This window comes from Dyella sp., from assembly GCF_036384435.1.
In the GTDB taxonomy this organism is placed as follows: Bacteria; Pseudomonadota; Gammaproteobacteria; order Xanthomonadales; family Rhodanobacteraceae; genus GSA-30.
In genome coordinates, this window is sequence record NZ_DASVMI010000197.1 from 1 (window position 1) to 57671 (window position 57671).

41 protein-coding genes are annotated in these 57671 nt (G+C 61.8%); 21 read left to right on the forward strand and 20 right to left on the reverse strand.

Annotated features, from left to right (window positions below; all coding sequences use genetic code 11):
• Positions 1-10 precede the first annotated feature (10 nt).
• A complete protein-coding gene (locus VF436_RS21045; RefSeq protein WP_330906058.1) occupies positions 11-163 on the forward strand; it encodes a hypothetical protein in 153 nt (50 codons plus the stop codon).
• A 19-nt stretch (positions 164-182) separates the two neighbouring features.
• Here the strand turns inward: VF436_RS21045 and VF436_RS21050 are convergent, their stop codons facing one another.
• From VF436_RS21050 to VF436_RS21080, 7 genes are all read right to left on the reverse strand, one after another.
• Positions 183-2909, reverse strand: a complete 2727-nt coding sequence (locus VF436_RS21050) for a discoidin domain-containing protein (RefSeq protein ID WP_330906020.1) — start codon at positions 2907-2909, stop codon at positions 183-185.
• 5 nt (positions 2910-2914) lie between these two features.
• Positions 2915-3724 (reverse strand): carbohydrate ABC transporter permease, encoded by an 810-nt coding sequence (locus tag VF436_RS21055; protein WP_414649894.1) that lies wholly within the window; start codon positions 3722-3724, stop codon positions 2915-2917.
• Positions 3725-3735: 11 nt separating this feature from the next.
• Positions 3736-4614, reverse strand: coding sequence for a sugar ABC transporter permease (locus VF436_RS21060; RefSeq protein ID WP_330906022.1), 879 nt, complete (start codon positions 4612-4614; stop codon positions 3736-3738).
• Between the two features lie 186 nt (positions 4615-4800).
• A complete protein-coding gene (locus tag VF436_RS21065; protein WP_330906023.1) occupies positions 4801-6108 on the reverse strand; it encodes a sugar ABC transporter substrate-binding protein in 1308 nt (435 codons plus the stop codon).
• Entirely contained in the window at positions 6105-7583 is a 1479-nt protein-coding gene (locus VF436_RS21070; protein WP_330906024.1) for a glucoamylase family protein, read from the reverse strand. The genes VF436_RS21065 and VF436_RS21070 overlap by 4 nt, the downstream gene beginning before the upstream one ends.
• Positions 7584-7759: 176 nt before the next feature.
• The gene (locus tag VF436_RS21075; RefSeq protein ID WP_330906025.1) at positions 7760-10789 is read right to left on the reverse strand and encodes a TonB-dependent receptor; all 3030 of its coding nucleotides are present in this window, start codon (positions 10787-10789) and stop codon (positions 7760-7762) included.
• A gap of 156 nt (positions 10790-10945) precedes the next feature.
• Positions 10946-11944, reverse strand: a complete 999-nt coding sequence (locus VF436_RS21080; protein ID WP_330906026.1) for a LacI family DNA-binding transcriptional regulator — start codon at positions 11942-11944, stop codon at positions 10946-10948.
• A gap of 409 nt (positions 11945-12353) precedes the next feature.
• Here VF436_RS21080 and VF436_RS21085 point away from each other — a divergent pair, with 409 nt between their 5' ends.
• The 6 genes from VF436_RS21085 to VF436_RS21110 all read left to right on the forward strand — a co-directional run bounded on the left by VF436_RS21085 (position 12354) and on the right by VF436_RS21110 (position 17071).
• Positions 12354-12815 carry an SPFH domain-containing protein gene (locus VF436_RS21085; protein ID WP_330906027.1) on the forward strand — a complete coding sequence of 154 codons (462 nt, stop codon included), beginning with the start codon at positions 12354-12356 and terminating at the stop codon, positions 12813-12815.
• Positions 12816-12934: 119 nt separating this feature from the next.
• The gene (rsmG, locus tag VF436_RS21090) at positions 12935-13564 is read left to right on the forward strand and encodes a 16S rRNA (guanine(527)-N(7))-methyltransferase RsmG (protein WP_330906028.1); all 630 of its coding nucleotides are present in this window, start codon (positions 12935-12937) and stop codon (positions 13562-13564) included.
• Positions 13565-13792: 228 nt separating this feature from the next.
• On the forward strand, positions 13793-14650 hold the full coding sequence (locus VF436_RS21095) for a ParA family protein (RefSeq protein WP_330906029.1): 858 nt from the start codon (positions 13793-13795) through the stop codon (positions 14648-14650).
• Between the two features lie 2 nt (positions 14651-14652).
• Positions 14653-15543, forward strand: a complete 891-nt coding sequence (locus tag VF436_RS21100) for a ParB/RepB/Spo0J family partition protein (RefSeq protein ID WP_330906030.1) — start codon at positions 14653-14655, stop codon at positions 15541-15543.
• Between the two features lie 331 nt (positions 15544-15874).
• Positions 15875-16591 (forward strand): glycosyltransferase, encoded by a 717-nt coding sequence (locus VF436_RS21105; protein WP_330906031.1) that lies wholly within the window; start codon positions 15875-15877, stop codon positions 16589-16591.
• A gap of 111 nt (positions 16592-16702) precedes the next feature.
• Positions 16703-17071: a DUF488 domain-containing protein gene (locus VF436_RS21110; RefSeq protein WP_330906032.1), complete on the forward strand. Its 369-nt coding sequence runs from the start codon at positions 16703-16705 to the stop codon at positions 17069-17071.
• On the opposite strand, the gene VF436_RS21115 is transcribed toward VF436_RS21110, so the two are convergent.
• Positions 17049-17993: a patatin-like phospholipase family protein gene (locus tag VF436_RS21115; RefSeq protein ID WP_330906033.1), complete on the reverse strand. Its 945-nt coding sequence runs from the start codon at positions 17991-17993 to the stop codon at positions 17049-17051. The two genes, VF436_RS21110 and VF436_RS21115, sit on opposite strands and share 23 nt — an antisense overlap.
• Positions 17994-18009: 16 nt before the next feature.
• Entirely contained in the window at positions 18010-18993 is a 984-nt protein-coding gene (locus VF436_RS21120) for a YafY family protein (RefSeq protein WP_330906059.1), read from the reverse strand.
• Between the two features lie 218 nt (positions 18994-19211).
• Here VF436_RS21120 and VF436_RS21125 point away from each other — a divergent pair, with 218 nt between their 5' ends.
• Complete coding sequence (locus VF436_RS21125; RefSeq protein WP_330906034.1) at positions 19212-20117, forward strand: hypothetical protein; 906 nt, start codon at positions 19212-19214, stop codon at positions 20115-20117.
• 84 nt (positions 20118-20201) lie between these two features.
• Positions 20202-21026: a DUF481 domain-containing protein gene (locus tag VF436_RS21130; protein ID WP_330906035.1), complete on the forward strand. Its 825-nt coding sequence runs from the start codon at positions 20202-20204 to the stop codon at positions 21024-21026.
• Positions 21027-21210: 184 nt separating this feature from the next.
• Here the strand turns inward: VF436_RS21130 and hemC are convergent, their stop codons facing one another.
• The 4 genes from hemC to VF436_RS21150 all read right to left on the reverse strand — a co-directional run bounded on the left by hemC (position 21211) and on the right by VF436_RS21150 (position 24975).
• Positions 21211-22149 (reverse strand): hydroxymethylbilane synthase, encoded by a 939-nt coding sequence (gene hemC / locus VF436_RS21135; protein ID WP_330906060.1) that lies wholly within the window; start codon positions 22147-22149, stop codon positions 21211-21213.
• A gap of 225 nt (positions 22150-22374) precedes the next feature.
• Positions 22375-23079 (reverse strand): LytTR family DNA-binding domain-containing protein, encoded by a 705-nt coding sequence (locus VF436_RS21140; RefSeq protein ID WP_330906061.1) that lies wholly within the window; start codon positions 23077-23079, stop codon positions 22375-22377.
• A 5-nt stretch (positions 23080-23084) separates the two neighbouring features.
• Positions 23085-24113, reverse strand: a complete 1029-nt coding sequence (locus VF436_RS21145; protein WP_330906036.1) for a sensor histidine kinase — start codon at positions 24111-24113, stop codon at positions 23085-23087.
• Positions 24114-24306: 193 nt separating this feature from the next.
• Positions 24307-24975, reverse strand: a complete 669-nt coding sequence (locus VF436_RS21150) for a carboxylesterase (protein ID WP_330906037.1) — start codon at positions 24973-24975, stop codon at positions 24307-24309.
• Between the two features lie 209 nt (positions 24976-25184).
• Between VF436_RS21150 and VF436_RS21155 the strand changes: the two genes are divergently transcribed.
• Positions 25185-27623: a S9 family peptidase gene (locus VF436_RS21155; RefSeq protein WP_330906038.1), complete on the forward strand. Its 2439-nt coding sequence runs from the start codon at positions 25185-25187 to the stop codon at positions 27621-27623.
• A 104-nt stretch (positions 27624-27727) separates the two neighbouring features.
• Here the strand turns inward: VF436_RS21155 and VF436_RS21160 are convergent, their stop codons facing one another.
• The gene (locus tag VF436_RS21160) at positions 27728-28447 is read right to left on the reverse strand and encodes a type II CAAX endopeptidase family protein (RefSeq protein WP_330906039.1); all 720 of its coding nucleotides are present in this window, start codon (positions 28445-28447) and stop codon (positions 27728-27730) included.
• 207 nt (positions 28448-28654) lie between these two features.
• The gene (locus VF436_RS21165; protein ID WP_330906040.1) at positions 28655-29461 is read right to left on the reverse strand and encodes a helix-turn-helix transcriptional regulator; all 807 of its coding nucleotides are present in this window, start codon (positions 29459-29461) and stop codon (positions 28655-28657) included.
• 199 nt (positions 29462-29660) lie between these two features.
• Between VF436_RS21165 and VF436_RS21170 the strand changes: the two genes are divergently transcribed.
• The 5 genes from VF436_RS21170 (at position 29661) to VF436_RS21190 (ending at position 34759) form a co-directional block, all read left to right on the forward strand.
• Positions 29661-29933 carry a hypothetical protein gene (locus VF436_RS21170; protein WP_330906041.1) on the forward strand — a complete coding sequence of 91 codons (273 nt, stop codon included), beginning with the start codon at positions 29661-29663 and terminating at the stop codon, positions 29931-29933.
• Positions 29934-30007: 74 nt separating this feature from the next.
• On the forward strand, positions 30008-30466 hold the full coding sequence (locus VF436_RS21175; RefSeq protein ID WP_330906042.1) for a MarR family transcriptional regulator: 459 nt from the start codon (positions 30008-30010) through the stop codon (positions 30464-30466).
• 26 nt (positions 30467-30492) lie between these two features.
• Positions 30493-31953: an efflux transporter outer membrane subunit gene (locus VF436_RS21180; protein WP_330906043.1), complete on the forward strand. Its 1461-nt coding sequence runs from the start codon at positions 30493-30495 to the stop codon at positions 31951-31953.
• Positions 31954-31964: 11 nt separating this feature from the next.
• Positions 31965-33182 carry an efflux RND transporter periplasmic adaptor subunit gene (locus tag VF436_RS21185; RefSeq protein WP_330906044.1) on the forward strand — a complete coding sequence of 406 codons (1218 nt, stop codon included), beginning with the start codon at positions 31965-31967 and terminating at the stop codon, positions 33180-33182.
• 56 nt (positions 33183-33238) lie between these two features.
• Complete coding sequence (locus VF436_RS21190) at positions 33239-34759, forward strand: DHA2 family efflux MFS transporter permease subunit (protein ID WP_330906045.1); 1521 nt, start codon at positions 33239-33241, stop codon at positions 34757-34759.
• Positions 34760-34930: 171 nt separating this feature from the next.
• On the opposite strand, the gene VF436_RS21195 is transcribed toward VF436_RS21190, so the two are convergent.
• On the reverse strand, positions 34931-36979 hold the full coding sequence (locus VF436_RS21195) for a hypothetical protein (protein ID WP_330906046.1): 2049 nt from the start codon (positions 36977-36979) through the stop codon (positions 34931-34933).
• Positions 36980-37300: 321 nt separating this feature from the next.
• On the reverse strand, positions 37301-37828 hold the full coding sequence (locus VF436_RS21200) for an acyloxyacyl hydrolase (RefSeq protein ID WP_330906047.1): 528 nt from the start codon (positions 37826-37828) through the stop codon (positions 37301-37303).
• Between the two features lie 189 nt (positions 37829-38017).
• On the opposite strand from VF436_RS21200, the gene VF436_RS21205 reads away from it, so the two are divergent.
• The 3 genes from VF436_RS21205 (at position 38018) to VF436_RS21215 (ending at position 40983) form a co-directional block, all read left to right on the forward strand.
• Positions 38018-38623: a DUF2239 family protein gene (locus tag VF436_RS21205; RefSeq protein WP_330906048.1), complete on the forward strand. Its 606-nt coding sequence runs from the start codon at positions 38018-38020 to the stop codon at positions 38621-38623.
• Positions 38624-38745: 122 nt separating this feature from the next.
• A complete protein-coding gene (locus VF436_RS21210) occupies positions 38746-40179 on the forward strand; it encodes an MATE family efflux transporter (protein WP_330906049.1) in 1434 nt (477 codons plus the stop codon).
• Positions 40180-40479: 300 nt separating this feature from the next.
• Positions 40480-40983, forward strand: coding sequence for a class I SAM-dependent methyltransferase (locus VF436_RS21215; RefSeq protein ID WP_330906050.1), 504 nt, complete (start codon positions 40480-40482; stop codon positions 40981-40983).
• 81 nt (positions 40984-41064) lie between these two features.
• On the opposite strand, the gene VF436_RS21220 is transcribed toward VF436_RS21215, so the two are convergent.
• From VF436_RS21220 to VF436_RS21230, 3 genes are all read right to left on the reverse strand, one after another.
• Positions 41065-42939 carry an RICIN domain-containing protein gene (locus tag VF436_RS21220; RefSeq protein ID WP_330906051.1) on the reverse strand — a complete coding sequence of 625 codons (1875 nt, stop codon included), beginning with the start codon at positions 42937-42939 and terminating at the stop codon, positions 41065-41067.
• A gap of 146 nt (positions 42940-43085) precedes the next feature.
• Positions 43086-46244, reverse strand: coding sequence for an efflux RND transporter permease subunit (locus VF436_RS21225; protein WP_330906052.1), 3159 nt, complete (start codon positions 46242-46244; stop codon positions 43086-43088).
• Positions 46245-46664: 420 nt separating this feature from the next.
• The gene (locus tag VF436_RS21230) at positions 46665-49805 is read right to left on the reverse strand and encodes an efflux RND transporter permease subunit (protein WP_330906053.1); all 3141 of its coding nucleotides are present in this window, start codon (positions 49803-49805) and stop codon (positions 46665-46667) included.
• 280 nt (positions 49806-50085) lie between these two features.
• Here VF436_RS21230 and VF436_RS21235 point away from each other — a divergent pair, with 280 nt between their 5' ends.
• The 3 genes from VF436_RS21235 to VF436_RS21245 all read left to right on the forward strand — a co-directional run bounded on the left by VF436_RS21235 (position 50086) and on the right by VF436_RS21245 (position 57662).
• Positions 50086-53106, forward strand: a complete 3021-nt coding sequence (locus VF436_RS21235; RefSeq protein WP_330906054.1) for a TonB-dependent receptor — start codon at positions 50086-50088, stop codon at positions 53104-53106.
• Positions 53107-53594: 488 nt separating this feature from the next.
• The gene (locus VF436_RS21240) at positions 53595-56606 is read left to right on the forward strand and encodes a TonB-dependent receptor (RefSeq protein ID WP_330906055.1); all 3012 of its coding nucleotides are present in this window, start codon (positions 53595-53597) and stop codon (positions 56604-56606) included.
• A 387-nt stretch (positions 56607-56993) separates the two neighbouring features.
• A complete protein-coding gene (locus VF436_RS21245; RefSeq protein ID WP_330906056.1) occupies positions 56994-57662 on the forward strand; it encodes a response regulator transcription factor in 669 nt (222 codons plus the stop codon).
• The last annotated feature ends 9 nt before the right edge of the window (positions 57663-57671 follow it).

The following is a 57671-nucleotide window of genomic DNA, read 5'->3' on the forward strand; positions in this document are numbered from 1 at the left end:
GCCGCAGGAGATCAAGGAGCTGCCTGCGGATGACGAGCTGATTTTCTACGAGGGTTGCAAGCCGATTCGCGCGAAGAAGAACTGGTTCTTCAAGGACAGGATATTCAAGCAACGAGCGGCCATGGCGCCGGTGGAGCGGGGTATGCTGGGCAAGAACGGGTAGGCCATGAAGCGAAAGCACGTCATAGTGCGCGAAGCACCACCTGGTTGTTTTTCCACACCGTACGCTTGCCGTTGACCAGCACATCGCCGTGAGCCTTGCCCGCATAAGGCCATGGCAGCACAAAGCCCCCGGGTGGAATATCAATGCGCTTGTCGATATGCAGCTCAAGCGCGCCATCCTGTTGCTGGAGGCGATAGGTGAGCAGGCCGTACGGTGTGCGCAGGCGATCCACACCTGCGCCACCACCCTTCAGCCAATCGGCCTGCATACCCGCGGCCAGTACCATCGCATGATCACTTGCACGCTCATATGCAAAAAGGTCAAAGGCCGAGCGTAGAAAGTCCGACGCGATCCATGCGTGCGGCATGTCGCCGACGAAGCGTGGCTTGCGCGCATCATGTCCTACCACTTCAGCCCATTGGTTCCATGCTGCAGGGCGTCGATCGGCAAAGAAGAACGCCAGCAACTGACCGATGCGATCGCGCCAGCCCAGTCGCACGAAGCTGGCGATCGTGCGGACTTCATACGGTGTGTAGTCTTCCCAGGCCAACGAGCCATCGCGGCGTGCGACGAAGCCCTCCCAGTATTTCTGGAAGGTGCGATCGACCATCGCAGGCGGCAGCCACGTTTGTCCATCGCCTGGAGACAGGGCAATGGTGGTGGATGTCGCATCGAAATCGCCCAGTTCGGCCGCGCCGGGCAGGTAGTCGATATGGTGCGCCGCCGTCGATGCAAGGATCGATCGCTGTAGATCGCCGCGAAATGTGTCGCGCGCTGCACCGATACGCGTGGCAAGGTCGTGCTTGCCCAGCACACCGGCCAGCAAGGCGGCATCGTCGTAGCCCTTCAAGGCCCAGAAATCATCCCAATAGGAGTGCATGGGCTTGGCCGAGTAGCCCTCGTGGCTGATCGATGCAGGCATCAACCCCCGGAAGGGCTGCTGCGTCTGGCTGGCACGCAGCATGTCCATATACTCCACCGCATGTTCGACGTGTGGCCACAGCGATGAAACCATGACCCGATCTTGCGTATAGCGCCACAGCTCGGCGATGGCGAAGATCAGCTCGCCGTGGCTGTCGTTCTCCGGCACCGGGTCCGAGCCGCGTGCATCGACACAGCAGGGCACCTTGCCGTTGCTGAATTGATGTGGCGCATACCACTGCACGAACTGGGCGGCGACATCGGCATGGCCACTGCGTATCAGGCCCTCGGTCATCATGGCGCCGTCGCGCACCCAGGTACGCGCATAGGAACGTGTACCGGGCTGAAGGGCAGGGCCATCGCGCGACATCAGGATCTGCGCCAATGCACTGCGCTGTGTGTCCACGATTGCCTGCTCGCTTGCGGGCAGGTGCAAGCTCACGCGATTGAGCTGCTCGCGCCAGTAAGCGGCGGTGCCCTGGATCTGCGCTTCCAGCCATGCCATGGCATCGGCGCCCGGGGCAGGAGCCGCCCCCGTCCATGGCACGACGACGCCGAACTGGCGACTGGCGTGGGGTGCCAACGTCACGTGATAGAGCAAGGCGCCTTGCGCGTAGCCGGAGGAGTCATCCAGCGTGGCGACGACCGGACGCTCGCCTCCCCGCAAGCGTTCCGGCAGGGCGCCATCTGCGAAACGGCTGGCGACGAAAGCGTCCGTCGCTTGCAGCGGCAGCACGGCCTGCGAGCCGTTCACGGTAAGCGCCTTGCCGTTCCAGTCGAATCGATGGATGGGGCTGATGCCACCCGGCGTATTCAGGAACTGCGTCGGTGGATTGACCTGGAACGGACGCGCTAGCACGGCGAACGTGACACTTCGCGATTGCTCGCCATCGTTGCGCAGCGCATAGCGCAACAGTAACTGCGACTGGACGGGCGATCCGCTGGCGGCGGCCGTGACCTGCATGCTCAACGAACCGACCTGCCAATGCACGCTGGGTATGGGTAGGTAACCATCTTGCAGCGCCTGGGTGTTGATGCCGCTGGCCCAGTCGATCGCCTTGCCGTTCTCGAACACCATGGGCTCCAGCGACCAGCCTCCCTTGTCGATCTCCGCCGCGCCGTCTTCGGACAGCAGCGCCGAATGGCGTGCGCCACCATTGACGCCGACCAGGGTCCAGTAGCTCTGCTCGCCGGAGAAGCCACGCGGATACAGTCCACGTGCAGCCTGTTTCGCGGCTGCCTGGAATACGGCATTGGGCGTGGGTGGCAGCGGCTTGGCGGCTGCATGCGGCGGCAAGGGTTGCAGGCGCAGGTTGGCGATGCATAGCTGCCCTTGTCCGCCTTGCCCGGCATAGACGGTGAATTCGACGGCAGCGGTTTTGCGCAGATTGCGGTCGCTGGTCGGTCCCCACGCGAAGGTTAGCTGGCGATCATCCGTGCGCAGGCGTTGCCACCGCGTCGTGGGCACGAAGGCTGGTTGCCGGTACCACCAGACGTTGTCGCCGCTGGCATCGATGAATTTCACTTGCAGGTCGTTCGGTTTCATCGTGCCGCGTACGTCGAACGACAGCGCGAAGTGTTCGGGGAAATCGATGGGCAGATCACGATGCAGCGTCGCCGCACCGGAAACGCCGTGGTAGTCGAAATCCAGGCACAAGCCCTTGCCATCGGGCGAAGGCTGCAACGAGGTGCTGATGTCGTCGGTACCGCTGGCATGCCAGGCCGAGGGCTGGCGAAGGTCATCGAGCAGCGACGGCGCGGCCGCCCTGGCGACGCCCGTACCCAGCAGCACGACTGCTGTCGCCCACTTCTTCCATCGTGTCATGGTCGTCAACCCTTGACGCTGCCCAGCAGCAGGCCTTGCAGGTAATAGCGTTGCAGCGCCAGGAACAAGGCAAGCACCGGCAACACGGTGACCACGGAGCCGGCCATCATCAGCTCCGAATCTTGTACGTGTTCGCGCGACAGCGAGGCCAGGGCGATGGGCAAGGTGTAGTGCTCCTGGCCGGTGAGCACGATCAATGGCCACATGAAGTCGTTCCATGCCGCCAGGAAGGTGAAGATCGCCAATGTCACCATGATCGGCTTGAGCAGCGGCATCACGATCTGCACGAAGATGCGCCACTCGCCGGCACCGTCGATACGTGCTGCTTCGAGCAGGTCGTCGGGGATGCCACGCGCATACTGGCGCACCAGGAAGATGCCGAAGATGGTCGCCGTCGCAGGTACGATCACGCCGGCATAGCTGTTGACCAGGCCCATGTACTTGAGCAGCAGGAACAAGGGCAGCATGGCGACCTGGGCCGGAATCACCAAGCCCCCGATCAGCACCTGGAACAGCCGCTCGCGACCGGCGAATTGCAGTTTGGCGAAGGCATAACCGGCCATCAGGTTGCAGGCCAGTGCCAGCAAGGTGATGGCCGTGGAGACCATCAGGCTATTGGCAAGATATCGCCCCATGCCCGCATGGATGAATAGTTCATGGTAGTTGTCGAAGGTGGCATGCCGGGGCAGCAGCGGCGGCGGCAGCGAACTGGCCTCGCCCGGCTGCATGAAGGATACGGATAGCATCCATAGCAGCGGAAACAGCGCCACCAGGCTGCAACCGATCAATAACCCGTTGATGATGGCCCGGCTCATGCGCGTATCGTTCATGCCGGCTCTCCCCGGCGGGACAAGCGCAGCAGCACCGCCGTCACCACGAACATGATCGCGAACAACAGGAATGCCACGGCCGAGGCGGAGCCGAGATTCCACCACTTGAAGCCTTCCTCGTACATCAGGTAGAGCACGCTGGTGGTGCTTTGCAGCGGCCCGCCTTCGGTCATCACGTACGGCTCGGCAAACAACTGGAAGTAACCGGCCACGGTGAGAATGCCCACCATGGTCATGGTGGGCCGTAGCATCGGCAGGGTGATGTGCCGGAACTGGCGTGGTAACGACGCTCCGTCGATGCGCGCGGCTTCGTACAGGTCGGCGGGAATCGCCTGCAGGCCCGCCAGGAAGATGATCATGTTGTAGCCGAAGTTCTTCCATACCGCGAACAGGATGATCGTTGGCATCGCCCAGTGCGGATCGCCTAGCCAATCCACCGGGTGCAAGCCCAGGCCATGAAGCACGTAGTTGGCCCAACCGTATTTGGTGTTGAACAGATAGCGCCAGATCACTGCCGTGGCGACCACCGTGGTCACGACCGGGGCGAACAATGCGGTGCGAAAGAAGCCCTTGGCACGCGCCAACGGCGAATTGAGCAGTAGCGCCGCGCCCAGCGATGCGGCAATCGACAAAGGCACGCCCACGATCACGAAGTAGAACGTATGCCCCAGCGCCGACCAGAACAGTGGCCGATGCAGCAACTCCCAGTAATTGCCCAATGCGATGAAGCGCAGATTGTGCAGGTCGGCCAACGCATAGAGGTCGTAATCGGTCAGGCTCAGCACCAGCGCCGCAACCACCGGTAGTGCAAAGAAGAGGCCGAGTACGATGAACGCCGGAGCAAGAAAGACCCAGGCGACCGGCTGGTTATTCATGGGAGCCTCCGTGGCGGGATCTCCCGGCCGGATGAGTCGATATCAGGAAACATGCGAGGCAACGCCAAAGAGGCGAGGGATGAGTAGCGAGGGCGCAACAACCGATCCCCAAGGACAAGGACACCTGCGCCGACCGTGCGTGACGAATGCTTCGGCATGCAGCAGCGCGTCGAAAAGGCGCCCTCGCTACTCATCCCTCGCCCCTTGTGCCTGGCTGCTATCACGTTTCATCGAGTGATGGTCCATCACCCATCGCCGCTTTTCCAGGATGGCATCCGCGCGCCGATCGATTTCTTCGGCGGCCTGGTCCACTGTCAGTTGCCCGGCGATCGCCTGGGCGGCGACCAACTGCATTTCAGTGACGATACGTTCCCATTCGGGTATCGGCGGGGTCGGCTTCACACGCTCCAACTGCTCGCTGAACGCGCGTGCCTTGGGGTCGTCGTGCAGCTTGCCGCCTTCCCAGGAGGAACGGCGTGGCGGCATGTCGCCAAGGATGTCGTAGAAGCGCTGCTGCACTTGCGGACGCGAGAGGTATTCGATCAGCTGCCAGGCTTCGTCCTTGTGCTTTGAACTCCTGAAGATCACCAGGCTTGAACCACCCGCATTGGATGCGCCCGGGCCGTCCGGCCCTGGCAACGGTGCGGTGGACCAGTCGTCCTGCTCGGAGGCGGGCAGGCGCTTGCGGAATTCACCGATGTTCCAGGGGCCTGAGAAGTAGAACGCATAAACGCCCCGACCGAATTCAGTCCAGGGATTGCCGGCTTCCACGTTGGTGATGGCCGGCGCCTGATGCAACTTGAACGTATCGACGTAGAACGCCAGCGCGCGCTTGAAGCCGGCACTGCGGAAGTTACCGTAGCGGTTGTCATCGCGCAGCAAGGGCTCGGGTTGTTGCAAGGCCAGCGAGAGCAACTGTTCGAACTCGTTGGTCGGCAGCAACGCTCCATAGATACGGCGATCCGGGTGGCTGGTCGCGGCCAGCATGCGGCGCCATTCGTCCCAGTTGGCCGGTGGATGATCGAAACCGGCCTGCTTGAGCAGGTCGACCCGATAGAACAGCAGTCGCGTGTCCACGTACCACGGCACGCCGTAGAGCGTGCCGTCGACCAGGTTGGTGCTCCAGATACTCTGGAAGTAATCGTTCTGATCGATCACCTTCGAGCCGTCCACACGCGCCTGTAATGGCTCGATGGCATGCAGCGCGGCTACCTCGGGAATCCAGGTATTGCCCAGCTGCGTCAGGTCGGGCGTGGAGCCGCCGGCGATGGCGGTGAGCAGTTTCTGGTGCGCGGCGGTCAGGGGCAGTTGCTGCACCTTGACGTGCAGGCCCGGGTGTTCGCGCTCGAACTCGGGCACCAGGGTGGCCATGGCCTCGCCCTCGCGGCCGATGGTCCACAGGGTGAGCGTGTGCGCGTCCTCGTGTGAAGCGCAGCCGGCCAGGGCGGCCGATGCGGCCATGGCCAGCAGCGCACTGCGCACGCGCAAGCTCATGGCTGCGTGCCAGCCTGGTCGAGCCAGCCGCCAGTGAAGCCGGCGCGTTCCAGGCCCTTGCGGATATAGGGGTTCTTCTTCATCACATTCCAGACGAAGTCGCTACGCCAGTTCTCGATCATCAACACGATCGGGCCCTGGTCAATGCCTAACTGCACGGTATCGGTCCAGCCCATCGCCGGTACCAGTTTTCCCGTGCGCAGTTGCACGTTCTGCAAATGGAAGCTGGGATTGAAGGCATCGACGAAGCCGTACTGGTTGTAGATCCACTGGCCATAGCGCTTCTTCATTTCCTCCAGCGCGGGTACCACGATCTCCGGCGCGAAAGCGATCGAGCCGCCGGCCGCCGTCGGCACGATGGTGCAGTCGTCCTGGATGTAATCGATGCCGGCACCGCGTGCGGTGTAGCCAAAGAATTTCGGCTGCGCCGTGGTGGTATGGCCGAGCACGATGTAGCCGCCCGGGCCGTTGCTGGCCGTCAAGCCCCAGATGTTCTTGCCATAGCCGGTGCAATGGCCGGGATTGGCCACCGCATAGGCCTGCTGTGAATACGCCGCGCGCCGGCTGTTCTCGAAGTAGTCGAGATTCTTGTCGCGACTCCAGGCATCGCGAATGCCGCGAAAATCCACCCAGACATGGCTGTACTGGTGGCCGAACAGCGGTGCGAAGCCCAGGTGCTCCTGTCCGTAGAACGTGCCCCAGGTACGTTTGTAGTCGGCGCTCCACGCGGCCCAGGCATCATCGCTCACCGCATGAGTGGGCGAGCCCAGGGCGAGGATGTAGACGAGCATGCCTTCGTTGTAACCCTTCCAGTCGTGCGGAATGAATTTGCCGCCCGGTGTCCAGCCCATGCTGATCAGCGGTGCGTGCGGCGTGGCCCACGACCATTCCACGCGGCGATAGAGCGCATCGGCGATATCGCGGATTTCCTGTTCCTTGGGCGTGTCGCGGTCGTAGTACGACTGGGCGAAGAGCACCCCGCCCATCAGCAAGGTGGTGTCGACCGTGGACAGCTCCACCCAGCGCGCTTCGCGCTTGCCGGTCTGCATGTTGAGGAAGTGGTAGTAGAACCCGTGAAACCCGGTGGCATCGTCCTCGCTGTCGTTCTGTGGCGAGTCGCGGAAAAAGCGCAGCGTGGCCAGGGTGCGATCCACGGCCTGCTCGCGCGTGATGTAACCACGCTCCACACCCACGCCGTAGGCGGTCAGGCCGAAGCCGACCGAGGCGATACTGGCGAAGGAATCAGTCGGGTAGTGATCGGGTACCAGGCCATTGTTCGGATTGGCGCTGTCCCAGAACCAGGTGAAGGTGCGTTTCTCCAGGTCTTCGATCATGGGTGGGACGCGCTTGTCCGTGGCGTGTGCCTTGTGTGTCGCGGGCCTGGCCTTGGCTGCCTGGGCCGCCAGGGGCGTGGCGGCGCAGGCCAGCGCGCAGGTCAGGGCAAGAGCGAGGCGAGAGACGGACTGCAAGCGCATGGTGCTGCCTTTTGAAGCGAAAAAAGTGGGCGGCCAGGTCCAGCCATGGTCGGCCCACGGGGAAAACGTGTTGTATCACGTAAACGTTTACGTGGGTGGCCCGAAAAAGGAGCCATGGGGCTCCTTTTTCGGGCCCGGTCGCGTGGTGCAAGCCCCGCGACCGGTGTTGCCGAGGATCAGAACTTCACGCCGACGGTCAGCTTCAACTCGCGCGGCACATCGATGATGTTGCCGATCGGGTTGTAGGTCACCGGCGTGCGGTTCATCACTCCGTTGGAGCCGTAGTCGGTGATGTAGTCGTTGTAGTTGTGCCAGTTGAAGACATTGAGCACGTCCAGACGTACATAAGCGTTGACGTCGCCCCATACCTTGAAGTTCTTCGTCGCTTGCAGGTCGAGATCGCGGTAGCCGAAGACCTTGCCGCCAATGATGAACTTGCCCGTGCCAGGCGGCGTCCCGGTGTAGCCGATGCAGCCGGTGGGGGTGAGGTCGGTACCGAAGCAAGCCTGTCCCGGATCAGCAGTCGGCGTCGCCAACGTCAGCTTGGCCGCCAGCATGAAACCCCAGGGGCCGTCGAATGTACCCGTGGTGACGAGGCGATGCTTGGCCACCGGACCGCCGATGAACGGATAGTCGCCAATCGTCGGATAGTCGAATGCGTACTGGTCGTCCAGGCTCTGCTGGTCGTGGTTGAAGCGGCTCACGGTGTACGTATAGGCGATCGTCGCACCCCAGTGCGATTCGGGCGTGTACGGCTTTTCCGCGGAGATCAGCCCTTGCGTGGTCTTGGTCGTGACGCCGTTCGAGGCGTAGATCATGCTGCCAAAGCCAGGGATCGGATTGCCGAAAGCGGCATCCGAGCCATGATAGAACGCGCCATCGGGATAGCGGTTGCCCAACTGGAAGATCAGGCCGTCATAGCTGTTGACGCGAGAGATGGTGACATCCGTGTTCCACTCACCCACTTTGTTGCGCATACCCAGGCTGATCTGGTCCGAGTAGGGCGTCTTGAGGCGGTTGGTGATCATGTCCACCTCCTTGCCCGCGCTGGTGCCTGCTACCAGGGATTGCAAGGTGGCCAAACCGTTGTTCAAGTACGCCGGATCCCACGGAATGCAGGTTGGCCCCGGGGTGCACGGATGGCCGGGCGAGTTCTGGAACAACAGCGTCGGCTGTGAGAGCACCGACTTGGTCTGCTCCAATTGCAGAATTTCATAGACGTCGCGGTCATACGAACGGCCCACGCCACCGTGGAACACATGCGCTTCGTCGCCGTTGATGTCATATGAGAAACCGAAGCGCGGCTGGAAATTCAAGCGTGGCGCATGACGGTTGTGACCATTGCTGATGTAATCGTTGACGTTGATGCCGCCCTTGGCGAGCGACTGTGCGTACGTCTGCCCCGGCGGTGCACCCGCGTTCGGGTCCTGCGAATTGAAAGCGTTCACCACGGCCGCGGGCGTCACGTAGTTGAGGTACGACGGTGTTTTCTCGTAGTCCCAGCGAACGCCCAGGTTCAAGGTCAGATGGTCGTCGACGGTCCAGTCATCCTGGATATATGCGCCAAACTGGCGGTCCACGGTGCTGGCGGTCGGGTTCTGCCCCGGTACGGGCGACGGGAACTGCACCTGGTACGGGATATCCGAGGTGCCGGCATCGGGCGTGACGTCATAGAAGAACTGCGGATTGAACTCACCCGCGTCGCGCGCCGTCAGTCGAACCCATTTAGCCTTGGCACCCATCTTGATGACGTGATCGCCATGCCATTCGATGTCGTTGAAGGTGAAGTCATCCTGCAATGCCGGACCCTTCTGCCCCTTGTTCTGCGATGCCAGCGGCGAAGCCGCACCGGTGGCTAGAATGTTCTGGTTGTTCGCGCCCAGCGCCGTATACACCTGGCCATTGCCGATCTGGCTGGCCTCCGGGGTGTAGAACGCGTTCTCGTAGGTGGCCTGCAAGCGGTTGAACCAGCTGTCGGTGCTGTGATCCCAGCGAATGTCGTAGCGCTTGTCGGTGTTCTTGGTGCTGTAGGACGCCGAAGCGGCCACACCGGTGCCGATGCCGCTGACCGCCGTTTCGTCGCGGTATTTGCCACTGACTTCGATACGGTCGCGATCAGTCGGCTCCCAGTCTACCTTCGCGAAATACAAGTCCTCCTTGAACGGCGAACTTGCCGCGCCCAGCTGCGCCAGCGCGCTGGGAGGCAGCTGGCTGGTGTAATTGAGCGGACCACCCGGCGTCACGGTGATCGGCTGGTCGTATTCCTTGCCCTCGTACGTGACAAAGAAGTGCGCCTTGTCCTGGATGATCGGACCACCCAGGGCGAAACCGTATTCCTTGTTGTGCGACGCAATCTTCTTGCCGTCGTTTTCTTCGGCCGGTGTTTCGGCGCGCACGGACTGATTGGTGTAGTTGCCGAACACTTCGCCGTGGAATTGGTTGGTGCCTGACTTGGTTTCTGCCGTCACCGCCGCGCTGGAGATCTGGTCATACTCGGCCTTGTAGTTGGACGTGATCACCTTGTATTCGCTGATCGCCAGCTGCGGGAACGGATTACCCTGCGTATTTTGCTGGCCGGAGATACCGGTCGGCAGGATGTAGTTCTTCTGGCCCACGCCATCGATGTAGACGTTGATGGCGCCGGAGCTCTGGCCGCCCGCCTGGAGATTGGTATTGCCGTTCTTCACGGTGAACACCATGCCGGGCACGGTGTCGGCAAACTCCAGGAAGTTGCGCGTGATCTGCGGCACGGTCTGGATCTGGCGCTGCGATACCGAGGTGCCCACTTCCGAGGTGGTCACTTCCGCGAGCGTGGTCGCGCTGACGCTGACTGTGTTCAGGTCCTTGGCGTTGGCCGGGACCGCGGCGGTAGCGCCGGCCGCTGCGGGCGCGGGCTCATTGAAATTGAGCGTGCCGACCGAGGCCACGGTCAACGTCACGGTCTTCTGGTTGCCGCCGATATCGACGGTGTACGTGCCCGGTTGCAGACCCACCAGCGCGTAGCTGCCGTCCTTGTCCGTATGCGTGCGGCGCGTGGTGCCGGTGGCGACGTTCTTGGCGACCACGTCGGTGTCGGCAGGACCGCGGCCTCGCAACGTGGCGTCGGCGGTCTGCGACCAGGCCACCGTTGGCAGCAGCGCTGCCGTGGCCATCAGGCCCCCCAGGGCCAATGAAATCTGCATCGATAGAACGTGTTTGCGTGCCATGGCTAGCTACCCTCCCTCAAGGGTCGTACGTCTGTCGGCTTGTGCCGTTGTTGTGTTGAATTCCCCGATGCCCTTACGTCCCCGGCGACCGCTTTGTGCCGCAGCATCGACAAGTTTTCTGTGAAGATCGGTGTTGCGCCGCCTGTGCCGGCAGCTTCAAACCTTGCTACTGGACTCGCGCACGACCAGTTCGGCATCGACGCGTCGTCCCGTTTGCGCCGGCCGTTCGGTGTCCACGATGTGCGCGGCCAGTTCATTCAATGCATCGCGCCCCAGGTCGGCGATGCGTACGCGCACCGTGGTTAGAGCGGGTGTGACGTAACGGGCCATCGGCACGTCGTCGAAGCCGGCGATGGCGATGTCCTCAGGCATGCGCAGGCCGGCATCGCGAAAGGCCGCCATGCAGCCAATGGCCATCATGTCGTTGGCAGCGAATACGGCCTCGGGGCGCGGCTGCATGGCCAGCAGTTGCTGGCCGGCGCGATAGCCCGATTCCTCGTTGAAATCGCCTGGCAGCACGATCGGCGACTGACCGGGCGCACGCTCGGCCAGCATCTGGCGATACGTGGCCTCGCGCTCGGCCACGTCACGGTTTTTTGGGGGGCCCTGGATGAATGCGATGCGCTGGTGGCCGGCGTCGAGCAGGTGGGTCATCAGCAGGCGGGCGCCACCGTGGTTGTCCACCGATAGTGCCGGGTAGTGATCGCCATCGACCACGGTGTTCATCAACACCGTAGGCAGGCCAGGCGGCAGGTTGTGACGCAGGAATGCCGCGTCGGCATGCGGTGACATCACCAGCAGCCCATCGACGCGGCCCTGCATGGCGCGCAGCGCGGCAGCGGCTTCATCGGCATCGTCGTGAGAGCTCGATACCAGCAGGTGCAGACCTTGCGCGCGCGCGGCCAGGTCGATGCCACGAATCAGCTCGGAGAAGAATTCGCCATACAGGTCGGGCAGCAATGCGCCCACGGTATGCGTGCGGCGGGTGATCAGGCTGCGCGCGGCGCCATGCGGCACGTAGCGCAAGCGTGCGGCGACCTCACGGATGCGCTCGAGCGTATCGGCGGTGACCCCGCCGTGCCCGTTGAGCGCACGCGACACCGAGGCGACCGACACCTTGGCCTCGCGAGCCACGTCTTTGATCGTCACTGCCACGTATGGAGCCCCATCGGAATGTCGTCCCGGCGACTTGCGGCGGAACGTAAACGTTTTCATCCAGACTTGTAAAGCGCTTGCAAATCAACAACTTTGCTGCAATGCAATATGTAGCGCGCCAAGCTGGTGCCGAATTTCGTCGAATTAGCGCGCTTTTCGGGCCCCAGTACGCGGATGTGCGCCGCAGCACAAGATTTTTCGTTTTGGCTCTGTAGTTAACAAATTCTTAGCCGATAAATCAGACATGGGCCCGTGCTGGCGTCAGTGCGGTGGCCGCATCCCTTGGATGGGCTTGTAAAAACTCATAAGGTTGTCGTTAAATTCTGATTAATCCTAGTGTCATCCTGTGGCTGTATCCTTAACCTCCTGCACTTAGCGAACTTTCCACGCCTAACTATCTGTTTTCAGTATGAATACTTTGCTGCCACTCCTTGTTGTCGCCGTGCTGCTGGCCCTGGTTGCCACGGCTGTGAAGCGAGTGCCCACGGGCCAGGTGGTCAGCGTGTATCGACGTGGCAAGCGCAGCCGCCTGCTGCAACCGGGCACGCATTTCACCTTGCCGCTGCTCGATCGCGTGGGACATCGCATCGACCTGAGCGGCCAAGTGCTGCGTTTCGAAGAGTCGCTGCGCGGCGAACACGACGTGCGCGGCACGGTGTACTGGCAAGTGCTTGAGCCCGAGCGCGCCGATGCGGTGATCGAGCAGGCCGATCAGTTGATTCGTGGCGGTGCCTTGAGCGCGCTGAGCCAGCAACCGCAGGCATGGGAGGCTGATCGTCGTGACCTGGGCGCCCAGCTCAAGCATTCGATGAACCAGTCGCTGCGCGAACGCGGCATGATGGTGACCCGCGTAGAGCTGGACATCGCCTGACGCCAGCGTCCACGTTGGCCGGTCACAAGCCCGCTTCGGCGGGCTTTTTCGTCGTCGTGACTGGTGCGGCGATATCCGTCGGATCGATACTTGGCCCCTTTGCCTGGAGAATTCCTGCGATGAGCGCACGCGCTGCCCTGCAAGCCCAGCTCGAAAGCGGCATGACCGCGCTAGGCCTGCAACTGCCTGCGGATGCCATCGAGCGCCTGCTCGATTACCAGGCGTTGCTGCAACGCTGGAATGCCACCTACAACCTGACCGCCGTGCGCGATCCTGGCGACATGATCGCCAAGCACCTGCTCGACTCCCTGGCGATCGTCCCTTATGTGCGTGGCACCAGCTTGGCGGACCTGGGCACCGGGCCGGGCCTGCCAGGCATCGTGCTGGCGATCGCCGCGCCCGGGCGCGAGGTATTGCTGGTCGATTCCAACGGCAAGAAGGTCCGCTTCCTGCGTGAGGCGATCCGTTCGCTCAAGCTCGAAGGCGTGCGGGCGGTGCAATCGCGGGTGGAGGCGGTCGAAGGCCAGTTCGATTGCATCACCGCCCGCGCCTTCGCCAGCCTGGAAGACATGCTGGGCTGGGGCGGTCATTTATTGGCGCCGGGCGGACTCTGGCTAGCCATGAAAGGCAAGCGTCCCGACGACGAACTCCCGGGCATCCCTCCCGGCTTCACCCTGCGCGCCACGCATGTACTGCAGGTACCGGGGGTGGAGGGGGAGCGGCATGTGCTTGAACTGGCCCACCGATAGGTCTGGCGCGAGTTCGCTCGTTATCGCGGGCTGTCAAAGTAAACAGTAAAGAGGAAGCGCCAAAACGGGACACGTGATCGGCTCGGCTTTCTATCCCTATGCTCTTTACCCTTTACGGCGAGCGTCAGCGAGCGACTCCATCCGGCCAGACCCTGTCCGCGCAGCGGGCAGGCCCCAACCCTGCTACCCTAGCTCCCCTTTTCACCCGTGCACGGTATCGACCACGCCATGGCCCGCATCATCGCTGTCGCCAACCAGAAAGGCGGCGTCGGCAAGACGACCACCGCTGTCAACCTCGCTGCGGCCCTGGCGGCTGCCAAGCGCAAGGTGTTGCTGGTCGATCTCGATCCGCAGGGCAACGCCACCATGGCGTCGGGCGTGGACAAGCACGAGGCCAAGCCCAACGGCTGCGAGGTGCTGCTCGATGAGGCTACGCTGGAACAGGCGATCGTCAGCACGGAAGGTCATTATGACCTGCTACCGGGCAATGGCGACCTCACCGCAGCCGAGCTCAAGCTGATGGACGCCATCGCCCGCGAGAGCCGCCTGAAGGAACAACTGGCCAAGCTGGGCGACAAGTATCACACGGTGCTGATCGACTGCCCGCCGTCGCTGCACCTGCTCACACTCAATGCGTTGACCGCTGCCGATGGCGTGCTGATTCCTGTGCAATGCGAATATTTCGCGCTGGAAGGCCTGTCGAGCCTGCTCGATACCATCAAGGCCGTGCGCCAGCGCCTCAATCCCAAGCTGGAAATCGAAGGCCTGTTGCGCACCATGTACGACGTGCGCAACAACCTGGGTAACGAGGTATCGGCCCAGCTCACCCAGCATTTCGGCGATAAGGTGCTGCGCTCGATCATTCCGCGCAACGTGCGCCTGGCCGAGGCGCCCAGCCATGGTCAGCCGATTCATCTTTACGACCGCAGCTCGCGTGGCGCCATTGCCTATATCGGCTTGGCCGGCGAAGTCATTCGCCGCGAGCGTGGCCTGGCCGGTGCCGTCGCCAGCGAACCGCCGCCGCTGCCGCAGGAAGAGGACGGTGACGTTCCCCTCGACAGCGCGGTCGATATTCATCAGGAGTAAGCATGGCTGCAGCGAAGAAGCGAGGATTGGGGCGCGGTCTGGATGCCCTGCTGGGCACCGGCGCCGAGCCGGATGCGCCCGCCGCCGAGGCCAGGCCGAACCTGCTTGAGCAGGAGGGTGAACTGCGCACCCTGCCCATCCATCACATCCAGCCAGGCAAGTACCAGCCACGCCGGCACTGGAACGACGAAGCGCTCGATGAACTGGCCTCGTCGATCAGGGCGCAGGGGCTGATCCAGCCGGTGGTGGTGCGTGCGCTAGGCCCTAACAGCTACGAGCTGATCGCCGGCGAACGCCGCTGGCGCGCTGCCCAGCGCGCGCAGCTCTCGGAACTGCCGGTGCTGGTCAAGGATGTGCCGGAAGTGGCCGTACCGGCCATGGCGCTGATCGAGAACATCCAGCGCCAGGACCTGACCCCGTTGGAAGAGGCCGATGCGCTCAAGCGCCTGATCGACGATTTCGACCTGACCCACCAGCAGGCTGCCGATGCCGTGGGTCGCTCTCGTGCCTCGGTGTCCAATCTGCTGCGCCTGACCGAGATGCCCGATTCCATCAAGCGCCTGCTCGACGAAGGCAAGCTTGAGATGGGCCATGCACGCTGCCTGCTGACCCTGCCCGAGCGCGACGCCGAGTCGCTGGCGCTGGAAGCTGCGCGCAACGGCTGGAGCGTGCGCGAGCTGGAAGAAGCCGCGCGCCGCGCGCAGACCGCACCCAAGGGCAAGGCCAAGAGCGCCCCGGCACGTGACCCGAACATCGCCGACCTGGAACGCGAATTGGCCGAGCGCTTCGCTACCCGCGTTGAACTGGCCCATGGCCGAGGTGGCCGTGGCAAGCTGGTCATCCACTATCACAGCAATGATGAGCTGGACGGCATCCTGGGGAAAATCCGCTAATACGGATGGGGTTGGAGAAGGGGATGGGGGCGCAAGTCCGGGCGTCTGCGGTACACCACAGCGGCTGAGTCGTTTTGCCAGCGAGTAGAAGCCTGTGCGGTTCATGGGTTTGGATGCCCCTGCCCATCGGCCGGGTGCCTGAGACGAGTCCGAAATGCCAGTTCTGATGTTTTGTCGGGACGCATGGGTCGGCCCAGGTGGTCGGTTTTAGCCCCTCGCGACCCACCTGCCATCGCCCGCGCCTCAGTCGTCCGAAACACGCGCCAATTCAGCACTACTGTCCTAAAATCGCTCATTCCGCCACGTAACAAGCAGCACCAAGGTTCACCCCATGACCCAGCTCTCCGTCGTCGTACCCGTCTTCAACGAGCGTGACAACATTCCGCCGTTGCTGGCCGAGATCGCTGCCGCGCTGCGTGGCAAGGTCGAGTTCGAGATCATCTACGTGGATGACGACTCCACCGATGACAGCGTGGCGGTGCTGGCGGCGGAGAAGGCCCGGTATCCGGAGCTGCGCATCGTGCGACACCTGACCCGCAGCGGGCAGAGCACGGCGGTATGGAACGGCGTGCACGCGGCGAAGTCGCCATGGATCGCCACGCTCGACGGCGACGGCCAGAACGATCCAGCCGATATCCCCAAGCTGCTGGCCGCCCGCGACGGTGCGCCAGATACCATGCGCCTGTTCGCCGGGTGGCGTACCACGCGTCGCGACAGCTTCAACAAGCGTATCTCCTCGAAGATCGCCAATGCGGTGCGGTCGAGCATGCTCAAGGACGCCACGCCAGATACCGGCTGTGGCCTGAAACTGTTCGATCGCGCGGTATTCCTGCGTCTGCCTTACTTCGATCATATGCATCGCTACCTGCCCGCCCTGGTCAAGCGTGCCGGCTACTACAGTCAGAGCGTTCCGGTCGGTCACCGCCCGCGCACCGCTGGCACGTCCAAATACGGCATGCTCGACCGCCTCTGGGTCGGCATCGCCGATCTGCGTGGCGTCGCCTGGCTGATGCGCCGCGCGAAGGTGACGAGGGTCGAGGAGTTGTGAGGCATCTGGAGTGAGTCAAGTCGCTCGCAACGCGAGCGACTTGACCAGCCCGCTCCCCTCTACTTCCAACCGGCGTATGCTCCCAACACGTGTCGCGCTCGCGGGGCCGCCATGGGCATCGCTGTCAAACGTATCCACGAACCGGCCAGCAAGGCCGATGGTTATCGCGTGCTCGTTGATCGTTTATGGCCGCGCGGGGTGAAGAAGGAAGATGCCGCGCTCGATCAATGGGCCAAGGAGATCGCGCCCTCCCCGACGCTGCGGCGCTGGTTCAACCACGAAGTGTCGCGCTGGGAAGCCTTTCGTCACCGCTATGCGAGCGAACTCGACGACAAGGGCGAATTCTGGCGCCCGCTGGCCGAGCGGGCGGCGCATCGACGGGTCACGCTGGTGTTCGGTGCCAGGGATGAGGAACACAACAACGCGATGGCCTTGAAGGCTTACCTGGAAAACTGGCTCAAGGCGCACGGTCCACGTTGACCGAGAGGCCGGCCGGCTTCCATCCGGCAAGCGCTTCTCGCGTCCGCATGCGACCAAGCTCGATCAATTCGCGCGCACGATAGAACTCATACGCCGTCGATACGTTACGCGGCAGCTGGATCAGCAGGTCCGGCTCATAAGCGGCGGTGCGCAGCCGCGAGAGATTGGCCTGCATCAGATCCATCGATTGCGTGAGTAATTGCAGCAGGCCCGGCTCGGCGGGCTTGTCCGCGCCATGGGGGATCAGCCTGCCCAGGAACCCGCCGACGCGCTTGCGCGCCTTGCCGTCTTCAGGCTCGCTCGCGTCGACCGCGGTTTCCGGCGAGGTCACCTCGGGCGGGCCGTCCACGCCCACGGCCAGCAGATAGTCGGCCGGCTCGCGGATCAACGGTGTCACCGGCAAGGGATTGAGCAGGGCCCCATCAACCAGGCGGCGATCGCCGATCACATAGGGGCGAAAGATCGTCGGAATGGCGATCGAGGCGCGAATGGCATCAAACAACGGGCCGCGTGTGAGCCAGACTTCGCGTTCGCGATCGATGTCAGTGGCCACGGCGGTGAATGCCAGCGGTAGTTCCTCGATGGATATGTCGCCGACCAGCTCGCGCAACGTACCGATGATACGCTCGCCCTTGATCAGGCCGCCGCCGGAGAATGTCCAGTCCACCAGCTTGAGCACGTCCATCTTGGCCAGCGACGTGACCCACTCGCGATAGATCTCCAGCTTGCCCATCGCGTAGACGCCGCCGATCAGCGCACCCATCGAGGCACCGGAAATGGCGGTGATCTCGAAGCCGTGGGCCAGGATTTCCTCGATGGCGCCGATATGGGCCAGGCCCTTGGCCCCGCCCGCCCCAAGCGCCAGGGCGACGGTGGGTCGACGGGAAAGGACCGGGGTGTCGACGACTTCGGCAAGACTCATGGATGCGCGGCAGCTCTCAGCGTAGTGGCTGGCGATAGGCGCCCAGCGCCAGGTCCAGCATGATTTTCATTTCCTCGCGCAGCGATATCGGCGCGATGATCTCCGCATCCGGTCCGTACTTGAGTACGTCCATCAGCAGCTCCTTGGAATTGGAATACGGCAGTTTCAGTTCGTATTTACCATCGGACAGCCATTCGCCCTTCTGCTGCGAATGCCAGTGCTCATCGGCAACCCAGCGCGCGGCATGCTCGGAGAAGCGTACGGTCGCCCAGGCCTTGGGCTTGCCGGCGAAGATGCCGTAGCTGGATGCGAGCATGTCATTGAGCTCGTTCTCCGGCACGTCGCGCGCGGTGGTGTCTTGTGCCTGCGGCTCGACGATGCGATCCACGGCGAAACTGCGTAGCGCCTCGCGATCATGATCCCAGACGTCCAGGTACCAGTTGTCGCGGTAATGTGTCAGTTGTTGCGGCGATACCGTGCGGCGGCTATCGGCGTTGGTGGTGCGCGCGCGGTAGCGGAACCGCAATTGCTTGCGTTCGAGCACCGCGCCGGCCACCGTGCGGAATACCTGCTGGTCCAGCTTGCGCTCGCCCCAGGAAATCACGCGGATGCGCTCGATCGGCAGAGCCTTGCCGCTGCCCTGGTCCGACAGCAGGTGTTCGATGCGAGCCTTGAACGGAGCCAGCGCGCCGGCCAGCACACCCGGGCCCGAACGGCTGATCAGCTCGTTGAGCGCGAGCAAGGCGGCCAGTTCATCGGAGGTAAGCCACAGGCCTGGCAGTTCGAAGCGTTCGCCCTCGCCCTGCTCATAGCGGAAAGCGGCGTGATCGCCGCCGGCGCTTTCGATCGGCGCGCCCAATGCATCGCGCAGGAAGGCGACGTCGCGGTAAAGCGTGGCGCGCGAACACTCCAGCTCATCCATCAAGCGTGGCAGCGGCACCGGATAGTGCGCCGACTTCAGTAGCCGGTGCAGCGTGAGAATGCGCTCGTAACGATCCATGAAATAGAGTGTCAGCGGAAGACCGATGCTTAGCATGGGCATGGCCTGAGACACTCGCAAGTCCAGGACGTCATTGGCCCACCCGTTCGTCGACTGTGTTATTAAATCCAGTTCACAGTTCGCGAGGGCAGGTGGCCAAAAAGTCCTGGGTGCTGACGTAGCGCCCCGGTCCAGCTGGCATTGTTCACTGTCATTTGGCAATAACACGTAAAGGATCGATGGAGCAGAGCGGCGAGATCCCCCGGGACGACGCCACACAGGCCGAACGCCGGCACGATGGGCTGACACCGGATCTGTGGCGTATGTTGCTGGAAATATTGGCTTTGAGCGGTTACGGCATGTGGCTGCTGCTGGGTCTCGCCCTCGCGTTGGGGGTCTACAGCAGCGGGCGCGGCGAGGCGCTGGTGCCGCTGTTCCTGGGCGCATTGTTCGTCAGCCTGGGGCTCATCCTGGCCTCACTGCGTCTGTCATGGGCGTCTGACTGGCATGGCTGGCAACTGGGGCGGGACAGCCGCCCGACCCGCGAAGCCCTGCTGGCGCTTCTGGCCTACCTGCCCATGCTCGCCGTCGCCGCACTGGCGCGGGGTGACAATTCATTCTGGGCCACCCGCCTGGCGGGTGCGGCGCTGGCCCTGGCGGCTCTGGCGACCTTGGTCGATACGGCACGCGGCCTCGGGCGCCGCCGCGCGGATCTCACGGCCGAGCTGGCCGTGCTGCCAGTCAGCCGGGTGGTTTCGGCCTGTTATGCCGGCGGCTTATGGCTGTGGGTCTGCGTGGCCGCGCAGAGCGACCAGGCCAATATGGGCAACGCGCCCTACTGGGTCTTCAGCCTGCTGGCGCTGGCGTTGTTGCTGGGTGCGGTGGAAAGCATGCGATGGCGCGTCTTGCAGCCGCGCAATGAGCACCTGCGCCGCCAACAGAGCTTGCCGCCGGCCCGCTTTCTCGCCGCCGTGCTGGTCTATGCCTTGCCCTGCGTCGCCTTGCTGGCGACCGGGCTGGAATGGGCGCCGCTATGGCTGGCGGTCGTGGCGGCGGTTGCCTGCGGTGTCGGCAAAACGCTGGAGCAGCGACTGTATGTCCGGGCACTGGCGGAACGGGTCGGCCCCTCAACGCTTACAGACTAGCGTGTTCAGGTTTGTTCACTGCACATTCAATTGGCGCCATTAAGGTCTAGCGCTTACTTTTATTTAACCAAGTGGATCGATCCAATGAAAAAGACCCTGATCGCCTGTCTGGTGTTCTCGGCCCTGCTGGGCGCGGTTCATGCGGATGACGCCCCCGGCACTCCCAGCAACAGCAACGCCGCCAATAACGGTGGCTGGAGTGGCTCGGGCGAATTCGGGTTTGCCTCGGCGCGAGGCAATTCGCGTACGGACAACGCCAACGCCAAGCTCACGCTGAACCAGGAAAACGAGATGTGGAAGAACAACTTCTTCCTCAACGGGCTGCGTTCGAAAGGCGAAGTGCAGGTGCAGGACGAGCAAGGCAACACCATCAACCGCTTCAGCACCACGGCCAATCGCTATGACGCGGGTGCTTCGGTGGGCTACAAGCTCGATACCCGCAGCTACATCGTCGGTGCCGCCCGTTATGACCATGACGACTTCGGCGCCAATCTGTGGCAGGGAATCGTCTCGATCGGTTACGGCTACGTCGCGCTGAAGAACGAGAAGACCGAGCTGTCCTTCGAAATCGGTCCCGGTTTCAAGAAATACCGTCCTGCCGACCAGCAGATCACCGAGCCTGACGGCACGGTCGTGCGTGTCCGCCAGGACACCGAGAGCGAGCCGGTGGCGCGTGGTCTGGTGAACTTCAAGTATCGCCTGACCGGTAACACCGCACTCGAAGACACGCTGTTGATGGAAGCGGGCACCAAGAACAAGTACTACCAGAACGACATCGGCCTGTCGGTCAGCATGACCAAGAAGCTGGCGGTGAAGCTGGGCTACCAGGTGCGTTACAACAGCGATGTTCAAGTGGGCATCAAGCACACCGACACACTGGCCACCACCAACCTCGTGTACAACTTCTAGGAGTGAGAGGTTCAGGAGTGAGGAGTCAGAGGTGGGCTTGGCTTCGGCGAGCTGCTCCTCCAGCGTCCAGGAGGGGTGAGTAGCGAGGGCGCGCTGCGTGCGTGCCTTGCGAGCGCTCAACACTCGGAGCGAGCACGGATTTGCTTCACCTTGCAGCGAGCCTATGGGCTTGCGCCCGCACTCCTCACTCCTCGTCTCTTGCTCCTACGCTCCGAGCGCGCAACAACTCCCCCGCGCCCTGCAACACCAGCGCCTCGGCGACACGTTCGCCCAGGGCCTCCCCGTCCGCATGGGGGGCGGAGGCCTCGGCGTGCAGCATGCGGCCGTTGCTGGCGTCGCCCACCATGCCGCGCAGGTGCAGGCCGCGTTCGGTTACCACGCACCAGCCACCGATCGGCACGGTGCAACTTCCACCCAGGGCGCGGTTGAGCGAACGCTCGGCGGTCACCGCCCAGCGGGTTTCCTCGTCATCGAGCCGGGCCAGCAGTTCCAGTACGTCGGGTTTGTCGCTGCGTGCCTCGACGGCGACCGCGGCCTGGCCCGGTGCCGGCAGCCAGTCGGGAGCGGACAGCCGGCTGCGGATACGCGCACCCAGGCCAAGCCGCTCCAATCCTGCGCAGGCCAGCACGATCGCGTCGTAATCGCCGGCATCGAGCTTGCCCAGGCGCGTCCCCACGTTGCCGCGCAGGTCCAGCAAGGTCAGGTCGGGGCGCAGGGCCAGCAACTGCGCCTGGCGGCGCAGCGAGGACGTTCCTACGCGTGCGCCATGCGGTAGCCCGGCCAGTGTCTGGTAATGGTTGCTGACGAAGGCATCGGCGGCGTCGGCGCGTGGCAGGATCGCCGGCAGCGCGAAACCCGGCTCCAGCTCGGCTGGTACATCCTTGAGCGAGTGCACGGCCAGGTCGGCCCGACCCTCCTGCATGGCCACTTCCAGTTCCTTGAGGAAAAGGCCCTTGCCACCGATCGTCGCCAGCGACTTGTCCAGCACCTCGTCGCCGCGGGTGGTCATGGGCACAAGCTCGACGTTCAGCGAGGGATAGGCGCTACGCAGTTCGGCCGCGACATATTCAGCTTGCCAGAGAGCCAGGGCGCTCTTACGGGTGGCGATGCGCAGGGTCGACAGTGTCATGGTGGAGTTGCACGGCTTTGGAAAAGCCGCATTGTCGCGTAATTGGAGGCTGGCCGCGGAGCGGCCTGTCAGGTCGGCCACTGCCTGGTCGGTGAAGCCGGCTACTGCGTAGCCTGTAAAGTCGCCCGCTGGCGCTCGCTGTGATGAGTAAAGAGAGAGCCGTCAGCGTTGCTTACCGCTCTTGCTCTTGTTCTTTACAGGCCACGTAAGTGGCCGGCCTCATCCCATTCGCAACAGCTTGCGCAACACAGGCAGGTTGCGGCGGCTTACCTCGGGCGTCAGCTCGGTGCCGCCCAGTTTCGCCAGAACGCGGCCGTCGGCCAGTGTCTTCAGGCCGACCAGGCGCTGGGTCGGGACCAGGCAGTTGCGGTGCAGTCGCACCAGATGATCGGGGTAGGCTTCTTCCAGTTGCCGCAGCGACTCGTCCAGCAGCAGCCGGCCGTTGCGGTGTTCGACAGCGACGTATTTTTCTTCTGCCAGCAGGCAGATCACTTCGTCCAGCGCGATACGAACCTGTTCGCCACGCTGGCGACCATGCAGGTAACGAGGAGATTCGCGTGGCGCCTGGCTCAGCCGCGCGCGTGCGCGTTCCAGCGCTTCGCGCAGGCGCTCGAGTCGTACGGGCTTGAGCAGGTAGTCGACGGCACCGAGGTCGAATGCCTGGATCGCGTGATTTTCATAAGCCGTGCAGAACACGACTTGTGGCCGCGTCCGTCCGGCCAGGCGGCGGGCCAGCGCCACGCCATCCAGTCCGGGCATGTTGATGTCCAGTAGAAGCACATCCGGCTGTGCTGCATCGAGCAAGTCCAGAGCACTGTCGCCATCGGCCACGCTGCCGGCCGCTTCGATACCATCGCATTCGCCCAGCAGCGCAGCCATGCGCGTGCGGGCCAGCGGTTCATCATCGACGATCAATACGCGCAACGGCATCAGGGCGTTTCCGGCAGTTGCAGGCGCACCAGGAACCGTCCGTCATGCGGGCCGGCATCCACGCGCGCGCGGTCGCCGTAGCGATAGGCCACGCGCTGGCGTACGTTCTCCAGGCCATGGCCGGTGCCGGGCTCGGAGGGCGTGGCCGCCAGCGGGTTGTCGATTTCGATGACCAGCATGCGATCGTGGACGATGCCACGCAAGATCAGTTCGCCCCCCTCGCGCGAGGGCTGGATGCCATGGCGCACCGCGTTCTCCACCAGGGGTTGCAACAACAGGCGTGGCATCGGGTAGTCCAGCGGCAAGGCCAGCTCCCGGCGGATACGTAACCGGTCGCCTAACCGCAATTGCTCGATGGCCAGGTAGCGATCAATCAGGGTGAGCTCGTCTTCCACCGTACCGTCGCGTGATTGATGCTGGCCCAGCGCGGCACGGAATAGTTCGGAGAGATCTTCCACGGTGCGCTCGGCCGCTGCCGGGTCCACGCGCACCAGGGCGGCGACGGTGTTCATGCTGTTGAACAGGAAATGTGGCCGGATACGCGCCTGCAAAGCATCCACCTGCGCGCGGCTGACCGCTGCCAGCCGTGCCTGCCACTGCGCCAGCACATAGAAATAACGCAGCACCGCCGCGCCCAGCAGGGCGGCGATCAGCACACTGGCAAGCACGAACGAGCCCCTGCTACCTCGCAGGGTTTCCAGCTGCAACGACTCGCCCAGCCAACGGCACAGGGCCGCCGCTGGCGCGACCAGCAACACGATCCAGGCCCAGGCCCCCACGTAGGGCAGATATCCGTGCAGGCGCTGCAACCAGGGCCGCAACTTGCACAACGTGACACCGAGCAACAGCATCATCCATTCGATGAACAACACGCACACGCTGTACCCGGCCCACCCCTGGTTGCTCGACGCGATCCACACCACGGTCGCGGTCAGGGCGCCGATCACCAGCAGCGCGAATACAACAGGCATGCTGCAGAAATCAGGCAGCGGCGCGTAGTCGGCGTTGGTGCGATCGAAGGAGGGCATGGCGGGCAGTATGCCGCTTTTGGGGTTAGGCCGACCGCTTGAGCGGCCAGTGAGGTCGGCTACTTGCGTAGCCTGTGAGGCCGGCCACCTACGTGGCCTGTGAGGAGGAAAAGCAAGAGCGATGAGCAGCACGCTGACTGCTCTCTCTTACTCCTCACAGCGAGCGACTTTACAGGCTACGCAGTAGCCGACCTCACAGGCCGCTCAAGCGGCCGGCAAGCCACACGCGCAAATCCGCTATTTCCTCGGGATAGACCGCGTGTGGCATCGGATAAGTGTGCCAGTCGACGGTGTAGCCCAGCGATTGCAGCAGGTCGCGGGAGGCAACGCCACGACTCAGTGCCACGATCGGATCGCCGGTGCCGTGACCCCAGAAAATCGGCGTGGATGCGTTGGCTGGCGCGCGCTCGGCGGCGAATGCATCATGCAGCGGCAGCCAGGTCGACAGCGCGATGATGCCAGCCAGCTTGCGGGGGTGGCGCAGGCCGGTGGACAGGGCGATTGCGCCACCCTGGGAAAAGCCGGCCAGGAAGATGTGATCGTCGGCGATGCCGCGTTCGTTTTCCCGGTCGATCAGGCTCTCGATCGAGGCGATCGAGGCGCGGATGCCCGATTCGTCCTGGCGTGCCGCCGCGTCGAAGCCGGTGACGTCGTACCACGCCCGCATCGGCATGCCGCCGTTGATGGTGACCGGACGCACCGGCGCATGAGGGAAGACGAAGCGCAGGGCCGGCCAGTCGGCGGCGACCAGCTCTGGCACCAAGGGAACGAAGTCGTTGCCATCGGCACCCAGGCCATGCATCCACAGGATGCTGTAGACCGGCTGGCCGGCGGTTTCGCGTTCGATGGTGGACAAGGTCATGCGTGAAGCTCGTTGGGAAGGGAGTGCGCGCCAACCGGCGAGCCATGATGAAGGGAACGCGCGATCCTGCGAATGGCTGACGCCCGCCACGTCGTGTCGGTCAACCGCCGAGCGTAACCGCATCGCGTGCGGACGAAAACCAACCCTTGGCGCTTGCGGTCTCGGCTGCCTTGGCTATGCTGCGCCGTTTTGGTCCTCAAGGAGCCTCCATGCGCCGATCCATCGTCGCAGGCCTCGCCGCCCTGGTCGCGATGCCAGCCGCCTTTGCCCAGTCCGCCCTTGGCGGCGCGCTGGACATGGAAACCATCATGGCCAATCCGGACTGGATCGGCGCCGCGGTTGAGCAGCCGTATTGGAGCGTGGACGGCCGCAGCCTCTACTACGCGCTCAAGCGCGATGGCAGCAAGGTGCGCGACCTGTATCGCGTGGACGTCGCCTCCGGTCAGTCGACCCTGCTCGATCCGGCTGCGCAGGCGCAAGCCGACGGTCCGGCGGTGTTCGACCAGGCCCATCGTCATGCCGCGTATGTGCGCCACGGCGACATCTTCCTGGTGGACCTGACCAGCGGACGCCACGTGCAGGTTACCCGCACTCCCGAGCTCGAATCCTCGCCGCGTTTCTCCAGCGACGGACGCAGCCTGCAATTTCGTCAGGCCAATCTGTGGTTTGTCTACGACATCGCCGGTGGCGTGGTGGCGCCGGCCGCGCAGTTGAAATTCGCCGACGATCCCAAGGACAACAAAACCAACGACCTGACCGACGATCAGTTACGACTGTTCAAGGCGCTGCGTCAGCTCAAGTCGGACAAGGATGGCCTGCGCGATAACGACGAGGCGCTGGCCGCCGCCGACCCCAGCCGTGCGCCCGAACCGATCTATCTTGGCGACAAGGCCGACCTGGTCGATACCGAGCTTTCCCCGGATGGTCGCTGGATGCTGCTGGTCACGCAGCCGAAGGATGTCGATGAAGGCAAGAAGCCGCAGGTGACGCACTACGTGACCGACTCCGGCTATGCCACCCAGCAGGACACACGCGTGCTGGTGGGCCGCAACGATCCAGCGCCGCAGTCGCTGGAACTGGTTGACCTGGTGGGACGCAAAAGCTATCCCTTGTCCACCGACGCGCTGCCCGGCATCAAGGACGATCCGCTCAAGGCCTTGCGTGCCAAGGCCATCGCGGCGCTCGAAAAGGACGGCAAGAAGGATCGCGCCAAAGCCCTGAAGGCACCGGAAGTAAGAGGCGTGCGCATCATCGCCGATGCGGACGATGGCGGCGGTGGCGGTATCGTATGGAGCGACGACGGCCACAACCTGGCCATCCAATTGCGCGCCATCGACAACAAGGATCGCTGGATCGCCAGCGTCGATTTCGGCAAGCACGCGCTGATCAACCAGCATCGCCTGCATGACGACGCCTGGATCAACTGGAACTTCAACGATTTCGGTTGGCTCAAAGATCAGCGCACCCTGTGGTATCTCAGCGAGGAAAGCGGCTATTCGCAGCTGTACACCAAGACCTTGGACGGCAAGGCGCGGGCGCTGACCCAGGGCCGCTTCGAGGTCAGCCATCCACAGCTTTCCGATGATGGCCAGTGGTTCTACCTGCGCAGCAACAAGACGGCGCCCTATAGCTATGATGTCTACCGTGTGCCGGCTGGCGGCGGTGAGCTGACGCGCGTCACCCAGTACCAGGGTATGGATGATTTCCTGCTCTCGCCGGATAACAAGCAACTGGCGGTCGTGCACTCGGCACCCTACGTACTCGCTCAGTTGGCGGTGCAGGATGCCGCGGGCGGTACGCCGCATGAGTTGACCAACACCATGAAACCGGCGTTTACCGCGCATGCGTGGATCGCGCCGCAGATAGTCGAGGTGCCGTCATCGCATGGTGCCGGCAACATCTGGGCCAAGTATTACGGGCCGGCCAACCCGGAGGATGCCAAGGGTCGCCCGGCGGTGATCTTCGTGCATGGCGCCGGTTACCTGCAGAACGTCAACGTGTCCTGGTCGAACTATTTCCGCGAGCAGATGTTCCACAACCTTCTGGTGCAGCAGGGCTATGTGGTGCTGGACATGGATTACCGCGCATCGGAGGGCTACGGTCGCGCATGGCGCACGGCCATCTATCGCCAGATGGGTCATCCAGAGCTGGAAGACCTGCTCGATGGCAAGGCCTGGCTGGTCAGGCAGCATGGCATCGATGGCAAGCGCGTAGGCATCTATGGCGGCAGCTACGGCGGCTTCATGACCGAAATCGCCCTGTTGCGCGCGCCCGGCGAATTCGCCGCGGGCGCGGCCTTGCGCCCGGTCAGCGACTGGCGCCTGTACAACCACGAGTACACGTCCAACATACTCAACGACCCACAGTTGGACCCGGAGAGCTACCGCATCAGCTCACCGATCGAATACGCCGACAACCTGCGTGATCCGCTGTTGATCCAGCACGGCATCATCGACGACAACGTGCTGGCCGAAGACTCGATCCGCCTGTACCAACGCTTCGTCGAATTGCACAAGCGCAATTTTTGGATCTCACTGTACCCGATGGAGCGCCATGGCTTCGTGCACCCGGATTCCTGGTATGACGAGTACCGGCGTATCGATGAGTTGTTTGAGACTTATGTGAAGCCAGTCAAGCCAGGCGCTTAAGCCGGCCACTGAAAAGGGTAAAGAGGAAGAGCAAAGCCTCCGCTGGTGCTCTTCCTCTTCACAGGCTGCGTCAGCGACCGACCTTGCAGCTCGCATTGCGTGCCCTACGCCGACTGGTACAGGCCGACCAGTCCATAGATGTCGATGCAGGCGTGTGCGAGCATCAGGGCTAGCAGGTTTCGCTTGCTCAAGTAGTAAGTGATGCAGAGTGCCAAACCGACCAATCCTGTGGTTAGGATGCCAGGGGTACCTTGGTTGGCGTGCGCCAAACCGAACAGCGTCGAAGAAACCAGGCAGCCTGAGATGCGAGCCCATCGAGTGGCGCCGGCAAGGCGTTGCCACTGTTCAAGCAGGAAGAAGCGGAAGAGCAGTTCTTCAGCAATGGCTGCACTGAGCACCATCTTGCCCAGGAATGCCAGCAGGTCGATCAGGTGGTTGAATTTGAAGTCGCCAAGATCCGACTTCGAATGGCCGTCAGGAAGCAACAGGTCCAATAACCATTGGAAGGGAAACAGCAGGACTATTGCGGTCAAAATGGCTGCGGTCAGCAGTGTGCGTTGGAACTGACGGGTAGATTGGTAACCGGTGGCCAGGGCTTGCCTCAAGGAATTTTTCGACATCAGCGCCATGGCCAATAGTGCAAGGACTGGCGTTTCGTATGGAAATTCGATGGGTAGCGAGAAGCCCCAGGGTAACATGATCGCCATGATGACAGCGATGCCGACCCCCGTGATCGCACGCTCCTTCCACGTCGAAACAGCCTCATGGCCTTTGACGTCGCCTGTATGAATCATATTTAAGATACTCACGCTTATCGAGAACATGCCCTGATGTCACGCATGGGTGCAATCCACGCGCTCATCGAGCACTTGAACAAGCTATGAAATATCAGTTATCGAGCATATAGAACTCATCCTATTTGCTGGCGCGGCAGATGCGTCGATGGCATCGACTTGCCCTGGCTGACGTCTTGCTGGTCTTAATTTTTGGCTGCAAGCTGGGCCACATTGCCAGTGGCCCATTGGCCAACTTCACTGTCCTGGCAGTGACGCAAAATAACGAGCTGGGGGTTGTCCGTAGCTGCGGCGAAACATCGCCACGAACGCACTGACACTGGCGTAGCCGAGCGCGTCGGCGATGTTGGCGACCGCGTCGCCCTCGGCCAGGCGTTGCATGGCGTGCGATAACCGTGCCTGCTGGCGCCATTGCGCGAAGCTGCTGCCTGTTTGGCTGCGAAACAGGCGGGTGACGGTGCGGGGCGAGACGCCGGCCCAGCCGGCCCAATCTTCCAGGCTGCGCGCATCCTGCGGCTGCTCCAGGACAGCATGGGCGATGCGACGCAGGCGGCGGTCGATCGGCATGCGCAGGTGCAGCGGCTCGACCGGGGCGCGGCGCATTTCATCCATCAGCACCGCCAGCACGCGCTCCTGCTCGGGGCGCAAGGCATCCTCGAAGGCCCAGGTACTGGCGCGATAGACCAATGCGCGCAGCAGGTCGTTGCTGCCCAGGATGCACACGCCGGTCGGCATGCCTTCGGCGGCCTGCGGAGCCACGTACACGCCCCAGCCGCGGATCGGGCCGTTGATGCGCACCGTGTGCAACTCGCCCGGGGGCATCCAGCTGACCCGGCGTGGTGGCAACGTCCAGGCGCCGCTACGCGTCTGCAAGGTGAGAAGGCCCGATTCCACGTAGAAAAGCTGTCCGCGCAGATGGCGGTGCCAGTCATATTCATGGGTGGTCTTGGGGTCCTTGCGATCGACGACGAAAGCGATCAATTCCGGGCCGTCGACGCTTTCGATGCGCTGAAAGACTTCAGCGTGGTCGTGGGTAGTGCCCATGGCGAATTCTCGATAAAAACTGTCCACATAACGATAACAGGCCAACTAGGTTTAGGCCTATGCTTTCCACACTGCCCCGGCGTCCGCCCCGGAGCCGCCCCGTCCCGCCAGCCGTCGTCACGGCAAAGCCTCCCCGGACGTCTTTCATCGAGCCGCTCATCGGACGCCTCATTACCCAAGAAGAACAGGAGAGATCGGCATGCTGATTTCCGTCTCGCCGTACGTACCCACGGACGCCGCCGAAGCACTGATCCGCTTCGTGGCCCATGCCCAACTGATGCTCGATCCGGCCACGCCCGAACCGCTGCGCCGCAACATAGAGCCGCAACTATTGGCCCTGCTGCCTACGATCAAGGCCCTGGGTCTGTTTGATCTGGTCGAGATCCGCGATCCTGCCATGCGGGCGCTGATCCAGGACGAAATGGCGCAGCGGCGGGGTTTGCGGCTGGCGAAGGAGTTTGCTGACGCGTGAACTATCCCTGAGGCAAAAGTCGCCTAAAATATATTTGCCTTGACAAATATCTTTTCGGCAATATTATGCCTCTCATGAAAAAAGAACCGTCCCAGGCCGCGGCCGTCAACGAAAACCTCGGTGTGCTGATCGGGCTGGTGCGTGGCGAGATCGTCCACGACATCGAGACCGAGATGGCCGGCTTGGGATTGGATCTGCGATTCACGCAGTTCCTCATCATCAAGCGTCTCGCCCGGTTGGGGCCGATGTCGGCTACCGAACTGGCGCGATCGGTGGAACTGGATGGCGGTGCGATGACCCGCCAACTGGACCAGCTCGAAAAGAAGGGCTTCCTGCGGCGTTGTCCGCATGAACAGGACCGCCGCGCCCTGCGGATCGAACTGACCGAGGCCGGGACGGCCGTGTGGAATCAACTGGACGACTGCAACGACCGTGTGCTGGCAGCAGCGCAACGGTCGTTGAACGACGTCGAGAAAAGCCAGCTTCACGATTACCTGGCGCGCGTGCTTGGTGCATTGCGCGACAAGACCTGAATTTAGAACCGAACCGGGATACTCCCATGCGTCTGCACTTACTTGCGGCGGCAACCGCGCTCACTTTTGCCCTGGCCGGCTGTGCGAGCAGCGGCGGCCTGCATCCAGACGGCCATCTGACTGATCCGGCCACGCTCAAGGCGGATGCCAGCCTTGCGCAGTTGAAGTTGTCGGCGGCGCAGTGGCCGCAACAGGATTGGTGGACGGGCCTGGGCGATGCCCAGCTCAGTGCGCTGATCGAGGAAGCGCTCAAGGACAACCCCGACCTGACCGTGGCCGATGCGCGCCTGCGCGAGGCCCAGGCGGAGGTTGGCATCGCCGACGCGGCACGTGGCCCGACGGTCAATGCTGGCGCCGCGGTCGCCGGTGCGCGCCTGCCGACCACGATCGCACCGTTCGGCAACGGCCACTACGCCAATGCCAAGTACGCCTACGGCAGCTTCAAGTGGGACATCGACCTGTGGGGCGGCAAGAAGGCGGCCTGGCAGGCTGCCGTCGGTAGCGCCCGCGCGGCGGATATCGAGACACGCGCCGTGCGCATCGAGCTGTCCACCAATGTCGCACGCGCCTATGTGCAGCTTGGTTATGCGTATGCCCAGCAGGATGTGGCGAAGGCCGAGCTGGAGCGCGCCAACCACGCTTACCAGCTGACGCAGCAGCGCGTGACGGCCGGCATCGACAACCAGATGCAGCTCAAGCAGATCGAATCGGAAGTGGCCAGCGCGCAGCAACAGAGTGCCGTGGCCAATCGCGCGATCGATTCAGCACGCTCGGCGCTATCGGTGCTGCTGGGCAAGGGCCCGGATCGTGGCCTGGACATCGCCCGTCCGCAGTCGCTGCAACCGGCCGCCCTGGCGGTGCCGGACAACCTGTCGATCGACCTGATCGGTCATCGCGCCGACCTGGTCGCCGCGCGCTGGCGCGTGGAAGCGGCCAACCAGGGCATCAAGGAAGCCAAGACCCGGTTTCTGCCGGACCTGAACATCAGCGCATTGGGTGGCGTCATCGGTTTCGGTGGCGGCAACATCTTCCAGCTGCCGGCACGCTTTTATGAAGGCGGTCCGGCGGTGAGCCTGCCGATCTTCGATGGCGGTCGCCTGCGCAATAACTTGGCCGGCAAGGACGCGCAGTACGACGAAGCCGTCGCGCAGTACAACAAGACGCTGGTGGGCGCGGTCAACGAAGTGGCCGACGATCTGTCGGGCCTGAAGTCGCTGCAGGACCAGATCGCCGCGCAGCAGCACGCGCTCGATGCCGCCAACGATGCATGGAAGCTGGCTGACCAGCGCTACAAGGCCGGTGTGGGCAGCTTCCTTGAGGCGCTGAGTGTGCGCCAGGAGCTGCTGGTCGCCGATCAGCGCATGGCGGCATTGCGTGCGCAACAGGTCGACTTGTCGGTCCAGTTGATCCAGGCGCTCGGCGGCGGCTTCCGTCCGCAAGCCGACGAAGCCTCCGTTGTTTCTTCTTCCAATCCTTCTCGTTCCTGAGGCTGATGGTCATGTCTAGCCAGAATCCCGTCGCGGCCGAACCGGCCGCTCCCCAGAAAAGCCGGCGCGGTTTCCTCATGCGTCTGCTGGTCATCGTACTGGTGCTCGTCGCCATCGCCTGTGGCCTTTGGTATTACTTCGATGGCCGCTGGTATGAAGCGACCGACGATGCCTACGTCAACGGCAATATCGTGCAGGTCACTCCGCAGGTGCCGGGCACGGTGGTGACGATCGGCGCCGATGACGGCGACCTGGTGCATGCCGGCGATGTGCTGGTCAAGCTCGACCAGGCCAATACCGAAGTCGCGCTGGCCGAAGCCAGGGCCAACCTCGCCAGCACCGTTCGCAAGGTGCGCGGCCTCTACAGCAACGTGTCCGGTGCCCAGGCCGATGTGGCCGTTCGCAAGGTCGCGGTGGACAAAGCCCGTGCCGACTACAACCGTCGTCGCGACCTGGCCAAGTCCGGTGCCATTTCCAGCGAAGAACTATCGCACGCGCTGGATGAGCTCAACTCGGCACAGAGCGCGCTGACCACGGCCCAGCAGCAGTTGCAGACCAACAAGGTGCTGGTCGACGACACTGTGGTCGCCTCGCATCCGGATGTGATGGCCGCAGCCGCCCGCCTGCGCCAGGCCTACCTGGACAACCTGCGCACCACGATCATTGCGCCGGTCGATGGTTATGTTGCCAAGCGTTCGGTGCAACTGGGCCAGCGTATCGCCGTGGGTGCGCCATTGATGGCCGTGGTGCCGCTGCACCAGGTGTGGATCGACGCCAACTTCAAGGAAACCCAGTTGACGCACATGCGTATCGGTCAGCCGGTGGATATCACCGCCGACGTCTACGGTGGCAGCGTGAAGTACAAGGGCACGGTCCAAAGCCTGGGTGTGGGTACCGGCAGCGCGTTCTCGCTGTTGCCGGCACAGAATGCCACCGGCAACTGGATCAAGATCGTCCAGCGCGTGCCGGTGCGTATCTTCTTCACCGACGCCAAGCAGCTCGATGAGCATCCGCTGCGCATCGGTCTGTCTACGGACGTGGAAGTGGGCCTGCACGATCAGACCGGCCCGATGCTGGCCCAGAAGCCGCAGACCGCGCCGGTGTTCAACACCGACGTCTATGCCAAGCAAATGGCGCAGGCCAACACCGTGATCGAGCAGATCATCCACGAGAACATGGCTGGCGGCAGCGATAACGCCCCGGCTCCGGCGCAGTCGTCGAAGAAGTAAGCCCCTCGCCCTCCGCCGCACGGCGGAGGGCTACTCCCAAGCCTTCAAAGACAGCCATGAACAGTCAATTCCGCCCGCCGAGCCTGGCGATCTCCACGATCGGCCTGTCGCTGGCGACCTTCATGCAGGTGCTCGACACGACGATCGCGAACGTGTCGCTGCCGACGATCGCCGGCAACCTCGGCGTGAGCGTCAACCAGAGCACCTGGGTGATCACCTCGTTCGCGGTCAGCATGGCGATCTCGTTGCCGTTGACCGGCTTCCTCACGCGCCGATTCGGTGAAGTGAAGCTGTTCATCTGGTCCACGCTGCTGTTCTCGCTAGCATCCTTTCTCTGCGGCATCTCGCAGAGCATGGAGATGCTTATCCTGTTCCGTGCCATTCAGGGCGCAGTGGCCGGTCCGATGTATCCGGTCACGCAAAGCCTGATGATTTCCATCTATCCACCGGCCAAGCGCAGCATGGCGCTGGCGCTGCTGGCGATGGTGACGGTGGTCGCGCCGATCGCCGGCCCGATCCTCGGTGGCTGGATCACCGACGACTACTCCTGGCCGTGGATTTTCTTCATCAACGTGCCTATCGGCATCTTTGCCAGCTTCGTCGTGGCCAACCAGATGAAGGGTCGTCCGGAAACCACCTCGCGCCCGAAGATGGATTACGTCGGCTTGATCACCCTGATCATTGGCGTGGGCGCCTTGCAGATCGTGCTTGACAAGGGCAACGATGAAGATTGGTTCAACTCGTCTTTCATCGTGGCGACCAGTATCGTCTCGGCCGTCTCACTGGCGGTGTTCCTGATCTGGGAACTGACCGACAAGGAACCGATCGTCGACCTGAAGTTGTTGCGTCACCATAACTTCCGCACGGGCACGATCGCGTTGGTGCTGGCGTATGCCTCGTTCTTCGCCATCGGCCTGCTGGTGCCGCAGTGGTTGCAGCGCAATCTTGGCTACACCGCAACCTGGGCCGGCTTTGCGACAGCGCCGCTGGGTATTATTCCGGTGGCACTGACCTTCGTGGTCGGCAAGTACGCCACGCGTTTTGACTTGCGCCTGCTAGCGTCGTGCGCGTTCCTGGTGATGGGCTCGACCTGTTTCCTGCGTTCGCAGTTCTACCTGGATATCGACTTCGCCCACGTCGCGCTGGTGCAACTGCTGCAAGGCCTGGGCGTGGCGCTGTTCTTCATGCCGGTGACCACGATCCTGCTGTCGGACTTGCAGCCCCATGAAATCGCCGCGGGCGGCGGCCTGGCGACCTTCCTGCGTACGGTGGGCGCCAGCTTCTCGGCATCGCTGACCACGTTTATCTGGGACCGCCGCGCTATCGTGCATCACTCGCAATTGACCGAGCACATCACGCCATACGACCAGAACACCCAGGCGGCCGTGGCGCAGATGGGCGACAGCCAGCATACGATGGCGGTGATCGACCAGATGATTACTCAACAGGGTTATCAGATCTCGTTCAACGAGGTGTTCCACATGCTCGGTTGGATCTTCTTCTCGCTGGTGCTGGTGGTCTGGATGGCACGTCCGCCATTCTCGGCCAAGGCCGGTGCGGGCGCGGGCGGGCACTGATATTGTCTGTATGAGCAGCACGCTTCATGGCCAGCGTGCAGACCTTGGTAACGGCAACCGATCGGGTGCCGTTTTTTGTGTACGCAGGATGTGATCTTCCACCTGAATGCCGGAGTGCCCTCGCTGTTGATGGGCTGGGCGCGATTCAGGCCATGGTCCATTCAGCCGGCATCAGGGGTATGCGCATGGTTGACCATGGTCTTCGTTCACTTCATTCACCAGGTGTCGGGCGGCTGGTTGCGTGTGCGAAGGTGGCCGGATCGACCAGAACCGGAATTCCTGCTGGGCGCAGTGCAAAATATATGCACCAAGAAAACCTTTGAAAGCCAGCTCCGCCGTTGGCATGTCGGATGCTCTCATCGCCCGTTGTAGAGCGCGACGATGAGCAACAGTTTCCGGCGCGACATATTCGATATGACGAACTTCCTTGTTCATGTTGCTGCCAGGCCTGGGATGGGCTACAGCCCGCATGATTCTATCGGCATTCTCGCGTTTGCTTTCGGCGAGGACATTCCACCATGCATGGGTTGGCGCGGCCCTTGGATCCGCATGGGATGTCGACAAGATGTAGTCCAGGCTGTCAGCACCCAGGACCTCGCATACAAGCTGCGCTCCACGGGCAGCTGTATCCACAGATTCATGTACCAAGTCTGTTTTCGCGAAATCTGGCCTGTTGGCGATCGATTTGAGTACATCACTCTTCAATAAATAAGGTCGACCGTCCTTGAACTTGTAGCGCAGGCGCTGTGTGATGCCCAGTGCCGTGGTGAATCTGGAGTTGCTTCCATGCCGGGCAGCATCTGCCAGTATATCGCTCACCGTCTGGGCGAATTGCGATGAGGTCTTCTCCGAGACCGCCCGGGCAATCTGGTCGAACCCTTCACGCGTATTAAGCAGGCCATCCAGTTCTATGGTCAGAAAGCTGCCGCGCAGGTACTCGACCGGATGTTCGCTGACGCGAATCAGTTCGAAGTACGCATTGCCCCCCGGTGGAACTGGCAAAGCCTGCACGCTGAAGCTTGTCGAGGTTTGGCATAACGAAGCCTGGAGGACTTTTCGGTGGGCATTAGGTCGAAGAATGGCTTCGTTTTCATCAATGACCTTGCGTATATCTTGGGCTTGGCTCGTGCTCAGGCGTCCGGCGGAAAGCAATTGCACGTAGTTTTCAAGTAGCGAGCAGGTACGCCGGTGCAGGGCTTCTCGATGTGGCGCCTTGCGCAGCAGGACAGCTCGGGTTTCCTCCATGCTGCATCGGTCGACATGTTCGAGCATGGCACGCCTGAGCCCTCCAGCACTTCGATAGGGCGACGCTGTGTCGGCCAGAGCCGCCCGGACAAGTGAAGGGTGAGTTTCGTGCAAGGCCAGGAGGTCGAGCTCTTGCAAGGCGCAACCTAGCCTGCGTATGGACATCAGCGAGAAGCCTAGTCCGGCTATATCTGGAAAACCCACCTGGGCAGGCAGGCGCACGGTTGCAAACCATTCCTCATGGATGTCAGAGGGCCCAATCCGAATCCAGTTTGCGAATTGATAGTGGATGGGAGCGAGACCCAACTGGCGCAACCGGTCATTCAAGTACGGTGCCGAAATCTGTGCTCTATGGACGTCACGTGCATGGTGGGCAGCGACCTTGTTCATGCGCTGCATGTGCTTCGGAGCGAGCAGCTGGTGCACAGCGGGCCGTACCGTGATGAAACTGACAGGGTGTTCCGTCTGTCGCGCAGGCAGCCCTCGGTGGGAGCCGGGGTCGTCGCTTGTGACGCGGCGGGAAGCCGGCGTAGCCATGCGCTGATGAGCGAATCGACTGTCGCTGACGCCTTCAGGCCCTTGATTGGCTGAAAGCCACTTGCGCTGCATTGAGCCTCTGATGGCATCGCTGACGCAGGCGCGGAAGTGCCATTTCAACATGCGACAGCTTTCATGGATGTATTGCCGGGGCCGGCTGGCAGGATGGTTCAGTGGGCTGCTGGCCCGTTCCACGGCGCTAAAATATTTGTAGAAGGCTCGCAGTTCGCCTGGTGTATAGGGTGCGCGCGGGTTCATTCGAGCCAACGTTGCCGGATGGAACGACATGCCCATGGCGTTGCAGGGTAGTTCGTCGAGCTTGCCGCGTAAGGCGCGTGCTAGGCGCAGCGCATCGGCCTTGGCAATGGCGGGCTCGGCGATAGCGGCTTGCTGAGGGGAGGGCGCAGACCCGCGGGATGCACCCTTTGTCTTGGTCATGACTGCTTGTTTATGGCGTCTACTTACACCAGTGCAGTGTCATGCAAGTGGGAGTCATTTCTGATAGGGGGCCGATACCATGTCGTGTAGCCAGTTGTCCTTTGGGCGACTAGCACTATGCATATAAGGCTGTCATCCGGGTCACGAGTGCTTCCAGGACACGAAAGCGAGATACAGGGCGTCTTCGTTCTCTTTTATATCGAGCGGGTCAATGACAGGCGGGATGTCAGATATCAAGAAGGCGGAGACTTCCATCTGACCGCCCAGGAAAACGGCCCCGAAAGGGGCCGTTCTTTGTCATGCCGGAAACATCGTCTTCATTCAGAGATTGAAGCCGATGCCCACAAGTGCCATGGTCTCGCCGCGATTGGGGTCATGGATGCCTGCGTTGGAGATGTGGCGCACTTGCAGGCTCCAATGCTGGAACTGGTAGCCGATGGTGTTAACGAACTCGCCCGAACTGCTGAGGGCAATCGTCTTGCCACTGAGTACAGCCACTTGCGGCGACCAGAAGAAACCGTGGTACCAGTCTTCATCGTCACCGTACTGAAAGCGTACGCCACCGGCGAAAAGCTTCACGTCATCGGTGGTGCCATAATGAGTATTGCGGTAACGGGCAATGTCGCGGCCATTGATATAGCCGAGCGAGAAGTCGGCGGACCAGGTGAAGTTGCTATGGCCCAGCTGGCGTTCGCCGGCGGTCAATTCGAGGAAGCCGACATTGGTGCCGTAACTGTCCATGTAACTACGGCCTCCCTGAATTTCCAGGCGCGCGGCAGCGGCGGGAACGGAGGCCAGGCCGAGCAGGGCAAGCGCCAGGGCACGACGGGCGAAAGTCGAGGAAAGCATGGTGAGGGAACCTTTTCGCTGAGTTGCTTTTTGAACTTAATAGTTTATTAAAGCGGGTGGACGTTAAGTGAAGCTTTCAGCGTGGATTTCAAGGACCCGTTGTAGGTCGGATGCAGGCCTGATCGCAGGCTTGACCCGATAAATTATCCGGGTAATATGCGCATCGCCTCCCTAACGCCCGGCTCACCGATGGACGGCAGAACTTGTACAGCATTCCTTGGACATCGTCTGATCGCATCGGGTGATCTCGTCGAGGTGGCACGCGCGGTACGCCAAGCCATGGACGATACGCCTGGGGCCGATGTCCTCGTTTTCGACGACGCGACGTCGCGCCAGGTGGAGGTGGATTTCCGAGGCAGCCTGCAGGACGTGCTACAGCGGCTGGATGGCACACCGGAACTCCAGCGCGGCCCGGGCCGTCCGCGCCTGGGCGTCACGGCACGCGAAGTCACCCTGCTCCCTCGCCATTGGCAGTGGTTGGGCGCGCAGCCCGGTGGCGCATCGGCTGTGCTGCGACGACTCGTGGAAGATGCCATTCGCCATGGCGGGCCGCGCGAGCGGGCACGTCAGGCTGCGGAAGCCGCCGATCGCTTCATGACGGTCATGGGTGGCGACTTTCCCCGGTATGAAGAGGCCTCTCGTGCTTTCTGGCGTCGCGACCGGGACACCTTTGAAGCGTGTGTTGCAGCATGGCCTGCCGATGTGCGCGACCATTTGCGCAAGCTGGCGGCGGCGGCCTGGGATGAGCAGCTTGACCTCGAAGGACTGCAAGGCAGCTCGCCAAAGAAGGCTTGAACCGCGTTATATCGCCGACTGCTTCAACGCTGGCGGGCACGGCCTGGTCATTCGCAATACCTCACCGGGGCTGAGGTCTGCTCCCGGGAATTCCAACCGCACCCATTGCACGGGACTCTGACATGTCGCCCTCTCCCGCCCGCCGGCCGTTGCTGACCGAGGGACCGATCGCCCGGACGCTTCTGCTGTTTGCCTTGCCCATTCTTGGCAGCACCGTGTTGCAGTCGCTCAATGCGTCGGTCAACGCGATGTGGATCGGGCATTACCTGGGCGAATCGGCGCTTACCGCTACGGCCAACGCCACACTGATCCTGTTCTTGTTGCTCAGTGCGGTATTCGGTGTGAGCATGGCTTGCACCATCCTGATCGGCCAAGCCATGGGCGCGCGCCATGTGACTGAGGCCAAGCGTGTGGTGGGCACGAGTGCCACATTCTTTCTGGCCGCGTCAGTGGCCATGGCTGTCGTCAGTTACGCACTGACACCGTTGTTGCTGCGCGCCATGGGGACACCAGTCGACGCGCTGCGTTATGCCGTGCCCTATCTGCGCGTCATCTTCCTCGCGCTGCCCTCGATGTACTGCTACAACTTTCTGATGATGACACTGCGTGGCGCAGGTGACTCGCGCACACCGTTCTTGTTCATGGGATTGTCGGTATTGCTTGACGTTGCGCTCAACCCCATCCTCATCTTCGGCTGGGGACCGTTTCCGCGGATGGGCATTGCCGGTTCAGCTACCGCGACGTTGATCGCCCAGACCGTCGCTCTCGCCGCGCTGCTGGCTACGCTTTATGTGCGTAAACATTTCCTTTGCATCGGCCGCACGGAGCTGGGCCTGTTGCGACCGGACGGAACGATCCTGCGTTCCTTGATCTTCAAGGGCTTGCCAATGGGCCTGCAGATGATCGTCATCTCCACGTCCGCGATCCTGATGATGCGTTTGGTCAATGGTTTTGGCTCGCAGACCACGGCTGCCTATGGAGCGGCCACCCAGTTGTGGAACTACGTGCAGATGCCCGCGATGGCGATCGGCGCGGCGGTATCGTCGATGGCAGCGCAGAACGTCGGAGCGCGCTTGTGGGATCGCGTCGGACGTATCGCTGCCATTGGCGTGGGCTACAACTTTCTAATGAGCGGTGCGCTGATCGGCGTTATCTATGTGTTCAATGCGCCTGCCCTCAACCTGTTCTTGCCTGGCGACAGTGCCGGCCTGGCTATAGCTCAGCATGTGAACATGATTGCCGTGTGGTCGTTCATGTTCTTCGGCGTCACTTTCGTATTGTTTGGTGTCGTGCGTTCCACCGGGGCGGTCAAGGCGCCGCTGATCATTCTTTTCATCACCATGTGGTTGGTACGCCCACCCTTCGCGTTATCGATGATGCCGCACCTGGGCGCCGATGCGATCTGGTGGAGTTTTCCACTGGGATCATTGCTTTCGATGCTGATGGCCATGGCCTACTACCGCTGGGGTGGTTGGAAACATGCGCATATGCTGGTAGAGCCGTCCAGGCCGGACGCACTGCAAGCTGTGCGGACTCAGCCGACGCAAGCGGACTGACAAAACTGACACAGGAGCGAGCAGAAAAATTAGCGCAAGCATATGTTCCGTCGAGCTTGCGCAGCGTACTGGAATATCGGCAATGCTATGCTACCGCCCGTTCTAGAAACCAAGACTGTACAGTACAAGATGTCATCTCGCTTTCGTCGTGAGACAGAGGCTGGCGCCGCTATCTACTCTCCGCTTGTGTTGAAGCTTTACGATGCATGGGTGCTAGGCCTATCCAATCGTTATGCTTGGCAGTGTTCGACGGCAGATACACTGCTCCCGTTCTATCGGCAACACCTCGGCAAAAGTCACATGGACGTGGGCGTCGGCACGGGCTACTACCCGGCTCACGCTGACTTGGCCGCCGACAGTCATATCACTCTGGTCGATCTCAATGCACATACCCTGAGCGCCGCCGCCGCGCGCCTCAGCCGCCAAGACACCACGATATTGATGCAGGATGTATTCGAGCCTGCCATGTCGCTGCCGGATCGCCATTACGATTCCATTGCACTGTTCTATTTGCTGCATTGCCTGCCGGGCAGCATGAAGGAAAAGGTGCGCGTATTTGAGAATCTCAAGCCTAAGCTGGCCCAGGGTGGCAAACTCTATGGAGCCACCATCCTGGGCGATGCGGCCGAACACAATCGATTCGGCCGCAAGTTAATGGACATCTACAACAGGAAAGGCATTTTCGGAAATCGCCTGGATACCCTTGATGCACTGCACGAAGCGCTGCACACACATTTCAATGATGTGCAGCTTGAACAGCGCGGAAAGGTCGCCTTGTTTGTAGCCCAGATGCCCAGGTTCTGACAGATCCGGCAAGCAAGCGGGTTACCAGCACCTTGCCTATGGACTGCGATGGTCCAAGCATCACGTCAGCGCTTGATTCCCTTACATGCCTTGTCGTAGCACGACGACATCCCAGCGTTCATTGGCAGGTACGGCCCCGTATTGCGTAACCCACTCTTCAGGAACGGCCCTGGGAAGACGAGGCAACGGATCGGGGACGATGTCGCTGGATCGGGGGGCGTTGGGATAGGACGACCACGGCGACATCAATTCATGGAAGGGGTTGGGAGGAAGTGTATTTGCAGCAGTGGCTTCGAAGTGAATATCCTGCCCGTGGCTGTAAAGGCGCAGGCTCTGGTTGTCGCCATCACGCAAGCTGTGAATGCGCTCGGCTACCCAGCGAAAACGTTGGTTGAGATCCAATGTGCAGGGCGTGAGCTTGACATGATCACCGTCGCTGACAGCCATGCATCGACCATCCATGCGGTTTCGATAGCGTTGCTCTGAGTCCAGATTCCACTGCTGCGCGTAATTGTCCAGCGCGGTGTCGCATGGTTGAAGACTAATGATATCGGAATCCGAACTCGCCGTAAGGCAGCCGTTGTTCGAGGTCGAGCGGATCAGAGCAGTAACTTCGCGCGACAGGAAAGGCGATTTGCCCTTGATGGATACAGCGGTAGCAATATTCGGGCGCTCCTTTCCGACGTGGGTTGGCGTTCGTGGCTCAGCGAAACGGTGGTAATCAATTTCATAGATCGAGGTGAGTCGAATGGAGTCTTCAAAACTGCCAGGAAGAATCCATGTCGAGAAAACCTCCGAATCCAGGCCTTTCATCATGGGAGTGACCCGGCTGGGCGACGTATTGAACGGCCCTCCGAAGTAACCCCTCGTGTTCAGAATGAAGGGGGCCAGGGCGACATCCCAGTAAAGATATTGCATCTGCCCGTTGTCTCTGGCGGAAGTATTTAACTGATAGTCCTTCAGCGTGATGGAGACGGATGTGCTCTCATCGAAGTATTTTCCAAACTCGAATCCAAAAGGTAATTTCGCCGATGTGGCCCTGACGTTGGATTGCAACCCATTCTCCAGTTCGGGCGAAATACTGAAGCCATAGCTTGTAGAGGTGGTTCTTTGTTCGCTGAGCGTGACATCGGTTCTGCTGTCGGCGTAGGGAAAGCGGTCAAGCAGCAGGGGTGTCGTTGTGAACGCCTGGATAGTCTGAGATAGCCGATAATTGGAGGGAATGACCAGCTGTGGGAAACCTCCGCCGGTGAAGCTGTAGTGTTGTGCTGGTGCGATAAATCGCGTTTTCATGGTAATCACCTTTGCATCCGAGCTCAGGCTGGAACTACGTGTCGCAGTGCCGGAAATGGTGATGGCACCTCCATCGGGATATAGTTCGGTGGCTGCGAAGGCGAGATGTGGAACCTCGATGGGGATCGAGTTTAAAGTGGGCAGGGCGCTGCGGCTCGGTGGCGCCGGCATCGATTTGGCTAGCGCCTGCGTAAGATGCGTCAATCGCGTGCCATCGCTGGCGTCGTAGTGCAACGGTTCGGCAGCGAGAATTCGCAGCGTTCCATCATGATCGCGATAGTAGATGGCGGCATCTGCATCCATCGAGACGCCAAAAAGTGCCTCCAACGCGTTGGAAGAGTCTTCGCCGGGCTCCCGGGTAATGAGCACGGGAACGCCGTTGGACAACAGGGCGCGAACCTCGTCGCCGCGCGTTCGGTGGCCCAGCAGTCGAGCGGGAACCCATGCTACGTCCTGTTCCAATCCTTGGGCAGCCGTGACGGGGCGAACGATGGCGTCGAAGGTGGTCCTGACGGCAGGTCGACTATCTTGCCTGGTTACATGCGTGGGAAGGTCCTTTAGTGCAACCACGGATATGTGGTCTGCTGTGTAGGAAAAAGCCGTTCCAGTCGACAGGTAGCCTGCGACCATGAAAGCAAGATGTGCGCGCTTTAGAGCCCTCATCTGAATCTCCAGTCCGTGGGAAAGAGACGACAGTGTTGAGGCGAGCGCTGAGAAAGACTATCAGCGAAATCCTAAAGTGTTGTTCCCATAAAGCATGGTTGTAGATACTAAATTGAATAATGTAAGGCTTGCGGAGAACGCACGCGCTAGCGTGCGTCTTGCGCTGCCAGCTTGAGCGCCCGCTTGATGGCACGCCGTTCACGTCGTGCCTGTTTACGTTGCTTGCGGTCGTGGTTCCACAGATAGATGGCCGGGGTGCTGAGCAGGGTCAGCAGTTGCGAGACCAGCAGGCCGCCGACGATGGCGATGCCCAGCGGCTGACGCATTTCCGATCCCACGCCAAAACCGATGGCCAGGGGCAGGGCGGCGCCCATGGCGACCAGGGTGGTCATGGTGATCGGGCGAAAGCGCACCAGGGCGGCTTCGCGGATAGCCTCGGGTGCGGGCAGGCCGCGTTCGCGTTGCGCCACCAGGGCAAAATCCACCATCAAGATGGCGTTTTTCTTGACGATGCCGATCAGCATCAGGATGGCGATGATGGCCATCACCGACACCTGCGTGTGTGTGACGAACATGGCCAGAAATGCACCGGCGCCGGCGGCGGGCAGCGTGGACAGAATGGTAAGCGGATGGCCAAGGCTCTCATAAAGAATGCCAAGTACGATGTACATCGCAAGAATCGCCGCCCCGAGAAGAATCCAACCGCTGTTCTGCGCCTCTTGCAGGCGCTGGTTCTGCCCGGTGAACTCCACCTTGACGCCCACCGGCAGGCCCACAGCGAGCGCAGCCTGGTTGACCAGGGCGATACCGCGATCCTGCGAAACGCCTTCAACGAGGTTGTAGGTGATCGTGGAGGCTTCCAACTGGTTGTGATGGCGGATACCCGTCGGACTCATGTCCGGGTCGATATGCGCGAACGCCGAGAATGGAATCATCTTGCCGGCGCTGTTGCGCACGCGCAGGTTGAGCAGCGTTTCCGGGCTGAGCGAATCGGCCTTCGATGAAGTGAGCACCACCCAATACTGGTTGATGTCCGAGTAGATGATCGACACCTGACGCTGGCCGAAGGAATCGTAGAGTGCCGAATCGACGTTGCCCATGCCGACCTGCAACTGGCCGGCCACGTCACGATCGACCTTGATCATCTGCTGCTTGCCGACCTGGTCGAAGTTGCTGGAGATGTCGCGCATATCCTTGATCGTTCGCATATAGCGAACCATCTTCAGTGTCCATGGTTGCAGGTCGTCGCCGTTGGTGCTGATCAGCTGGAATTCGTACGAGCCGCCCTTGTCACCGCTGCCGCCGCCGCCAAGGAACTGCACCAGGTCCATCGATACGCGAACGTTGGGCAACTGGTCGTATTGCTTGGAAAGGCGCTCAATGACCTGCCGGGAGGTTTCATGCCGATCGTTGGGGCCGTCACCGCGTGGCTTGAGGTCGACGAACATGGTACCGGCATTGCCGACCGCGTTGCCGCCGCCATTACTGCCCAGCACGGTGAGAACGTCGAGTACGGCGGGGTCCTTGCGCATGATCTCGGCGGCTGCCTGCGCGCGCTGCGACATCAAGGCCGGGGATATATTGGTGTCGGCACGTATATCGGCTTGCAGCATGCCGATATCTTCCTCGGGCATGAATGTGCCGCCAGCGGTCTTGACCACTGCGAGGGCCAGCACCACGGTCATGATCAGCAACAACAGCGGCTGCCAGCGCATCAGGCGTCGATGCCGCATCGCCCAGTCCAGTGCGCGTTCGTAGCGGCGTTGCAGGCCGCGATCAAAGCGCTCCAAGGCGCGCTCGAAACGCCCGGGAGGCTTGCGATCGTGCTCCAGCTTGAGGAAATACCCGCAGAATGCAGGCGTCAGGGTCAGCGAGACCAACGCCGAGATCACCACGGCTGCCGTCAGAGTCACCGAGAATTCGCGCAACAGCATCACCAGCATGTTGTTGCCGAAAAGCATCGGTGCGAATACGGCGATGAGCGAAAGCGTGATGGAGATGACCGTGAAGCCGATTTCGCGCACTCCCGTGATGGAGGCGACGATAGGTGGCTGGCCTTGTTCCATGTGCCGTACGATGTTCTCGATCACCACGATGGCGTCGTCGACCACGAAGCCGATGCACAGCACCAGTGCGACAAGAGACAAGGTGTTGAGGCTGTACCCAAGCGTCCACATGACCGCGAAGGCTCCAGCCAGGGACAACGGCACGCTGACCATCGCGATGAGCGTGGGGCGCAACTGGCGCAGGAACACGAACATCACCAGCGCGACCATCGCGATGGAGATCAGCAATGCGGTCTGCACCTCGTTGAGTGCCGAGCGAGTGGTCTGGGTCAGGTCGAAGATCGGCGTAATTTCGACATCCGCGGGCAACCACTGGCGTAGCTCAGGCAGGCGACGGCGAATCTCTTCCACCGTCGCGACGGCATTGGCTTCCGGGCGTTTGCTGATTTGCATGGCCACCGTGCGGCCATCGTTGAACCAGGCGGCCTGGTAGATATCCTGCTGGCCGCTGGTCACCGTGGCCACATCCGACAGCCTGACCGGAATGCCATTCTTGGTCGAGACGATCAGTCCGGCGAAGTCTTCGGGCGTGTGCAATGCGTCATTGGCGCTCAGGGTGACCTGGGTGTGGCCATCGGTCAGTGTGCCCTGGGGAGAAATCACGTTGGCGGCAGTCAATGCGTTGGCAACGTCATTGGCCGTCAGACCCTTGTTGGCCAGCGCATCGACATTCAGTGCCACGCGGACCGCGTGCGCGGTGCTACCGAAGACCTGCACCTGCGCCACGCCGTCGATCTGGGCAACAGCCGGCTTGAGTAGCGTATCGGTGAGGTCGAAGAGTTTGTCCGTCGGTAGCGACTTCGAGCGTAGTGCGACCAGCAACACCGGGATCTGCGAGGTATCGAACTTGAAATACTGTGGCGGGCTGGGCATGCCCGAGGGAAGGTCAGCCGCGGCGGCGTTGATGGCCGCCTGGACGTCGCGGGCGGCCTTGTCGGCACTGCGCCCCAGGCTGAAACGCACCTGCACCGACGCCGAGCCTTCGCTGGCGTTGCCGTACATGTCCTCGATACCGGGGATGCGGCCGATATGCCGCTCCAGAGGCGCCAGAACCGTGGTGGCCATGGTCTGGGCGCTCGCACCGGGCATTTGCGCAGCCACATACACGCCGGGAAATTCCAGCGTGGGTAGCGCGGCTACGCCGAGCAGCCTGTATGCCCAGATACCAGCGAGGACCAGACCGATCGCCAGCAGCGATGTGCCAACCGGTCGGCGAATCAATGGAGCGAAAATATTCAAGTGCATCCCCACAGGTGTAGACAAAGCGCGTTCCAGCACTTTTGCGTACGTGGGCGCCATGGCGCCGCACGCTTGGAGCGACAAAGTCGATGATCGGTTCCCCGACAAGCAGGGAAATGTGCCTTAAGTCCGGCCGTGCCGAAAGGCAGGGGGTCAGATTATGTGTGCCTGTCGTGTCAATCAGGCTGTCGTTCTTGAGCTTGCGCTGACAGATCGACTTCAGAATTTCGAAAAGCCTCTTATCGACGTGGTCGTTCCGGCGCAGGCAGGAATCTAGCGCCTTTGGCCTCGTCTAGGCCAAGCCATTCAGGCCTCGGGCTTATGCCAGAACGACTGGACAAGCGGTTTCTCCAGGTCTCTCCTCAGCCGCAGACCGGGGCTTTTGTGTTCGCGCGGACTCTCAAAACGCTCTGCCACCCCCTACGAATAAGCGGCAAGTCGCCGTAGCCGCTTGCGTTCGCGGCGCGCGGCCTTGCGTTGCCTGCGGTCGTGGTTCCAAAGATAGATGGCCGGGGTGCTGAGCAGGGTCAGCAGTTGCGAGACCAGCAGGCCGCCGACGATGGCGATGCCCAGCGGCTGACGCATTTCCGATCCCACGCCAAAGCCGATGGCCAGGGGCAGGGCGGCGCCCATGGCGACCAGGGTGGTCATGGTGATCGGGCGAAAACGCACCAGCGCGGCTTCGCGGATGGCCTCGGGAGCGGGCAGGCCGCGCTCGCGTTGTGCCACCAAGGCAAAATCCACCATCAGAATGGCGTTTTTCTTCACCACGCCGATCAGCATCAGCAACGCGATGATGGCCATCAGCGACAGCGGTGTGCCGGTCAGCAGCATCGCCAGGAACGCCCCCATGCCAGCGGCAGGCAGGGTCGACAGGATGGTCAGCGGATGGCCTAGGCTTTCATAGAGGATACCCAGCACGATATACATCGCCAGGATCGAGCCGATCAGCAGTACCTGCGCATTGGACTGCGTCTCTTGCAAGCGCTGGCTGTCGCCGGTATAGCCGATCTGGATGCCGGCGGGCAGTCGCGCATCGGCGACCACCTGTTCGATCATGCGCATCGCCTGGTCCTGCGCCAAGCCGGGTGCGGTGTTGTAGTAGACCTGGGCGGCTTCGAGCTGGTTGGTATGAATAACGAACGACGGCGTGACGTTGGACTGGACATGCGCGACCGCCGATAGCGGAATCATCGTCCCGGCGGCGTTGCGCACATAGGTGTTGAGCAAGGTGGCCGGATCGAGCGAGCGCTCCGAGGCGGAGGTCAGCACGACCCAGTACTGGTTGATGTTCGAGTAGATGATCGAGACCTGATTCTGGCCAAAGGCGTTGTACAGCGCCGAATCGACCATGCCCATGCCCAGTTGCAGGCGTCCGGCAGCCTCGCGGTCGACCTTGATCATCTGCTGCTTGTCGATGCTGTCGTAATCGGTGCTGACATCACGGAAATCGGGCAGCTTGCGCAGCTTCGCGGCGACTTTCAGCGCCCAGGGCTGCAAATCGGCATTGTTGCTGCTGATGAGCTGGAAGCTCTGGCTGCCACGACTGCTGTCGCCACCGCCATTGAAGAATCCGATGGAATTCATCGAGACGCGCAGCTCCGGTAGCGCGTCGTACTGGCGCGACAGGCGCGCCATGACCTCCTTGATCGATTCGCGCCGCTGGCCGGGGCCGCTGCCGCGCGGCTTGAGGTCGATGAACATGGTGGCCATGTTTCCCACGGCGCCGCCGGCATTGTCGCTGCCCAGGAATGTCGTGACATCCTGGACTGCCGGGTCGGCCTGCATGATCGCCGCCGCGCGCCGGGCACGCTCGGCCATGCGGGTCGGGGAAATATTCGCGTCGGCGCGAACGTCGCCCTGGATCATGCCGATATCTTCTTCCGGCATGAAGTTGAAGCCGTACAGCTTGACGATACCGAACGCCATCGCCCCGGTCAGTACCAACAAGATCAATGGCTGCCAGCGCATCAGCCGACGATGGCGCATGGCCCAGTCCAGCGCGCGGGCGTAGACGTCGTGCGTACCGCGGTCGAAACGCTCCAAAGCGGCCTCCCAACGGCCCTGGGGACGATCCGTCGCCTCGGCCTTGAGCAGCTTGCCGCACAGCGCCGGCGTCAGTGTCAGCGACACCACGGCCGAAATCACCACGGCGGACGTGAGCGTGACCGAGAACTCGCGCATCAACTGGGTGAATTCGTTGTTGCCGAACAGCAACGGCGCGAAGATCGCGATCAGTGACAACGTGATGGATACCACCGTGAAGCCGATCTCGCCCACGCCATGGAGCGCTGCGGCCAGCGGCGCTTTGCCCTGTTCAAGGTGGCGCACGATGTTCTCGATCACCACGATGGCATCGTCGACCACGAAGCCGATGCACAGCACCAGCGCTATCAACGACAAGGTATTGAGCGTATAGCCCAGGACCCACATGACGGTGAATGCGCCGGCCAGTGAGAGCGGTACGCTGATCATGGCAATCAACGTGGGGCGCCAGCGTCGCAGGAACACGAACATCACCAGCGCCACCATGACCACCGAGATCAGCAGCGCGGTCTGCACTTCGTGCAGAGCGGACTTGGTGGTCTGGGTCAGGTCGAAAATCGGCGTGATGGTGAGATCGGCTGGCAACCACGCGCGAAACTGCGGCAACTTCGCGCGAATGGCGTCAGCCGTGGCTACCGCATTGGCTTCCGGGCGCTTGGTGATGCGCACGCTCACCGAGCGCTGGCCGTTGAACCACGCGGCCTGGTATTCGTCCTGCTGCCCGCTGGTGACCTTGGCCACGTCGGACAGGCGTACCGGGCGGCCGTTGCGGGTGGCGATCAGGATATCGGCGAAGTCCTTCGGGTCCTGCATGGCATCGTTGGCCTGCAGGGTCAGTTGGGTATGGCCATCGGTCAGCGTGCCTTGCGGCGAAGTGACGTTGGCGGCGGTCAGCGCATTGCGTACGTCCAGCGAGGTCAGGCTCATCGCCGCCAGTGCGTTGTTATTCAACTCCACGCGCACGGCCTTGGGGCGGCCACCGAGCACGCGTACCTGGGCGACCCCGGGAATCTGCGCGATCGCCGGGGTGATCAGGGTGTCGGTCAGGTCGTAGAGCCGGTCCGGCGGCATGCTGTGCGAGGTCAGCGACAACAGCAACACCGGAATATTGGCGGTATCGAATTTGAAATAGCGCGGCGGGATCGTCAGGCTCGGCGGCAGATCCGGCTGCGCGGCATTGATGGCCGCCTGGACATCGCGCGCAAGACGATCGGTGCTCCGACCGTAATTGAAGATCAGCCGGATGGACGTGGAGCCGTCATTGCTCTCCGAATGCATCTCCTTCAGGCCAGCGATACGCCCCAGGTGGCGTTCCAGCGGCGCAGCCACCGTGGCGGCCATGGTTTGCGCATTCGCGCCCGGCACCTCGGCATAGACCGCCATGCCAGGGAATTCCAGCGAGGGCAGCGCGGCAACCCCGAGCAGCAGGTACGCCCACGTCCCGGCCAGCAGTAGTCCCAGAGCAAGCAGGGATGTGCCAACCGGGCGCCGGATGAAGGGTGCGAACAGATTCATGCGGCGGACTCTAGGACTCCCGGCCTTCGTAGGGATGTGCTGCCAGTGGGGGGGGCATGTTCCGCCCAGTGGGGTCGCGAAAGGAAAGCTTGAGCTTTTTTTCTTATAGGACAAGTCTGAAATACTATAAAAAACAAGCACTTTTGTTGACCTTCGCGGGTTCGGCTCCTATGGTTTGCGTGCGCAAGAACTTGCGAATCGGTTCCTGGCGCAGTTCTCGGGCGGCTGGTTGGCCATCCGCCCTACCTCGCAAGACAGCAAACCTCTAGGGAGTGACAGGATGCAAATAGGGATAAATCACGAACGGGTGCCGTCACGGCGCTTGGCATGTCTGGCCATGGCGATCGGCGCCGCACTCGGCGCAGCGGGCGTCGCCACGGCGCAATCCAATGCCTCGGGCGTGATTTTCGGTCGTGTCAGCGCCGAGCAGGGGAACACCATCCATATTCAAAGTACCGACACCGGATTGAGCCGCGAAGTCAGCCCGGATGCGGAAGGCCGCTATCGTGTGCCGTCATTGCCGGTGGGACGCTACAAAGTGAGTCTGCATCGCGGTGATCAGGTGATGGAGGTGCGCGACAATGTGCAGGTATCGCTGGGCTCGGGTGTGGACGTCTCCTTTGCGAACGGCCCGGCCGATGCCAAGGACCTGGCCGGTATCCAGGTGACCGGCAACACCCTGCCATCCATCGATGTATCCAGCGTCGACTCGCGCACGGTTCTGGACTCGGCGCAGTTGCACAAGTTGCCGCTGGCGCGTGATGTCACCGCCGCGGCCCTGCTGGCCCCCGGCGTGGTCGCTGGCGATTCGCGTTATGGCAACGTGGCATCATTCGGCGGCTCATCAGCCTCTGAAAACCAGTACTACATCAACGGCTATGCGGTCACCAACGCGCTGACAGGCCTGGGGTTTATCAGCCTGCCCTTCGATGCCATCGACCAGCAGCAGATCTATACCGGTGGCTATGGCGCCGAATACGGACGTTCCACCGGTGGCGTGATCAATGTCGTGACCAAGCGCGGCAGCAATCAATGGAAAGGCGGCGTCGGCCTTTACACCATTCCGCGCTATCTGCGTGACGATCCGCGCAGCATCTATCGCACGGATGGTTCGCTTTATCAGTACCGCGGCGAAAACAAGAGCTCGTCGATGCAGTACACCGGCTACTTGAGCGGGCCGCTGATCAAGGACAAGCTGTTTCTTTACGCCGCAGGTGACTTCACCCGTAGCTCCGGTACCTCCGTGACATCCGTGCTTGCGCCGCAGAAGCAGGAAGACAGCACGCGCACCCAACGCTGGCTTGCCAAGGTCGATTGGAACATCAGCGACAACCACTTGCTGGAGTTGACAGGTCTTTCCGACAAGACCACCAGTACCAGCCAGATATATCGCTATGACTATGATCGCTTCGCGGCCGGCCAGTACCTGGGGTCGGACTACACGCGCAACTTCGATGCCGGTCCGGGCTCACGTCCTGGGGGCGACGTCTACATCGGCAAGTACACTGGCTATATCACCGACAGCTTGACCATCAATGCCCTGTACGGTGCCAGCAAGACCGAACACGTGCGGCGCCTGGATTACGCCGCCAGCGCCAATTGCCCGCTCGTATTGGATAACCGGCAAGGTGCCGGTGCGCCCATCATCGGTTGCGGCCTGGTCAATGGCTCGGTGCTGGCTCCGGGCGCGCAGGACCGCACCCATGGCTGGCGCCTGGACGCCGAATACCGCGTGGGTGATCACGACCTGCGTGCAGGTCTGGACAACCAGACCCTTCGCTCGACCGCCGGCAACGTGTATGAAGGTGGTTCGCAATGGGTGTATCGCAATGCCGGTCCGGTCACTGGCCGTCCGGATATCGTGCCGCCGCCCGGTGTGCCATATGTGGTCGAACAGCGCATCTTCCAGTCCGGCGCAACTGTCAGCGTGGTGCAGGAAGCGCAGTTCATCGAGGACCATTGGCAGATCAACGACCGCTGGATGGCCTACCTCGGCTTGCGCAACGAGCAATTCAAGAACTTGAACGGCGCCGGCCAGGTTTATGTCAAGCAGCGCCACCAACTCGCGCCCCGGCTGGGCGTCACCTGGGACGTGTTCGGCGACTCCAGCTTCAAGGTCTATGCCAACGCGGGCCGTTATCACCTGGCCATTCCCGCCAATGTTGCCGTGCGTGGCGCCTCCGGATACCTGTATTCCAGCGAGTATTTCACCTATGGCGGCGTGGATGCGAACGGCGCGCCGTTGAACCTGCAACCGATAGGTTCGAAGATCTACCTCAACGGTGCCGACCAGAATACGCCCGATCCACGTACCATCGCGGCCCAGAACCTGAAAGCCTATTACCAGGATGAATACATCCTGGGTTTCGACAAGACGCTGGCCAACGACTGGGTGTTCGGGGCCAAGGCAACACTGCGCAAGCTCAAGAGCTCCATTGATGACTTCTGCGACAGTCGCCCCTTCGAGAACTATGCGCGCCGCAACGGTATCGACATCAGCAACGCCGATATCCCCGGCTGCTACCTTTTCAATCCGGGGCAGTCCAATACATTCATGGTCGATGTGGATGGGGCGGGCCATTTCGTGCCCTTCCGACTGAGCAAGGAAGACTTCACCACGCCGGCCGGCGTGGGTTTCCCGGAGCTCAAGCGCAAGTACTACTCGCTGGAGCTTTACCTGCAACACCAGTTCGATGAGCGCTGGTTTGGCCGGGTGGACTACACCTTCTCTCGCAGCTACGGCAATTCAGAAGGTCAGCTCAAATCCGACATCGGTCAGCTCGACCCATCGGTGACCCAGGATTGGGACGCCCCGGAAATCATGCAGTACACCAACGGTCCGTTGCCCAACGACCGTACCCATCAGCTCAAGGCCTACGGTTACTTCCAGGTGAGTCCGCAATGGCTGTTCGGCGCGAACCTGGCGGTCGCCTCGGGTCGTCCCAAGAACTGCATCGGCTTTGATCGTGTCGATGCGATTCGCTACGGGGCATCCTATTTCGAGTGCAACTTCCAACCCAGCCCGCGTGGATCGCGAGGCCGGCTGCCGTGGACATGGTCATTGGATCTGAACGCCGAATACCGTCCCACCTGGGCCGGCAGCCATCAGCCACTCGCATTTACCGCGAACGTATTCAACGTGTTCTCGAAGAAGCAGACGCTCGCCATCATAGAAGTCGGCGAGAGTTCGCTGGACCCGGTGACCGGACAACCCGTGCGTAGCATCAACTACCAGCGTCCAGTGGCCTTCCAGTCACCGCGATATGTCCAGCTCGGCATGCGCTACGACTTCAGCCTCTAATCGTCAGCCAGTTCTACGCCGGGTCGGTGCGTGATCACAGACGCGCGGACCCGGCACGAGGCGGCGCAAATAATCATGGGAAAACCTTGCGATTCGGTCGCTATCGCATGCGCAGGATCGCATTTACCTGCCGAAACACCCGCTGTGCGGAGACCCCAAAAACAGCGCGTGGCAGCTATTGGCTTATTGATTCAAGTACCGTCACGGCCGCAAAAATCCACGTAAATTACTAATTTACAACAACAAAATGACCCGCCCTGCGATGGTGCGAAGCATACCCTGATCTCGTTCATAAAAATTTTGTTGACGAGCGCAAGTTTTTACACCTATGGTCAGCCTGCGTATCGTTAAATCTTGCGTTGGATGCTAGGCATGGGGATGTCTTCCACAGCGATGTGGGCCACGCAGGCGGGAACGACTCGAAGTCCCGCGATCCGCATTTGGGCACGTCTGTGCCCCATATGAACCGTTTGGGGAGAGTAACTTACATGAGCAAGAACCGTATTTACGGTCAGGCGCTGTGGCGTCGGACCGCGTTGGCGGCTGCGTTGACGATGAGTTTCGCCGGTGTCGTACATGCGCAGTCCAACGCATCGGGCGTGGTGTTCGGTCGTGCCGAATCGGCCATCGGGGCCACCATTCACCTGGAAAGCGTCGATACCGGCCTTGTCCGTGACGTGACGGTCGATTCCAGCGGACGTTATCGCGCGTCCTCCCTGCCGGTCGGCCGCTACAAGGTCAGCCTGATCAAAGACGGCGCCACCGTCGACACGCGTAACGACGTGGCCGTGCAAGTGGGTACCGGTACGGACGTGAGCTTCGGCGAGGCAACCGCCTCGACCAACGCCAAGAACCTCGAAGGCATCCAGGTGGTGGCCAACGCGCTGCCAGCCATCGACGTCTCGTCGGTAGACTCGCGCACGGTGCTGACCTCCGAGCAGCTTTCCAAGGTGCCGGTGGCACGTAATGTGACCGCTGCCGCGCTGCTCGCGCCGGGCACCGTTTCCGCCGATTCGCGCTATGGCAATGCCGCTTCGTTCGGTGGCGCATCGGCCGCCGAAAACCAGTTCTACATCAACGGTTACTCGGTCACCAACTCGCTGACCGGCCTGGGTCTGGCCCAGCTGCCGTTCGACGCGATCGACCAGCAGCAGGTGCTGACCGGCGGCTACGGTGCCGAATATGGCCGCTCGACCGGTGGCGTGGTGAACATCATCACCAAGCGCGGCACCAACGAGTGGAAGGGCAGCCTTGCCGTGTTCTGGACGCCGGAGTTCCTGCGTTCGGATCCGCGCAACATCATTCAGCCGTCCAACAACACGCTCTACCAGTACCGCAACGAAAACAAGAACTGGCTGACCGAGTACAGTGCCGCCATCGGCGGTCCGCTGATCAAGGACAAGCTGTTCCTGTATGCCACTGGTGACTTCCAGAAGTCCGAAGGCAAGATCGTGGCCGGTGGCCCGAGCGCATCGGGCATCTCCAATGTCGCCTTCACCGACACCAAGACCACTCGCTGGTTGGCCAAGGTGGACTGGAACATCACCGACAGCCATATCCTGGAAATGACCGGTTTCAGCGACAAGACCAACGAAACCGACCAGATCTACAACTACAACTACAACACCCGCAGCGCGGGCACGCGCCTGGGCACGGTCGACTATAAGAACCTCGATCGCACGGGTGCCAACGCCTCCCCGGGCGGCACGTACTATATCGGCAAGTACACCGGCTACATTACCGATGACCTGACCGTCTCGGCCCTGTATGGCCGTAGCACCACCGAGCACGTGCAGAGCCCTGTCGGCGTCGGTGGCGGCGCATGCCCGTATATCACCGGCACCATCAAGCAGCCCAACGGCACCATCGTCAACGCGCCGCACTGCTTCCTGGCGGGCGGTTCGGTGATAGCCCCGGGTGCCGAAGACAAGACACACGGCTGGCGCCTGGACGTGGAATATCGTCTGGGCAGCCACGACCTGCGCGTGGGTGTGGATAACCAGACGCTTGAGTCGTACAACGGCACGTTCTACGAAGATAACCAGCGCTATACCTATGCCCAGGCGCCGGCCAATGGCGTCATCACCAGCCGCGGTATCCAGTTCCCGACCGGTACGCTCAACTATGTCGATGCCCGCGTGTTCCAGGCGGCGGCAAACGTGCGCGTAAAACAGGAAGCGCAGTTCGTCGAAGATCACTGGCAGGTAAACGATCGCTGGCTGGCCTACATTGGCTTGCGTAATGAGCAATTCAGCAACTACAACGGTGGCGGCGACGTGTATGCCAAGCAGCGTCACCAGCTCGCGCCGCGCCTGGGCCTGACCTGGGACGTGTTTGGCGATTCCACCTTCAAGGTGTATGCCAACGCCGGCCGTTATCACCTGGCGGTGCCGGCCAACGTGGCCATTCGTGGCGCTTCGGCTTCGTTGTATAGCAGCCAGTACGGCACGTTCACCGGCGTCGATCCGACCACCGGCGCACCGATCGGCTTTACGCCGTACGGCCCGACCGTATACCTGAACAATGCCAACAACACTACGCCTGATCCGCGTACCGTCGCCGCCAAGGGACTGGGTGCGTATTACCAGGACGAGTACATCCTGGGCTTCGACAAGCAACTGGCCCCCACGTGGACCTTCGGTGCGAAAGCGATCTATCGCAACCTGAAGAACATCATCGACGACATGTGCGACAGCCGTCCGTTCGAAGCGTATGCGGCCCGCAACAATATCGACATGACCAATGCCGTGCTTAACGGCTGTTACCTGTTCAATCCGGGCAAGGGCAACAACTTCCTGGTCGATGTCACCGGCAACGGTGACTTCCGCGAGTTCAAGCTCAGCAAGAAGGACCTGGGTTTCCCCGACCTGAAGCGCAAATACCTGGCCCTGGACCTTTACCTGGAGCACCAGTTCTCCGATAAATGGTACGGTCGCGTGGACTACACGCTATCGCACAGCTTCGGCAACTCCGAAGGTCTGCTGAAGTCCGACATCGGCCAGGCCGACCCATCGGTGACACAGGACTGGGACGCGCCGGAATTGATGATGGGCGCAAACGGTCCGTTGCCCAACGACCGTCGCCATCAGTTGAAGGCCTACGGCTGGTACCAGATGAACCAGGAATGGTTGATTGGCGCCAATGTAGCGGTGTACTCCGGTCGTCCGAAGAACTGCATCGGCGTGTATCCGGAAGACCCGATCCAGTACGGCGAAGCTTACTTCTACTGCGATGGTCACTTCGAATCTCGGGGTGCGGCCGGCCGCACGCCCTGGGCCTGGAACCTGGACCTGAGTGCCCAGTGGACCCCGGCGTTCGCCGACCACAAGCTGGCCTTCACCGCCGATGTGTTCAACGTGTTCAACCGGCAGGAAGTGCTGTCACGCCAGGATCTGGGCGAAACCGATCCGGGTGTGAAGGACCCTGTCTACAACCGTCCGATCAGCTTCCAGGCGCCGCGCTCGATCCGCCTGGGCGTGAAGTACGATTTCTCGTTGTAACTGTGCACACAAGCGCCGGGTGGAAAACCCGGCGTGACTCCCCAACTTCGCCGCCGGCATGCCCGGCGGCTTTTTTTTGCCGACACGCAACCGAATACCGGCGCAGTGCCGTGCATCGCCGTCAAACTGTGGCGGATAACTCAAGCCTTTTGGCCTAAATTAATCAATCACGAGAATAGTGAGTATGACTCATTCGACATAATCGCGATTAACACTTTCTGGCGTGATGCGATCTGAGCTCAAACGTATTAGCATTGTTGATCATGTTGCTGCGATTGGCCTTTTGCCATGACTGCATCATGAGGCGGCGAAGCGCGGTAAATATATACCGCGCGCCAACCATATCTAGTGCTCCACGGACGAACCGAAAAACCAGGGAGAAAGCGCATGCGAGTGGTTATTGCTGATGATCATCCGGCACTGTTGCTTGGTGCCAGGCACGCCTTGCAGAAAATGCATTCCGTCGTATTTGCCGGCGAAGCGAGCAATGGTGATCAATTATTGAAACTCTTGCGCCGTCGCAAGCCCGACGTCGCCATCGTCGATTACAGGATGCCTGCCGGAAAATACGGTGACGACGGCGTCGAGCTCCTGGCTCACATCAAACGTCATTTCCCCGGTGTGGGCGTGGTTGCCTTGACGATGTCGCGTCGTAAAGAAGATATACAAACGGTGATTTCGCAGGGTATCCGCTGCGTGGTCAGCAAATCCGATTCAAGTCTTCACTTGTACGCCGGGCTCTATGCGGCACACGCCGGCGAACATTATTTTTCGCCGACGATTGAGGCCGTCCTGCTCGATAAAGACGCTTACCGTGAGCCAAAGCGTCCCAGGCGTATGTTGACCGAGCGGGAATCGGAGGTCATTCGCCTGTATACGTCAGGCTTGACGATTAACGAGATCGCCATGGTCATGCAGCGGAGCAAGCAGACCATCAGTGCGCAAAAGGCCAGTGCGTTGCGTAAACTGCAGATCGAGTGCGACGCGGATCTGGTCAAATACCCGATCGAGGCCTATGTCATCCCGGAGGATGGCGCAAAAGGCCAGCTCCATTGAGGTACGGCG

Excerpts from the sequence above, each read along its gene's own strand:
- VF436_RS21050 (WP_330906020.1), bottom strand. The coding sequence starts at position 2,909 with ATGACACGATGGAAGAAGTGGGCGACAGCAGTCGTGCTGCTGGGTACG.
- VF436_RS21055 (WP_414649894.1), bottom strand. The coding sequence starts at position 3,724 with ATGAGCCGGGCCATCATCAACGGGTTATTGATCGGTTGCAGCCTGGTG.
- VF436_RS21060 (WP_330906022.1), bottom strand. The coding sequence starts at position 4,614 with ATGAATAACCAGCCGGTCGCCTGGGTCTTTCTTGCTCCGGCGTTCATC.
- VF436_RS21065 (WP_330906023.1), bottom strand. The coding sequence starts at position 6,108 with ATGAGCTTGCGCGTGCGCAGTGCGCTGCTGGCCATGGCCGCATCGGCC.
- VF436_RS21070 (WP_330906024.1), bottom strand. The coding sequence starts at position 7,583 with ATGCGCTTGCAGTCCGTCTCTCGCCTCGCTCTTGCCCTGACCTGCGCG.
- VF436_RS21075 (WP_330906025.1), bottom strand. The coding sequence starts at position 10,789 with ATGGCACGCAAACACGTTCTATCGATGCAGATTTCATTGGCCCTGGGG.
- VF436_RS21085 (WP_330906027.1), top strand. The coding sequence starts at position 12,354 with ATGAATACTTTGCTGCCACTCCTTGTTGTCGCCGTGCTGCTGGCCCTG.
- rsmG (WP_330906028.1), top strand. The coding sequence starts at position 12,935 with ATGAGCGCACGCGCTGCCCTGCAAGCCCAGCTCGAAAGCGGCATGACC.
- VF436_RS21095 (WP_330906029.1), top strand. The coding sequence starts at position 13,793 with ATGGCCCGCATCATCGCTGTCGCCAACCAGAAAGGCGGCGTCGGCAAG.
- VF436_RS21100 (WP_330906030.1), top strand. The coding sequence starts at position 14,653 with ATGGCTGCAGCGAAGAAGCGAGGATTGGGGCGCGGTCTGGATGCCCTG.
- VF436_RS21105 (WP_330906031.1), top strand. The coding sequence starts at position 15,875 with ATGACCCAGCTCTCCGTCGTCGTACCCGTCTTCAACGAGCGTGACAAC.
- VF436_RS21110 (WP_330906032.1), top strand. The coding sequence starts at position 16,703 with ATGGGCATCGCTGTCAAACGTATCCACGAACCGGCCAGCAAGGCCGAT.
- VF436_RS21115 (WP_330906033.1), bottom strand. The coding sequence starts at position 17,993 with ATGAGTCTTGCCGAAGTCGTCGACACCCCGGTCCTTTCCCGTCGACCC.
- VF436_RS21120 (WP_330906059.1), bottom strand. The coding sequence starts at position 18,993 with ATGGATCGTTACGAGCGCATTCTCACGCTGCACCGGCTACTGAAGTCG.
- VF436_RS21125 (WP_330906034.1), top strand. The coding sequence starts at position 19,212 with ATGGAGCAGAGCGGCGAGATCCCCCGGGACGACGCCACACAGGCCGAA.
- VF436_RS21130 (WP_330906035.1), top strand. The coding sequence starts at position 20,202 with ATGAAAAAGACCCTGATCGCCTGTCTGGTGTTCTCGGCCCTGCTGGGC.
- VF436_RS21145 (WP_330906036.1), bottom strand. The coding sequence starts at position 24,113 with ATGCCCTCCTTCGATCGCACCAACGCCGACTACGCGCCGCTGCCTGAT.
- VF436_RS21150 (WP_330906037.1), bottom strand. The coding sequence starts at position 24,975 with ATGACCTTGTCCACCATCGAACGCGAAACCGCCGGCCAGCCGGTCTAC.
- VF436_RS21155 (WP_330906038.1), top strand. The coding sequence starts at position 25,185 with ATGCGCCGATCCATCGTCGCAGGCCTCGCCGCCCTGGTCGCGATGCCA.
- VF436_RS21160 (WP_330906039.1), bottom strand. The coding sequence starts at position 28,447 with ATGTTCTCGATAAGCGTGAGTATCTTAAATATGATTCATACAGGCGAC.
- VF436_RS21165 (WP_330906040.1), bottom strand. The coding sequence starts at position 29,461 with ATGGGCACTACCCACGACCACGCTGAAGTCTTTCAGCGCATCGAAAGC.
- VF436_RS21170 (WP_330906041.1), top strand. The coding sequence starts at position 29,661 with ATGCTGATTTCCGTCTCGCCGTACGTACCCACGGACGCCGCCGAAGCA.
- VF436_RS21175 (WP_330906042.1), top strand. The coding sequence starts at position 30,008 with ATGAAAAAAGAACCGTCCCAGGCCGCGGCCGTCAACGAAAACCTCGGT.
- VF436_RS21180 (WP_330906043.1), top strand. The coding sequence starts at position 30,493 with ATGCGTCTGCACTTACTTGCGGCGGCAACCGCGCTCACTTTTGCCCTG.
- VF436_RS21185 (WP_330906044.1), top strand. The coding sequence starts at position 31,965 with ATGTCTAGCCAGAATCCCGTCGCGGCCGAACCGGCCGCTCCCCAGAAA.
- VF436_RS21190 (WP_330906045.1), top strand. The coding sequence starts at position 33,239 with ATGAACAGTCAATTCCGCCCGCCGAGCCTGGCGATCTCCACGATCGGC.
- VF436_RS21195 (WP_330906046.1), bottom strand. The coding sequence starts at position 36,979 with ATGACCAAGACAAAGGGTGCATCCCGCGGGTCTGCGCCCTCCCCTCAG.
- VF436_RS21200 (WP_330906047.1), bottom strand. The coding sequence starts at position 37,828 with ATGCTTTCCTCGACTTTCGCCCGTCGTGCCCTGGCGCTTGCCCTGCTC.
- VF436_RS21205 (WP_330906048.1), top strand. The coding sequence starts at position 38,018 with ATGGACGGCAGAACTTGTACAGCATTCCTTGGACATCGTCTGATCGCA.
- VF436_RS21210 (WP_330906049.1), top strand. The coding sequence starts at position 38,746 with ATGTCGCCCTCTCCCGCCCGCCGGCCGTTGCTGACCGAGGGACCGATC.
- VF436_RS21215 (WP_330906050.1), top strand. The coding sequence starts at position 40,480 with ATGGACGTGGGCGTCGGCACGGGCTACTACCCGGCTCACGCTGACTTG.
- VF436_RS21220 (WP_330906051.1), bottom strand. The coding sequence starts at position 42,939 with ATGAGGGCTCTAAAGCGCGCACATCTTGCTTTCATGGTCGCAGGCTAC.
- VF436_RS21230 (WP_330906053.1), bottom strand. The coding sequence starts at position 49,805 with ATGAATCTGTTCGCACCCTTCATCCGGCGCCCGGTTGGCACATCCCTG.
- VF436_RS21235 (WP_330906054.1), top strand. The coding sequence starts at position 50,086 with ATGCAAATAGGGATAAATCACGAACGGGTGCCGTCACGGCGCTTGGCA.
- VF436_RS21240 (WP_330906055.1), top strand. The coding sequence starts at position 53,595 with ATGAGCAAGAACCGTATTTACGGTCAGGCGCTGTGGCGTCGGACCGCG.
- VF436_RS21245 (WP_330906056.1), top strand. The coding sequence starts at position 56,994 with ATGCGAGTGGTTATTGCTGATGATCATCCGGCACTGTTGCTTGGTGCC.